The sequence below is a fragment of the Paenibacillus sp. FSL W8-1187 genome, from assembly GCF_037965485.1.
Taxonomy (GTDB): domain Bacteria; phylum Bacillota; class Bacilli; order Paenibacillales; family Paenibacillaceae; genus Paenibacillus_O; species Paenibacillus_O pasadenensis.
In genome coordinates this window covers 782501-840171 of sequence record NZ_CP150181.1, presented here as the reverse complement: position 1 = coordinate 840171, position 57671 = coordinate 782501, and the positions used below count along the sequence as shown (strand labels likewise).

The window sequence follows — 57671 nt, the reverse complement described above, 5'->3', positions numbered from 1 at the left end:
CGTTGACCGCGCCGGGCAGCACGAGCGCCCAGATCGAGCCGAGCAGGCCGAGCTTCTGGATGATCAGGTACCACGGGATGAGACCGCCGCCGACGAGGATCGTGACGACAAAAAACCAGACGTAGACGGTGCGGCCCTTGAAGGCGGCCGGCTCCTTGGACAGCGGATAGGCGAGCGTGATCGTCAGCAGCATGTTGATGGCGGTGCCGAGCAGCAGCCGCTCGACGCTGATGAGGAGCGCCCGCAGAAACTCGGGCTTGTTCAGCACGAATTCGTACGACTGCAGCGTGAAGTCGACCGGCCAGAGCGTGACGAGTCCGGCGCCGGCGGCGGAGCTGGAGCTGAGCGAGACGGCGAGCACGTTGACGAGCGGGAACAGGCAGAGCAGCGCGAGCAGCAGCAGGAAGCCGGCGTTGAAGGCGTTGAAGACGCGCCCTGCGCGGGTGAGATGATTCATGGCGACTCGCTCCTTTCTAGAAAATCCGATAGTTCGCCAGCCGGTACGCGAGGTAGTAGGACACCGAGATGAGGATGACCGACACGATCGACTTCATCAGTCCGACGGCGGTCGCGAGGCTGTACTGGGCCTGCTCGAGGCCGATCCGGTACACGAGCGTGTCGATGATGTCGCCGGTCTCGTAGACGACCGGGCTGTACAGGTTGAAGATCTGGTCGAAGCCGGCGTTCAGCACGTTGCCCAGGCTGAGCGTCGCCAGCAGCACGATGACGGGGATCATGCCGGGCAGCGTGATGTGCAGCGTCTGCTTCCAGCGGTTCGCGCCGTCGATGACGGCTGCCTCGTAGAGCGCGGGATTGATGCCGGCGAGCGCCGCGAGATAAACGATCGTGCTGAAGCCGAATTCCTTCCACACGTCCGATACGACCACGACCGCCGGGAACCAGCGCGCATCGCCGAGGAAAAAGACCGGCTCGATGCCGAACGCGCCGAGCAGCTGGTTGATGATGCCCTGCGACGGAGAGAGGATGTCGATCAGGATGCCGCCCAGAATGATCCAGGACAGAAAATGCGGCAGGTAGATCATCGTCTGGATCCAGCGCTTGAACAGCTGCAGCCGCAGCTCGTTGAGCAGCAGCGAGACGACGATCGGCACGGCCAGGCCGGCGACGATCTTCATGCAGGCGATGACGAGCGTATTGCGCACGACCGTGCCGATCTCCGGCAGCTGGAGCATGTAGCGAAAGTTGTCCAGCCCGTTGAACGGGGAGTCCAAGATGCCTTTGATGATCGAGAATTTCTGGAAGGCGATGACGAGCCCTCCGATCGGACCGTAGCTGAAGATCAGCACGAGCACGAGCGACGGTAAGACCATGAGATGAAGAGGCAGCTGGCGTCTCGCCTTGGCGCTGAACATGGGAATGCCCTCCTTTTGAAAAAAAAGCGGCGGCCAAGAGACCGCCATCCGCAGCCAAACCGCAGGAAAGGGATCGGAAGCAGCTCCGATCCCCCCGATTCGTCCGTCCGAGTCCGGAGGAACTCAGCCGTTTTTAGTGGCGTACCAGTCGTTCACTTCCTTGGTGATCTGCTCGCCGCCGAGCTTGCTCCAGTCGGTGACGAACTTGTCGAACGTATCGAGCGAGGCGCCGAGAATGATCTTGGTGAACGTCTCGAGCACGAGCTTGTCGAGGATGGCCTGCTTCTCGCTCATCGTCGGCGTCTGAGCGCCGAAGAACTCGCTTTTCATCAGGTTGCCGGCATCGACGTAGTTTTTGCCGATGACATCCCACGAGCCGCCGACGCCGAATACTTTGTTCGTGCCCCAGTTCGCCTTGTCGCCGTCCTGGAACTTCTTGATTTTGTCATAGTAGTCCTTGCCCTCCGGATTAAGCGCCGCAGGATCGCCGGACTCGAGCGCGGCGACAACCTGCTTGTGGATGGCGAGCAGCCCCTCCGGGGTGCCGAAGCCGTTGGACATGAGCGCGTATTTGAAGAACTCCACGCCGTCCTTGCTGTGGAACGTCGCCGGCTCGGCGTTTTCGCTGACGATCTTTTCGTTGTACAGGTTGAACAGCTTGATGATCGCCTCGGGATGCTCCGCGCCTTTGCGGACGACCCAGAAGGAGTTGAAGTCGGCCTTGGACTGGGCTTTGGCCGGCTCGCTGTCCGCGGACAGCACCGGGTAGGCGCCCCACTCGGCGTTCGGGTCCTTGGTCACGCTGTCCTGCAGCGGCCAGAGCGGATTCCACATCGCGCCGTAGCTCATGCCGACCTTGCCCGCCGCTTGCAGCTCGGCCGACTTGCCGCCGTCCTTGACGGCGAACTCCTTGTCGATCATGCCGGCCTTGTACAGCTCCTGCAGCTTGCCGAGCGCGGTTTTCATCTCCGGCTGGACGCTGCCGTAGACGAGCTTGCCGGAGTCGTCCTTGATCCAGATGTTGGCGTAGGCGTGATAGCCGTTCATGAGGCCGGTGAAGTCCGGGTAGCCGCCGAACAGATCCTTGGAGCCGGCCAGCGCGTACGTGTCCTTCTTGCCGTTGCCGTCCGGATCCTGGTTCGTGAAGGCGTCGGCGATCGCCATGAAGTCGTCCATCGTTTTCGGCTCCGGCAGGTTCAGCTTCTTCAGCCAGTCCGTGCGCACCCACAGCAGCGGAGCTCCGCCGAGATAATCCTCGGCCGGCGGAATCGCGAGCAGCTTGCCGTCATAGGAGGCGGCCGCCTTGGCGTTCGTGCCGCGCTCGACCATCTCCTTGGTGAGCGGCGAGCCGTAGGTCTCCAGCAGCGGCGTCAGATCCTCCAGCATGTCGGCCTCGGCCAGCTGCTGGAATTGCTTGGAGTCGACCATGAACAGATCCGGCAGCTCGCCGGAGGTGATCGACAGGTTCATCTTCTGGCTGTACTGGTCGCCGCTGACGACCCATTGGTTTTTGACCTGGATGCCCAGCTCGCTCTCGTAGGCGCGGTACCAGACGTTGTCGTCGATCGAGTCGCCTCCGTTGAACTTGAAGCTCGAGTCGGTGTAGCGGACCGTCGTCAGCTCGATCGGCGGATCGTACTTGGCGTTCGGATCGACCGGAGCAGCCGACGGCTGGGCGGACGGCGACGCTGTCCCTTCCGGCGAGCCTGCGGCTCCATTCGCCGCGTTGCCGCCGCTTCCTCCGTTGCTGCTGCAGGCGCTCGTAATGGCGAGCAGCAGGACGAGCGATAGCGCTGCGCTTCGTTGACGGATCTTTTTCATCTGCGTTGCCTCCCCTTATGTCATGCTTGTCGCTGCCTTGCGTTTCTTCCATGAGTCCATCATAAGGGATGCGGCATCCCGGTAAAATCGTCGTCTGTTTACTTTCCCTCTACCGCTATCAACTATGTCCCAGCTGTTCAAGAGCTCCGTACAGCAGGCGGACTGCTTCGGCTCGTGTCGCCTTTTCTTCCGGACGCAGCTTCCCGCCGCTGCCCTGGACGATGCCCATGCCAAGAAGCGACTGCATCGCTTCCTGCGCATAGCCCGACATCCGGCCGCTATCGGCAAAAGCGTTCAACGCGTCAGCAGAGCCAGGCTGCAAGCGGATGCCATGCGCCTGCATGGCGCGATAAAGCAGCGTCATCATTTCCTCCCTCGTCACCGAGGCTGCCGGGCGGAACGACACTCCATCGCCTGCCGCTATGCCGAGCTTGCGCGCGGCGGAAAGGGCAGCCGCATAATAAGCGGCGGCATCCACATCCTTGAAGCCGGCGTCGGAGGAATCCGGCTGCCACTCGAACAGGCGGGAGAGCATAAGGATAAAATCGGCCCGCTTCATCTCCGAGGCAGGCCCGAAGCGGCTGGCGCCGGTGCCGGCGATGATGCCGCGCGCGGCGAGCGCATCCAGCGGCTTCTGCGCCCAGCCCAGATGCCCCGTATCCGTGAAGGCGGCCGGCGCGAAATCAGGAACGAACGAGCCTGACGATCCGACCGTGAAGCTCAGGATGCCCCGCTCCGCATCGAATCGGCTGTTCGGGATCGGCAGCAGGCGGCCGCCCTCCAGCACGCGCTTCGCGACGAGCGCCTGTGGACGAAGCTTCTGCTCGGCCGACGCCGGGAAGGACGCTTCAAGCGTCAGCCCGGACGCTCCTGAGGCGACGGCGAACGGATTGCCTCCGGATTCAAGCCGCAGCTGCAGCGTAGGCCCGATGTTCAGCGTCAGCCTGAGGCCGCCGCTCGCGCCGAGGCTGCCCGGGACTGAGATCATGCCGCCGGGCAGCAGGATGCTTGTCGTGAAGCCGGCGCGGGAGCCGTCGACGAGCGCCGCAGGCAGCTCCAGCGAATAGGAATCGGACGTCGCGGCTTGCTGCGCATCGAGGACGAGGCTGCGAAGGCCGTCCGACTGCTTCAACAGCTGCGCCCAGGCTTCAGGCGCAAGTCCAGCCGTCCATGCTCCGTCCTTGACCGAACCGGACAACGGCAGACGCAGCGTGCCGTTCTCCACGGACGGCGTCGGCGTCGGGCTTGCGCCGGCGCTCGGCGTCGGCGTCAGGCTTGCGCTGGCGCTCGGCGTCGGCGTCGGACTTGCGCTGGCGCTCGGCGTCGGCGTCGGGCTTGCGCTGGCGCTCGGCGTCGGCGTCGGGCTTGCGCCGGCGCTCGGCGTCGGCGTCGCCTCGCCCTTTTTCGGCTCGAATACCCGCACATAGTCGACATACATGTCGAGCTGGTCGCCGTACTGCGCCAGGTCGATCGGCCAGCCTCCGCCGAGAGCCAGGTTCAACATGAAATAAAGCGGCGTATTCGCCTGCTCGAACGTGTCATGCCTCCACACTTCTATGTTGTCGATATAATAGATGACTTCCGACTTCGTCACCTTCGCGCCGTACAGATGCCAGGTCGAGGCGCTGTCGCCGAAGGAAAAGCTGTTCGGCAGGCAGCTCGTGCCGTGAGTCTCGGGCTGGCCGGCCCACCAATGCTTCGCTTGGCATACCCCCTGCGGATTATGGCCGTAGCCTTCGACGATGTCGATCTCCGCCGTAGACGGGCGGCCGCTTGCCCCGGTACTGTCCTGGGACATGAGCCAGAACGCGGGCCATGCGCCTTTGCCGGCCGGCATCTGGATGCGGGCCTCGAAGTAGCCGTTCGTCGCCGCAAAGCCCGAGCCGTCAACTCTCACGGAGGACAACAAGCCGCTCACGTGCTCGCGGTGCCAGCCTTGCGGATCGGCGTAGTCCGCCGGAGCCTTGCTTGCGCGGATGCGCAGGAAGTTTTCGCCGAGCACAGCGAACGGATTGACGCTGCCCGCCGGATCAGCAAAGATCGCCTCGCCGAACTCGGAGCCGTTCGGCCAATCCGGCTTGATGGCTGCATATTTCGCTCCCTCGCCGGTTCTGGATACGGACAGCGGGCCGTTGAAGTCATCCTCGAACACGACGTCCATGCCTTCCGCCTGCGGCGGCGCAGCATCCGGAATTCCATTGTTCCAAACGACGCCGCCTTCGTTGTACAGCTGCACATAGCTGCGGGCCGACTTGACGAAATCGGGATCGCCGGGCGCGGAATCCCAGGCCTGCAGGACGATCGTCAGCGGACCGTGCGGCAGCTTGTCCGCATCGATCGACAAGGCAGCCTCGTCGGCCTCGTTCGGAACGGCCTGGCCGATCAGGGCGCTGTAGCCGCTCGGGTCTTCATGATCGGCATCCGGCTGATGCCAGACACGGGCCTCGATATTTTTCATGCCGGGCGCCTTGAAGGCGAGTTCGAACTCGCCCTGGACGGAAGAGCCGATAGCCGGAGCTAAAATCTCCAGCTCAGGATCGCGTTCCACCGGAGGCGGATTGTCCGGCATCGGCTCCTTTCGCGTATCGACGAGCTTCAGCTCGGTCATGCCGCTGCGGGCTGCGCCAGCATGCGTCAGGACGATGCGAAAACGGTCCGACATGACCGGATCGAAGCGCACCAGATTGAGCGTGTCCGCTGTAGGCGACGCCGGCTCGCGGATTTGATTCGGCGCCGGCTGCCAGGCCGATCCGTCCCAATATTCCAGCTCGTAGGCTTGCGGAACGACCACTCCGCCGCCGTCATCGAAGAAGTAGAGTCCGGCCGCATCTTTGGAAAACACGCTCCCATAGTGGATCTGAACCCAGTCCTGGGCGTTCGGAGAGCCATAGGAGGTCCAGCGGTTGCGCGGGAAGTCGGTATACGAGACGATGTCGTCGTTGAGCTGCGCGATAGCGTCCCCTCCGTTCGTGTAAGAGGCGCTGGCGACGCCGCTATCCGGTTCGGCCGGCAGGGACTGTTCAAAGGAGTCGACGTACTGGATCTCGGTCATCCCCGCTTTGGCGGCTCCATAGACGAGAACGACGCGGAACTTCTGCGCCGTCACCGGCTTGAAGCGGACCGTATTGAGCGTATTGCCCGCCGGCTCGGCCGGTGTCTTGACCTGCTCCTCGGCGCTGACCCATGCTCCCTGCGAATCCTGGTACTGGATGTCGTAGGAGGCCGGCGCTTGGACCCCGCCGCCGTCGGCATACAGGAACAATCCGGCCGCATCCTTGCGAACCGGCACGCCGAAGTTCGACTGCACCCAGTCGGAGGCGTTCGGCGACTCGTAGGAGGTCCACCGGTTGGCCGGCTTTGCTCCATAAGAGACAATGCCGTCGTTCACGTGGCTGACCTGGTCGAGCCGGAACGTATACGAGGCCGACACGATGCCGAGCGGTGCAAGCTCCGCGCCGGGCAGCGCCTCTGTGGACGAGTCGAACAGCTGGATTTCCGTAGCGCCGCTCTTGCTCCCCGAATGCGTGAACACGATGCGGAACTTCGAGGCTTGGACGGGATCGAATCGAAGGAGGTTCAGCTCGTTGCCGGCCGGCTCGGCCGGCTGCGCGGACAGGCCGGCTACGCTGTTCCACTCCGTCCCGTCCCACGCCTGCACATCGAGCGCCTGAGGCGGAGTAACGCCGCCTCCGTCCGAGAACAGATAGACGGCCGCGGCATCGCGCGTCGTCCCGCCTCCGAAGTCGAACTCGATCCAATCCGATGAATTCGGGGATTCGTACGAGGTCCAGCGGTTTTTCGGGGCATCATTGTAGGAAACGATGCCATCGGCGACATGCGCCAGGTTGTCCCCGTGATACGTGTAGGAGGCGGATAGCGCCGGCTCCGGCAGCTCCTCTCCAGGCGACTCGGCAGATGCCGGCGCCGGGACGAATCCGAACAGCATCGCCAAGCTCAGCGCCAGTGCCGTTCCTTTGATCCACGGTGCTCTTTTTTTCATGATCTGCATTCCCTCCGTCTCTTCATGGCTGCATCGCGCTGCTGGCTATGGACAGCCAGGCTTGCGCTTGCCCGCAGCGCGATAGCTCAACGATAAGGGAGGACGGTCGCCGGGGAAATCGTCCGATGCCGACATCGAGTCTGCATTTGTTTACCGATCGAATCTCGATTGATTTCCGGATGATTTTCAGACACTAAAAAACGCATCTCCCGGATGATTCATTGGAGCAGCCGTCATGGCTTGCCAATGTCCATCCAAGAGATGCGTCTCCACCTACATTCTCAGCCCTTAGCCCATCATCGCCAGCATCCGGTGCAGCAGCACGGCCAGCTCGGCCCGCGTCGTCGAGGCTTGCGGCATGAGCCGGTCGCGGCTCCCCTTCACGATTCCGGAGGAGACGAGACGAGCGGCCGGCTCGATCGCATAGGCGGACAAGGCGTCCCGGTCCGAAAATGCCGCCAGCGCCGCTTGCGCATCGGACTCGGCGAGCGGCCGGCCGATCGTCGCCAGCGCGCGGTCCAGCATCGTCATCAGCTCCTGCCGCGTCACCGGGGACTCCGGCCGAAACCGGCCATCCGCGTCGCCGTTCAGGATGCCGGCCGCGCGCAAGCTTCCGATGGCCGAAGCATAATACTTGCCCGGAGTTACGTCAGGAAACGCTTCTGCCGCAGCGCCGCCCTCGATGCCGAAGGCGCGCACGGCCATCAAGGCCAGATCCCCGCGCTTGACCGGCTTGCCCGGCTCGAACAGGCCTTGGCCCGTTCCGTTGACGATGCCGAGCTTCGACAGCTCCGAGATTGCTTCTGCCGCCCAGCTCCACTTCGCGTCGACGTCGCGGAACGATGCGGCCGTCGAGGCGACCGGGATGGAGACGGCCGCCGATACGGAGACCGTTTCCATCTTCAGCGCCGAGTCGACCGTCTTCAAGCTCGCGAGGGAGATGCGCGCTGTGCCTGTGCCGACCGGCTCAAAGAGCAGCGTCGCCAGCTCGGTCGAGCCTTTTTTTCCGGCGACAGGCCCGATCATCGTATGCGCGAAGCGGACCGTCCCTTCGCTTTCGATCGGAGCGGTCGACATGCCCGGCATGGCGCTGGCCGCTTTTTTGAACCGAAGCCTTGCCGTATCATAGGACAGCGTCGCGTCGAAGGCATAGAGATCGGTCAAATTCTCGCCTCGCAGCACGACTTGAATGTCTCCGGAGGGAGAAACGGAAGCCTTCAGCGAGTAGGCCGGAGAAGCCGCCGCATAGGACGGCCGCGCTCCGAGCAGCAGGACGAACGACAAGACAAGCAGCATAGCTAGACGCGGCATCGTTGCATTCCTCCTATTTTGGTCTTGTCATCCGTAGGTGAATGATGCCCTACTCCGCCAGCCAGTCGTCCAGGATGAGGCGCGCGACGGCCGCGAGCGCTTGAATCGTAATCTCCCCGGAGTCAAACAAATCGGCAGCTGCGACATCCTGCCAGCCGGCATCGGTCGATTTTTTGCCGAAGGCTTTGACCAGCAGGGCCAAATCCTTGACCGTCACGCTTGTTTGACCCGGGACGAGCGTAATGATGCGGGTCAAAAACGTCTGATGCGCCGACTCGATCGCGCTTTTGGCCTGATCCACCTGCGCCTGAGTCGCGGCTGGATCGCCGCTGACGGCGGAGGCGCTGTCGATCGCCGCTTGCAGAACCGCCTTGGAGCCGACGGCGTATTGGCCGACCTTCGTGCCTTCCTTGGCCTTGCTCGCCTTGGCTTTGGCCGCATTGACGGCGGCGGCCAGAGCCGTCTTATCCGCCGAGCCGACGATGACCTTGCCGGTGAACAGGCTGACGGCATCGGCAAGCGCCGCTGCGGCTGCATTCAGCTCGGCTTGCGTCGCCGAAGCATTGCCGTATACGGCCGCCGCGGCGTCGATTGCCGTTTGCAGCTCCGCCTTGGCTCCGACAGGGTACTGTCCCGCCGCCGTGCCTTCGACAGCGCTGTCATGCCGCGCTTGCGCGCTGGCGATCGCGGCGCCCAGCGCGCTGCGGTCGACGTCGACGATCGCGATCGACGCGGCGCTTCCGGCGACATTGGCCGTCGCGCTATCATCTCCTGCCGTCGACAGCGCGAGGAGCGAGACGGCGGCCGTCCCGGTTCCGGCACCGGCTTTGACCGAGCCGCGCAGCCGCAGCAGATCGCCGCCTTGGTCGATCGCTGCGCCCGTGCTCGCCAGCAGCAGACGGAGCTGGCCCTGCTCGGGCTTGACGGCGCTGCCGATCAGCTGCAGTCCGTCGAGGAGGGAAGCCGCGGCCCCCTCCGCCAAGGCGAGCTTGCCGTCCTCCGCGGCGACGGTCTCGAAGGCGAGCTTGGAGGCATCATACGCCAGCGTGACGTCGATGACGGAGAACGGCTCGCTGACGCCGTCGATGCCGACGGTCCATTCAAACGGCTGGCCGATCCGAGCCGAGGCGGGAGCGGTCAGCTTGCCGACCAGCTCCTCGGGCTGCTCCGTGCCGCCGCCGGTCTGAAGCGACGATTGGGAGGAGAGCAGCAGATCGCCGAATTTCGTCGGACTTTTGCCGGAGCCGATGCCGTCCATATACCGCAGATAGCCTTCGCGTCCGTTTCCGTCATTGTCGTTCACCAGCACCGAGAGTCCGAGATTCGTCGCATTCGCGGCGGCCGGCTTCTGGCTGTCGGTCAAGACGGCGTCCCAGGGGAAGGCGATGACGTAATACGTCTTGCCGGCCGCTTCATCGCGGCTGAATTTGTAGCGGATGTCATTTAGATTGCCGCCCGCAACCGGTCCCCAGCTCTCGACGCCGAGCGCGGAGACGCCGGTGGCCGCATTGTACGAAGCGATGAATCTCGGATGGTCCGTATCCTGATCGACACGGGTTTTCCGCTCCGGATCGAACGACACCTGCAGGCTGTCCGCTCCCCAGGCTTCGCCCACATTGGCCGCATTCATGCTGTGGACGTCATCCTTCACTTCCAGCGCCAGATACAAGTATTGATCGTCCCATTTTACGAGCTGTTTCCCCGAGCGGTCGCTCTCCGTAGCTGGCGAGCCGTCAAACGTGACCGACTGCAGCTGCGTCCCCGCCGCCCCCGCCCACTGAGCCGGGTCGATGACGCCGTTCACCTCGATCGGAGCGTCCGCGTTGACGCGGGTCGCCGTCAGGCTGGACAGCGGCTTGGTCAACGTCTGGTCGTAGCCGTCCCCGTTCGTAATGCGGAAGGTGAATGAGGTCCGGCTGTCCGGGTTGAGCGACGGAGCCGGGATCGTCACCGTCTGCTTCGCTCCGGCCTCGATCGAATCGAACGGATAGCTGCCGGCCGATCCGGATGGCGCGGTCACTTGCACCGTACCGGCTTCAAGAGTGCCGGAGCTGCGCTTGTTGGACAGCTCGACCTTCACCTCGTAGCCGGTTCCATCGGCTTTCAGGGCCGGATAGATTTCGATGCCGAGCGAATCGGCGCTGTTTTTCGCCAGCAGCGAACGCGCCTTGTACCGCGTGCCGTCGGCCGCGACCGGAGTGATCTGCAGCCGCTCCTCTTTTTTGATGGAGCTCTCGGGCACATGCAGCACGATCGTATCCTTGGCTGCTCCCGCTGCGAACGATCCGCCCGACACGACGCTCCAGCCTTGCGGCAGCTCGATGTCGTACGTGCCGGAGAGCGCCTTGGCTCCGTCCGTCACGCGATTGATCTCGACGGCCAGATCGCTGCCGGGCGTGAAGGAGACCGGACTGTAAGCCGCCGTGTCAAAAATGACGCTTGGACGATTCGACGGATTCTCATACACGCGCACCCAGTCGATGTACATGTCCGATTCGTACCCGTAGCGGTCGAATCCATAACCCGGCGCATACGAATCGGTATTGTTCGTGATGGCGTTGTTGACTAGGAAGTAGTTCCCTTTCCGCCAGGAGAGCGGAAGCGTCTTTTCCCGGTACACCTGCCGGTTGTCGAAATAATACGTCGTATACTCCTCGGCGACGTGGACGGCATACGTATGGAATCCCATCGCGATATTGCCGGCATCGCTGCCGAGCAGCTGGACCGTGTTCACGGACTTGCCGTCCGTATCCTGCGCATACTCGTAGCCCCAAGGATGAGTCGCGATATTATAGCCGGATGTCGTCGGCAAGTAAGCCTCGATGATGTCCAGCTCGTCCGTATGCACGTCTCCGACGCCGGTCAGCGTCCAGAATGCCGGCCATTGCAGCGGGTTCGCTCCGACGAAAAAGCGCGTTTCCAAATACTGCTCCGTATACGGCTGCGTGCGGAATCCGACGCCGTCGTCGCCGACCGAGCTCAGGAATCCCGTCGTGAAGTTGCGCTGATAGCCGTCCACGCTGGCCGGCAGCTTGTCTTCATAATAGGTCGTCTTGATGCGCAGATAGTCTTCCACTTGCGAGAACGGATTGTACTCGCTCTCGAATTTGGCGAACAAGGCGCCGCCGTAATCCTGATAGTCCGGCTTGTGGGACGTATAGGTCGTGCGGACGCCGCCGGCCGTCTTGCCCGTGGCCGAAATCGTCGGCATCGTCTTGAAGTCGTCCGCGAACGTCACCTGCAGGCCGTTCCCTTGCAGCTCCGCCGGCAGCGCCGCGCTGTCGAGGCCGATATTCCATTCGACCCCGCCGTTGTTGTAGAACTGGAAGTAATCCTCGATTTCCGTTCCGTCCGACTTGAACGCCTTCACCTTGACCGCGGTCGGGCCATGGGGGAACTCGTCGGCATCGAACGCGAACGAGCCCTTTCCTTCAGGGTCCAGCGTCACCGAAGCGAGCTCGACGATGTAGCCGCTCGGGTCCGGATGAGCCGCATCCGGCTGATGCAGCATATAGGCCTTGGCCGTCGCGTAGCCCCCTGGAGCCGTGAATTCGAGCTCCGTCTGCCCTTCGATCTCCGCCCGGTAAGCCGGAGACAGCAAGGTGACGAGATTCGGCAGCGCCTGCTTCGGGGCGACGATCCCGACCGACAGCTGCGGATAGACGTTGCCGCCAGCCTTGGGCGTGATCTTGATCTTTCCGGATTGAAGCGTATAGGATTCCGGCACCTGCACGACGATCGTATCGGTTGCCTGGCCTGCCGCAAAGCTTCCTCCGGAGAGGACGGACCAGCCCTGGGACGGGAAAGCCACGCTGTACGTGCCGGACAGCTGCTGCGCCGCTTCGTCCCGCGTGATCGCGAACGACGCCTGCTCTCCTTGCGTCACGTTCAGCGTCTCGGGCGCGCTGAACCCGGCTACGACCGCGGTCGGATCATCGACGTAGCGGAACCCGGTGACGACGACGTCCCCGCGGCTGTCGTCTCCTTTGACCTTGAGCTCCAGCACATGATTGCCGCCGTGCAGGCCCGTGCGTTCCAGCACCTTGGCGTTGCTGTCATTCACGGCGCTTTTGGAGTCGATCGTCTGGAGGAACTCGCCGTCCAGGTAAGCGTCCAGCAGGCCGCCTTCGTCATAGGTTCTCATGAAGACCGATACCGCCGTGCCTTTGAAGTCGAACTTTACGCTCTGTCCGTCGTTCCCGCTCTGGGAATGGTTGTACATCCAGCCCCAGTTGTCGCTCCACCAGCCTCCGTTGGCCGTAAAATAAGCCTTGTTCTGGGTCGCGGGATTGAAGTTGGCCCAGCTGCCGCTCGAGCCGCCGTCCTTGCTGCGGTAAGGATAGGTCGAGCTGTTGACGTCGATCGTGCGCGGCTGCGTCGACGGCGCATAGTTGTATTCGAAGCCCTCGATCGCGATGCTTCCGGACGAAGTCGCTCTCAGCTCCACCATATGGTAGCCTGCGCCAAGTCCGCTTTTGCTGAACACCCGCTTTTTCCCGCTGGTGCCGGCGCTGTCGACCGAGGCCTGCTTCTCTCCGTCGAGGTAGATGTCGAAGCTTTTGCCCCCGTCGAAATAGCGGGCATACAGCGCGACCGCGTCTCCTTCGAACTCGAATTTCAACGAATCGCCTATTCCGGCATTGATATACATCCAGCTCCAGTTGTCGCTCCACCAGTTGCCGTTGAAGGTGAACGGATACGTCGGCTGGGAGCTGCGCTTGAACTCGTTCCAGCTTCCCGCAGAGCCCCCGGACAGCGACACATACGGATAGGCCGCCGAATTGATCGAACGGATCTGATCGCCTGTAATCGCCGGCGCTTCCGGAGCGTCAGGCGCCCGCATCAAGACCTTGATCGGCTTGTAGGAGCCGTCGCTCGCCGTCGGCGTAATGGTCAAGACCCCTGACTTCTTCGTATAGGCAGCGGGCACTTTCACGATAATCGAATCGGCATAACGATTCGTCGTGAAGCTTTGGCTCGTGAGCGGCTTGAACTCTCCGTTTTGCTTGACCAGCCAGCCTTCCGAGGGGAACTCAAGCTCATAGCTGCCGAAGCGTGTTCCTGCGGCGCCGTTGCGCTGGATATTCACGGTCAGCTCATCTCCGGGCCCTGCCGAAAATATCGTTTGATCCGCCGTGAATTTGGCCAGATTGGGATCCTCGAGATGACGGTATTCAAATCCTACGATGCGAATGTAAGAGCCTCCAGGCACAGCGGAAGAATCGGTGCCTTTTACATTCAACGTATGATCGCCGTTCTCTAGCCCGTCGATTTCATAGGCCCGAACCGATTTTTCCTCGCCGCTGCTCAAATTGACGCGCTGCTTGAACTGGCCGTCGACCAGGATGTCGACTTCGCCGCAGGTGCTGCACTGCATCAGCTCCACCGCAGCGGATATGCCGTTGAACTTGAACTGCATGTCGGACTGCGGCTCGTTGCGGACATACATCCAGCTCCAGCTGTCGCGCCACCAGCCTCCGCCGACGACGTTGAAGTATTGCTCCTCGTTGGCCGCGGGATCATAGCTGCTCCATGCTCCGGCCTGCTCGCCCGACAAGCTGCGGTACGGATAGGTCGAGCTGTCGACCCGAATCAGCTCGCCGTCGGTTCCCGTCGCATTGGCTTTGACGACAATGGGCGGATACGAGGTGCCCGCGCTGTCTGTCGGCGTGATCGTGATCGATTCCGTCGTCTCGTAGGCCTGAGGCACGAGGAAGGCCAACTCGTCGGAGTCGGATCCGGAGGCGAACGCCACTTCATGCGGCTCGGCCATCGGGATGAACGTTCCCGACTCGTCCATGATCTTCCATCCGTCCGGAGCGCTTACTGCGTAGTGGCCGGAAAGCGCCTTTGCCTCCGCGTTGCGGCTGACCTTGACGCGCACGACGTCGCCAGGGAGCGCTTTTTTCTCCTGCTCGCTCTCGAAGCGCACCGTTCCCGGCGCGTCCTGGTATACGCGCACCCAGTCGATATACGTTTCCGCCTGATTGCCATAACGGGTAAACCCGCCTGGCATCTCGAAATTGGCGAAAGGATCGCTGCTGCCGTCGCTGATTCCGTAGTGGTCCGACACAGCGGCGTTGATGATGAAATAATTCCCGTACTCCCAGCTGAACGGCAGCGTCTTGTGCTTCGCGACTTGAATGTTGTCGCAGTAGTAGTACGTCCATTCCTTCGTGATGTAGGTGGCCAGCGTATGGAATCCCATCGCCAGGTTGATGTTGCCGAATTCCGGCGCATCCAGCTCCACCTTTGCTCCGCCGCCGAGCTTCGAAGCATCGTAGCCGGCTGCCGGCCCTTTGTCGTAGCCCCAAGGATGCCAGGCGATCTGATAGCCGGCCGGCGTGCCCATGTAGCCTTCGATAATATCGATCTCATCGCTCGGCTCGTTGGGCAAGTTCGCGTTCTGCACATAACCGTTGGCGGTTAACGTCCAGAAAGCCGGCCACATGCCGGGATTGGCGCCGAAAAACATCTTCGCTTCAAAATACTGGTTGCGTCCGCCTTCCGTGTAGAAGCCTCCGCCCGCCTGGTTCATCGAGCTCAGGTAGCCGGTGCTGATCTTCTGTCCCCAATAGTCGTTGCGGACATAGCCGGTCGGGTGATAGGTCGTCGTCAGCTTCATCAGCTCGTTGTCCTGGATGGCGAACGGATTGTAAGGCCCGTCGAAATCCTCGAATGCGCCCCAGCCGAACATGCCGCCGCGCGCCTCGTCGATTTTAGCCGAAGCGTACTTCGCTCCGATGCCGGTTTTGTTGATGGCCGGCATCGTTTTGAAATCGTCGCTGAACACGACGTCCATGCCTGCCGTCACCGGATTGGCGGGCGCTTCGTCGAGTCCGAGCTTCCACCGCACGCCGGCTTTGTTGTACAGCTGCAGGTAGGCGTTGTCGAGCTCCGCCCCATTTTGAAATACCTGGATTCGAATCGTAATGGGACCGTACGGATATTGGCTGGCGGGGAACGAAATCGTGCCGTTGCCGCTCGTCAAGGCGACCTCGCCCACCAATTCCTTCGTCCCGTTGCTGTCGCTTGCCAGATCGGCAGGCTGCTTTTGGGAATAAATCTTGGCCGTGGTGCCAAGCTGGTTGTAAAACTCGATGTCGATCGTATCGTCCGTGATCTCAGACCGATACGCCGGCGACAGGATGCTGGTGAAGCGGTCTCCGGCTCCGCTTTCCGCCGCTTTTGCGATCCCTTGCAGGCCTGTCCCGCTCATGAAGCTGGAAAGGAGCATGGCGAAGGCCATGACGAGCATCATCGAACGATGAGCGCTCTTCTTTCTACCCGACATTTTCATTCCTCCCTGATTCGAGTTGAGATGGATCGGATGGACATGACGCCTTCCTTCAGCATTCATGCCGCATTCGCGTCTTTTTTCTTCGTCCTGCCCCCCCCTTTCGCTGCTTGTCGACGGCAATAGCCACGCTTTGCGGCCCATGCCGGATATTCCCATCGTACCGTTCCTTTGAAAGCCTTTACATAGGGTAAACCTCCGCTTTTCTAAGGCAAAACGATTGGATTGGAGGCACGGTTTGACGAACGCAGGCGAAAAAAAAGACGCCTCGTCGAAGGCGTCTTTACTTCCATGCGTCCTGGCGGCTACACCCGCTTCTCCACCGCCTGCAGCGCTTTGCTCAGCAGATAGGTGAGGATGAAGTAGATGATGGCCGCGGTCATGTACGGCTCCCATACTTTGAGATACTGGCCTTTCATCGCGTTGCTCCAGTACATGAGCTCGGGCACGGCGATATAGGCGACGAGCGAGGAGTCCTTGACGAGCACGATGAACTCGTTGCCGAACGCCGGGATCATCCGCTTGACCGCCTGCGGCAGGACGACGTAGCGCATCGACTGCCAGCGCGTCAGCCCGAGCGACAGCGCCGCCTCCTCCTGGCCGGGATCGATCGACTGGATGCCCGCCCGGTAGATCTCGCCGGTGTAGGCGGCCGAGTTGAGCGACAGCGCGACGATCGCGGCGGCGAAGGCATGCGTCGTGCCCAGCACCATCGGCACGAGCATGAAGTGGGTGATCATGATCTGCAGGATGAGCGGCGTCCCGCGGAAAAAGTTGATGTAGGCGCTGGCCGGCCAGCGCAGCCACCAGCGGCGCGACATTTTGGCGAAGCTGATGCCGAGCCCGAGCAGCGCGCCAAGCGCGATGGACAGCAGCGAAATGCCGATCGTAATGCCCGTGCCCCTCAGCAGCAGGGGCAGATAGTCCCACACGATGTCGAAATCGAACTTCACAAGCCGCTCTCCCCTCTTGGATGATGAGGCGCGGGGCGGGAAGCCCAGCCGCGAAAAGAGGCATGCGCCGCAGCCTTGCGCCCGCGCATGCCTCCGATCGGTCCCTCCCGCCCGCTCGTCCTACTTGACGTTCACGAGATCGCTCGTGTCCGGCTCGACGCCGATCCACTTCTTGTACATCTCCTTGTACTCGGCGCTCGCGCGCACCTTCTCGACGGCGGCGTCGATCTTCGCCTTCAGCTCGCTCCCCTTGGGGAACATGATGCCGTAGTACTCCGGAGCGAAGTTAGTCTTGTCAAAGATGGCGTCGAACTTCTTGTCCGGATTGTTCTCGACATAAGCCTGCACGACGGCAAAGTCGGCCACGACCGCGTCGACGCCGCCCTTGTCCAGCTCGAGCAGCGCCTCGGCGTTGCTGGCGAAGCGCTTGAGGTCCGTGTTGCCGTCCCCCATGATGCCCTTCATGAGCTCCTCGGCCGTCGTCGCGCCCTGGACCGCGACCTTTTTGTCCTTCAGCTCCAGCGCGTCCTTGACTCCGGCGCCTTCCTTGGTCAGGATCATGTTCACAGACTCGAAGTACGGGATCGAGAAGTCGTACGTCTTTTTGCGGTCGTCGCTGATCGAGATCGCCGAGATCGCCGCGTCGTAGGCGCTCTTCTCGCCCTTCTCCAGATCGGCGAACAGCGGGTCCCAGCCGGTGTTCGTCAGCTCGTAGCTCAGCCCTGCTTCCTTCATGACCGCATCGAGGAAGTCGACGTCGAAGCCGACGATCTTGTCCTTGTCCATGCTCTCCATCGGCGCGTAGCTCGCATCGGTGGCGATTTTCAGCGTCTCTCCGCCGCTTGCCGCCTCGTTGCCGCCGCAGGCCGCCAGCGTCACCCCAAGCAGCGCGATCATGCCGACTGTCGTCCATTTCTTCATGAGCGATCCCCCTATGACTATCAATGTAAGAATATATAACATGATCGTACCATAGATTTTTCGGAGTTCAATCCCTGCACGCGGGTTTTGCTCAAAAAAAAGCCCGCCGGACAGCCCCGGCGGGCAAATGGACCACATTCGCGGCAGCTTGTCTACCACTCGCTGCCCCAGGCATTGGCGTACGCTTCCGTCAGGCGCGGAGCAGGCGCGTCGGCCGCCGCGAGGCGGCCGGCAGGCCGCGGACCCGCGGGCGCGCCGCTGCCGGCCGCCGGCTCCTCCCGCGGCTCGAGCCTTGCGCCCGCCGGCTCCAGCCCGGCGCGCGCCGCCGAGCGCCCGCCGACCCGCTGAGGACGGCTCGCGCGCTTCTCGTCCAGCGTCTGCTTCGCCTTGCGCAGGCTGAAGTCCGGGCCGAGCACCTCGGCGAACAGCTTGCTTTCCTTGCGCCGCACCTGGCGCGCTTGCTTGCGCTCCGCGGCCGTCTCATGCAGCCGCTGCTCCTCCAGCGTCTCCGGGATGACCGGCGCAACCTCGGCCGGACGGCCGTCCTCGCCGAGCGCGACGAACGTCAGGAACGACGTCGCGCATACTTTGCGCTCGCCGGACAGCAGATCCTCCGTGACGACGCGGACGAAAATCTCCATCGACGTCTTGTGCGCCCAGGTCACGAAGGCGGACAGGCATACCGCGTCGCCTTTTTTGACCGGGTGCAGGAAATCGACCGAGTCGGTCGAGGCGGTGACGACCGGACGGCGCGCATGGCGCGTCGCGGCGATCGTGGCGACGTCGTCGATGTAGGCCATCAGCTTGCCGCCGAAAATCGTTCCGTGATGGTTCGTGTCGGGCGGCAGCACGATCGACGCTTTGATCGTATAGGAATCGCTGGCCGGCTTGGCCGGCATCGCTTGGTGGTGGGGAATCATAGCCATAACCCTTCTTTCGTTCGGATCGGTTCCGGCCTGGACCGGAAGTGCCCTTAATTGTACACGCGATTAAACTATAGATAAAATACATATAAGGAATGGATTTCATTCCATATGTCTATAGTAAATCCGAGCGTCACGAACGAAAGGCGGAACGATTTCATTGGATATCCGGCAATTGACCTACTTCGCCGCCGTCGCCCGGCACGGCAGCTTTACAAAGGCGGCCCGCGAGCTGCATGTGACGCAGCCGACGCTGTCCAAGATGGTCCGCCTGCTCGAGGAGGAGCTGGGCGCGACGCTGTTCGACCGCTCGTCCAAGCAGATCGCGCTGACCGATGCGGGCGAGACGATCCTGCGCTCGTCGCAGGGAATCCTGCGCTCGATCGAGGCGATGGCGGCCGAGCTCGACGATCTCGCGCAGGCGCGCAAGGGCACGCTGCGGCTCGGCATTCCGCCGATGATCGGCGTGCATGTATTTCCCTCGCTGATCGAGCGGTTCCACAGCCGCTATCCGCAGATCCGGCTGCAGCTCGTCGAGCGCGGAGGCAAGCGGATCGAGGAGGAGGTCGACAGCGGCGATCTCGACGTCGGGCTCGTCATCCTGCCGATGGCCCAGCAGGAGAAGTTCCATCTGCTGCCGTGCCTGGACGAGCCGCTGCATCTCATCGCGCCGCGCGACCACTGGGCGGCGGGCCGCGAGAGCGTCGAGCTCGGCGAGCTGGCGCGGGAGCCGTTCCTGCTGTTCCGCGACGAGTTCACGCTTCATCATCTCATCCTCGACGGCTGCAGGCAGGTCGGGTTCGAGCCGGACATCGTGTTCGAGAGCTCGCAGTGGGACTTCATGGTGCAGCTCGTCGGAGCGCGGTTCGGCATCACGCTGCTGCCCGGCGGCATGCGCCGCTCGCTCGATCCGAAGCGCTTCCTCGTCATCCCGGTCGTCCGGCCGACGATGCTGTGGAGCCTCAACATGATCTGGAAAAAGGACAAGTACCTGAGCTATGCCGCGCGGGAGTGGATCGCGTTCATGCAGCAGGAATGGCCGCCGGCGACGTAAGGCGTGAGACGCAAGACGCCAGCTCAGGCCGCTCAGGATGGCGGCGCTCCGAGCCCCCAGGCGCGGTTCGGGCGCTCGCCCATCTCCAGCACGAGCTCCCCTCCCGCCGCGAGCGCGTCATGCGCGATGCGCGGCACATGCAGCGGCTCGCCGTTCAGCATCGCCGACTGGATGTACTTTCGCCGGGCCGAGGCGCCGCGCGCGGCGATGCGGAACGTCCCGCCGCCGGGCAGGGCGATGTCGATCTCCTCGAACAGCGGGCTGCCGATCTCATAGAAGGGCTTGCCCGGACAGATCGGATACAGGCCGATCGCGCTGAACGCATACCAGGACGACAGCGCTCCGTTGTCCTCGTCGCCGCACAGCCCGAGCGGATGATCGTGGTACCAGAGGTCCATGATCTGCCGCAGCCTGCGCTGCGTCTTCCACGGCGAGCGGGTGTAATTGTACAGATACGGGATATGGAACGCCGGCTCGTTGCCCTGGCAGTATTGGCCGATGAGGCCCGTGCTGTCCGGAAACAGGCCCAGGAAACGGTATTTGGCGCCGTCGTAAGGCTCCTGGAACAGCTGGTCCAGCCTCTGCTCGAACGCTTCCGGTCCGCCCATGAGGCCGATCAGCCCCTCGATGTCGTGCTGGACATGGAACGAGTAGATCCAGGCGTTGCACTCCGAGAAATAATCCCGTCCGCCGAGGCCGCCCCCGAACTTCGGATCGAACGGCTCGATCCAGCTGCCATCGGCCGCGCGCGGCGCCATGAAGCCGATGTCGGGACGATACAGATGACGGTAGTTCTGGCCCCGCTCCAGGAAATGCCGATAGTCCTCCTCCTTGCCGAGCGCCTGCGCCATCTGCGCCACGCACCAGTCGTCGTAGGCATGCTCCAGCGTCACGGCGACCGCCTGCCTCCGCTCGAAGCCGTCTACCTCGGGCACCGTCTCGGCCTCGCCGGGACGCAGCGCCGGGAAAAATCCCTGCTCCAGGTAGACCCGGTCAAGCTCGGTCAGCGGCCCGTGAACCCACGGCAGCATCGTCACTTCCATGGCGTTTTTGCGCATCGCCTCGTAGGCGAGCTCCGCATCGAAGCCGCGCAGCCCCTTGGCGTAGGCGTCCCAGATCATCGCCGCCGCATGGTTGCCGGTCATGATCGGCAGATCGCCCTGCGGATACGGGAACTGCGGCAGCCAGCCGCACTGCTGATACATGCGCAGGTAGGAGCGGATCATCGCTTCCTTGCGCTGCGGGTCGAGCAGCAGCTGCAGCGGATGGTGGCAGCGATAGGCATCCCACATCTGGTCGCGGATATAAAAGGCATCGTCGGGCAGCTCGTGCACGGCATCGTCGCAGCCGCTGTAGTAGCGGCCCTCCTCCGTCACGTCGCTCATGTTCAGGAGCGAGCGGTACAAGGCGGTATAGTACGCCGATTGCTGAGCCGCCGTGCCGCCGCGGACGGAGATGCGCCCGAGCGCGTCGTTCCATGCCGCCTCGGCGGCGGCGGCGGCCTGCTCGAGCGTCAGCGCCGCGACCTCGCGCTCGCGGTTGCGGCGCGCCTGCTCCGCATCGATCTGCGAGAGCCCGACCCGAACCTCGAGCACCCCGTCGGCGGCCGGTCCGAAGCGCAGCAGCAAGCCCCGCTTGCCGGCGCCCGACCACGGCTCGACGGACAGCGGGCGCTCGGAGAAGCGCAGCGCGGCGAACAGCGGCGCCCCGCCGAGCTTGCCGCCGACCGCCGCCTCCTCCGTCGCCGCAGCCTCGGCCGCGATGCCGTCCGGGGCGCCGAGCGACAGGACGCGGCTGCTGCCGGGCGGATAGACGAAGCGATAGATCGCCGCCTGCGCGGTCACCGCCAGCTGGACGGCGATGCCCTCGTCCTCCAGCAGCGCCTCGTAGCGATGCGGACGCGCCGTCTCCAGCTCATGGTCGTACAGCGAGCGCAGCTCCGCCGCCTGCCCGGCTTCCGCCGCGCAGGCCGGCATGAGCCAGCCGTGCCCGACCGGGAAGCCGTAGATATGATCGGCCAGATAGCGGTCCGGCATGCCCGGAGTCGTGATCGGAGCCAGCTTCATCATGCCGTGCGGCAGCGATGACACCGGCGACGTGCTGGTGAGCAGATGGCCGACGCCTCCGATATGAGGACGGACAAGCTCGGCTAGCGAATGGTTCATGATGCATTCCTCGTTTCCATGATCGGATCGGCCGTACAGTCAGCCCTTGACGCCGGTCGTGACGATGCCCTCTACGATATAGCGCTGTCCCATGAAAAAGGTAATGACGACCGGCAGCATCAGCAGCAGTCCGGCCGCGACGGATACCTGCTGGATGATCTGCTTGGAGCCGCTCGCCGTATAGCCGATCGTGCTGAGCGCGGTCGCCAGCGTATAGTTGTCCGGCCGCAAGTACATGAACGGACCCATGACGTCGTTCCAGGAGCCGTGGAAGTTCATGATCGTCACGGTCGCGACGACCGGCAGCGACATCGGCAGGAAGATGTTCCAATACGTGCGGAAGATGGAGCAGCCGTCGATGCGGGCCGCCTCCTCCATTTCGACCGGGATCGCCGAGAAGAACTGCCGGTACAGGAAGATGAAAAACGCGTTGCCGCCGATCGCCCACAGGATGAACGGCCACAGCGTATCGATCAGCCCGATCTTGAAGATGAGGATGTACGAGGGAATCTGCGTCACGATGGCCGGCAGCATCATCGTGGACAGGACGAACATGAACATGACGTTGCGTCCCGGCGCCGCGATGCGGGCGAAGGCGTATCCGACGAGCCCGCTCGACAGCGTCGACAGCACGACCGATATGACGCTGAGAATGACCGAGTTTTTGGCGTAGTTCCAAAAATCGATCAGCGTCGTGGCATCAACAAAATTTTGCAGCTTGAAGCTCGCCGGAGCGATCGTCGGCATGGCGTACCAATCGTTGAGGGCGTTGACGACCGCCAAATACATCGGAAACATGAACACGGCGGAGAAAAGAAGGAGCAGCATGTATCGAAGAGCTCGGCTCGTTTTATTCAACCCAATCGTTCCTGTCATGCGCTATCGCCCCTGATCGGTTTCATAGTAGACCCAGTATTTGCTCGTGGTGAAGACGACGATGGACAGAATCAAGATGACGACGAACAGCACCCACAGCAGCGCCATGCCGTAGGCGAATCGCTGCGTGGCGAATATTTGCTGGAAGGCATGCACCGCATACAGATAGTTCGGCTGGATCGGCCGCGACAGCATCTCGGTGCCGTTGAGCATGATCGGCTGCAGGTAGACCTGCAGGGAGCCGATGATGCCGGTAATGAAATTGAAGAAGATGACGGGCGTCATCAAAGGAAGCGTAATTTTGCGGAAGCGCTGCAAGCCGGAGGCGCCGTCGATCTGCGACGCTTCGTACAGATCCCGCGGAATGCCCTTGAGGCCTGCCAAATAGATGAGGATGCCCCCGCCGGCGCCCCAGGTCATCATGATGACGAGCGAGACGGTGGCGTAATCGTACCCGAGCCAGTTGATCTCAGGCATGCCGAACCAGCCGATGACGCTGTTCAGGATGCCTCCGTTGCTGGAGAACATCAGCTTCCACATGACGATGGCCGAGAAGATCGGCACGAGCGAAGGCAAGTAAAAGATCGTGCGGAAGACGCCCAGCCCCTTGATGCTGCCATTGAGCATGACGGCGAGCATGAACGCGACGACCAGCCCGATCGGCACGCTGAACAAGGTGAACACCAGCGTCCGCCCCAGCGCGTACATCGCATCGGAATCCGTGAACACCAGCTGATAATTGCGGAAGCCGACAAAGGACAGATCATCCATATTGAATCCGTAGTAATTGGTGAAGCTGAGATAAAAGCCGTACAAGAGCGGGAATAGTCCAAGCCCTAAAAAGATGATCAGCCAAGGCGAGATCATCGAGTAGAACGCGATCGTAGTTCTGGTCTTCTGCTTCATTCCTCTCACCTCTGAAGGGACAAGATCAAGGACGCGGGCCTAAGCTGGACCCGTCGTCCCTGACCTCGGCATGATTCATGCTGCCCGCTATTTGATGGCGTTTTTCGCTTCCTGGATGACGACGTTGGCGTCCTTGGTCATGCCCGCGACGGCTGCATCGACGGATGACTTGCCGAAGAACAGCGGCTGCGTGTATTTCTCGAAGATGCCGGAGCCTCCGTCCGACAGATAAGGGTTGACCGGCAGGAAGTCATTGGCATACTGGGACTCATCGTCCAGAACCGTCTTCAGGCGCTTGTCGAACTCGGTCGCCTGCGGCAGCTCCGTAAGCAGGTTGCTGAATGCCGGCACGCCCCAGCCTTGCTTCGAGCGGTCTTCCGCCGGCTTGCCGCCGAGGAACCATTCGAAAAAGGCGAACGCTTCGTCGGGATGCGGCGAGTTTTTGTTGATGATCGCGCCCGTCGCTCCGCCCGGAGGCGCCACGCGCTTGCCTCCCGGTGCGATCGGAGTCGGCAGCATGCCGAAGTCTTCGATATGCTTGGCCGCCTCTTCGTTGCCGCGGATGACCCCGCCATACCAGTAGCCGTTGATCATCATGGCGGACTTGTTGGCCAGGAACACATCGCCGCCGCTCGTCTGGTCGTTGTTGACCGAGTTCGGACCGACGTTCGCCTTGACGGCGTCCGTCCACATCGAGATGAAGTCCTTGACCTCCGGCAGGTTGAAGTCGACCGAGCTGAAGTCGCTTGCGTTGACGTTGACGCCTGCGCTCGCCAAATATTGCATCAGCAGGTTGAAGTTCGGCTCCGTCTTGCCCCACTCGTTGGCGGACAAGCCGTACTGAACGATCTTGTCGCCTTCCTTGATCGTCAGCTTTTTGGCGAGGTCCAGCACCTCCGGCCAGGTCAGCGGCTTGGAAGCATCCGGAACCGGCACGCCGGCCGCGTCAAACGCCTTTTTGTTGTAGAAAATGGCAAAGTCGTTGGACCAGTCCTTCGGCAGGCCGTAAATCGGGCCTTCTCCGATTTTTTTGCCGTCAAAGCGGAATACGTTCGCTACCGGCAGCAGTTGATCCCGCTTGATCACCGTGCTCTTCTCGATGCGATCCGTCAGATCGAGCGCAATGCCGCGAATGACGTACGAGGGCAGATCGAAGACGCCGCTGATCCGGAGCACGTCCGGAGCGCTGTTTGTCGCCAGCTGCGCGGCGAGCTTCGTTTTGTCCACGTCTTCCAGCTCGATCTTGATGTTGGGATGAGCCGCTTCGAATTCGGCGATCTGTTCGGGAGAGATCTCGCCCGTCCCGAATGTCGTGCGGATCGTCACGGTTTCGGCCGGCTTGCTGCTCTCGGTCGGCTTGGCGCCGTCATTGCTGGCTGCCGCGTTGTCCGCAGGCGCGTTGCCGCCGTTGTTGCCGCATGCCGCGACGACGACCATCATTGCCGCCATAGTTGCGGCCAGACGTTTCTTCATGTCTAATCCCCCTAAAGCTAGAGTAGGTTTACGATGGCTTGCCCTTTCATCATAGATCTTCGCGCCGGCAGGCTGTAGGGGGGATCCTTCCGATTTCTATGGTAGAATTAAGCTTCCTCGCCTCCGGTCCAGGGCAGAAGGATTCGGACGGTCGTCCCCTGCATCGGCCCGCTTGCGATCGCCATCGACATCGCCTCTTTGTAATACAGCTTCAATCGCAGGTAGACGTTTTTCAGTCCGATCCCCCGATCTTCCGGAGACCATTCCGACAGTCCGGATGCCCATTCCGTCTCCAGTCGAGCCCGATCCTTTTCGCTCATGCCGATGCCGTTGTCCGACACGGTCAGCTCCAGGCCCGCTTCGAGCCGTTCGGCGCGGATGACGATCCGGCCGCCTTCCTCCCACCCTTCGAATCCATGCTTGATCGAGTTTTCCAGAATCGGCTGGAGAATGAAGCGGAGCACCGGATACGGCCGAGCCTCCGCTTCGATTTCAAAGCTGTAGTCAAAGCTGCCGAAACGGGCCTGCTGGATTTTCAAATAATTGGCCGCGTGGTTCAGCTCGCGGTCCAGAGGCGCCGTATCGGCTCCCTTCGCGATGCTGTAGCGAAGCAGATCCGCGAGCGCATTCACGGTCGAGCTGACCTCGCGGTTGCCGTTCCTCATGCTCTGCATATTGATCATTTCCAGCGTGTTGTAGAGGAAATGCGGATTGATCTGGGCCTGAAGCATATGCAGCTCGGCCTGCGTCTTGAGCGACATCAGCTCGTTCTGTCGGATCTTGTTCTGCGCGTTCTCTTCGGTGATGCGCCTGTTCTGGGCCGTGGTCAGCTCCAGCTGGGCGATCATCCGGTTGTAGCTCGTCACGATGCCGGCAAGCTCTCCCCGCTGCTCCTGGTCCAGCTGACGGGGAATGCCGTCTCCCTCGGCTGCATGCATCGTCTCGCGCAGCCTCTGGATCGGGCGGGTAAGCACATAGGCCATCGCGATCGCCGCTCCGGCCGCGATCACAAACACGAGCATGATGCTGAGCGCATACTGCTGCTGAAACGCCTGGCTTTTGACCAGCGCATCGTTGAACATGAATTCCAGTTCGATCTTCCAGCTCGTCCCGGCAAGCCGGTCTGAATAGCGATAGGTCAGGCCGCTTTTGGACGCTTCCGTCATCGTGCGGTACGCATTGACCCTCTCGCCGTTTGAATCCGCGATGACGAAGGCGACTCGAATCTGATCCGTCTCCACGAGACGGAACAGCGTATCTTTCGGCACCACGAGCAGATAGGCGGCTCGGTTCTGGAATTGAATGTCCAGCCGTTTGACGACGGCGACGGACAGATGATTGAACACATCGCGATATTGGGTCAGCCAGTACGCATCGTCGCGGTTTTCCAGCAGGCGAAAATCCGTTTTGAAATTATCGATGTTGTTGGAAAAAATCGAGGAGTACATGCTCTTCCCGGAATCGTCCAGCAAAACAAAATAAGAGATGTCGTTCAAGCCGGGAAACAGCTTGAGGTCGACCTGATCCTCCGAGACGGCCCGATTGACCTGGTTGTCGATCAAGTAATTTTGAAACTGGCGGCTGCTCCCGATCTGGTTCGTCACATTTTTGGCATAGCGAATCTGGTTGCCGATGCTGGTGACCGACCACTTGCCGAGCTTGTCCGCCGACTGCGAGATCCAGGAGCTGACCTCGCTGTTGATCGTTCGCGAGAACAGGAGTCCGTTCACGACGGCGGGCAGCATGAGCGCTGCGCTGAACATGATCATGAACTGGGTCCGCATGGAAATGCGGCGGAAGCGGTTTCGGACGATCGCCTCCGGAATCGGACGCAGCACCATTTCATTGTTCGCGTTGACCAGCTTGTTTTTCAATCGGCTCGATACGGTTCGGAAAGGACGGAAGATTTGCTTGAGGTAGGCATAGGTGAAGATGGACACGGCCGCTAGCGTCAGGCCGGATACCAGGACGAGCCGGCGCAGCAGATCGGACTGCTTGAGGAAGTCGTCGGTTTTTTCCGAGGTGTATACGATCCGCAGATCAAACGTAGGCAGCGGAAGGACGGTATGCCGGTTTCCATCGGCCCCCTCCTTGTCCGTTCCCTGCGCCTGAACGACCGCGCTGCGGAAGGAGGCTTCATCCGAAGTGGACCAGAGCAGCTGGTCCTTGGCGTTGACGACCGAAAATCGGGCGTCGCCGATGCCATCCGGCATGACCCGGCGGAACAGGTCTTTGTTCAAGACGAATAGCACGAGAATATTCTTGTTTCCCCGGACCATGACGGGCTGGTCGTCCAGATCGTCGATCATTGCTTCGATCGCGGCGCGGTTCTCCTCGCTGAGCAGTCCGCTCGTCTCCCGGTATTTGCTCAAGTACTCGCCTTTGCCATACCGGCTGATCTGATTGTAGTTGCTGATGAAAAAATCATAGATTTTGGCGTAGCTCAAGGCGTCGATGTTCAGATCGGGCATCTCCTTGAACTCGCCCCCGACGGTTTTTCGGTAGCTCAGCTGATTCTGGTTGGAGCCGATGAAATAAATCGACTGGAACAGCTCGGGAGAGATCCGCAGCGAGTCCAGCTTTTCATTCAGAAGCTCCTTTTCCCGGGCGACATATTCCTCGGGCCTCAGCTTCATCAAGTTGCGGAACAAATTGCTGTAATCGGACGTCTGGAGCAGCAGCATCAGGCTGTTCATGTCGCTGAGCTCGTTCAAGGTATTCCGTTGAAACTGCTCCGCCTGCAAGGATTCGGTCTGCTCGCTCATCGCCCGGCTGACGGAGCCGGCATATCTGTAGCCGATGTACATCAGCACGACCTGCGTCGCAAGCGCCATCAGCAGCGTCAACAACACGATTCGTCCAAGCGTCAAGCCGGACTTCCCGTCTCTCATCCCCCTTGCCCCTCCCACCGGTCAGCCGTTATGCTGCAGCCGGCTGCGATATTCGCTCGGCGTCTTTCCGGTATTCCGCTTGAACAGCTCGGAAAAATAAGCCGGATCGTTATAGCCGACAAGCTCGACGATCTCGTAGATCTTATAGCTGTTGTCCATCATCAGCTGCTTGGCCTTGTCCATGCGGATCGAGGTCAAATATTTCAGGAACGTTTCGTTCCGCTGCTTGAACAAGGACGAGAGATGGCCGACGGAGACATAGACGTGATCGGCGACTTCCTTGAGCGTCAAGCTGCGGTTGTAATGCTCCATGATATAGCGCTTTGCTTCCAGCAGCAGGCTGCTGTCTCCTTCCGATTCCGTCGAAGGAGCATCGGCACGCTCATGCGAGGCCTCTCGGTTCGGCAGCCATTTCCCGGCGTTGCCGATATAGGCTCCGGGCGACGCAAAGGTCTCAAGCGCGCGCCTCGCCTCCGCGATCGATTCATCCAGCCGCAGCGGGTCGGACGTGCGGGGACCATGCGCCAGCGAGAAGGTGGATCGGAACAGGCCCATATATCGCTGCAACTGCTCCGGCAGCCCCATGAGCTCCTGCTCCCGGTCTCCTTTTGCAAGAAGAGCGACATTCCCCGTAGACGGCTCCAGCCAGTGGTACCCGCAGCCCTGCGAATCCCAGATATCGTCGAGAATATTGTCCAGCGCGAACGAAAGGAGCTTGCGATCTTTGTCGGAGACGGACGCGTCCGGACGCGCGAAACGATCCATTCGAAGCAGCGCGGCGGAGAAGTCGTCTCCATCCAGCAGAACCTCGCCCTCCGCCCCGTCCTGCTCCAGCAGGTCGCGGTCGACTCTCCCTTCGAACAGCCGCTGCAAAAAGCTTTTCCGCAGCACCTTGGACAGCTGTCCCGCCTTGCGCTTCAACACTTCCACGCGCCATTCATGCTGCTTCTGCTCGTCCAGGCGTCCGACGAGGCGAGCGAAAGCGCGCCTCATGTCGTCGAACACGACCGGCTTGAGCAAATAATCCGAAGCCCCGTTGCGAATAGCCTCCTGGGCATAGTCAAAATCGTTGTAGCCCGATAAAATGATGACCTTTATAAAAGGATATTGATATGACAGCGCTTGCATCAAAGCCAATCCGTCTAGGAACGGCATGCGGATATCGGTCAGCACGATATCGACCGGCTTCTCGGCGATCGCCTGCAGCGCCTCCAGCCCATGCGCGCAGACGCCGGCCGGCTCGATGCCCAGCCGCTCCCAGTCCCAGCCTGCCAGTCCTTCCCGGATCTCCTTCTCGTCATCCACAATCAGCAGTCGATACATGGGTTCACCTCTTGGCCCGGAGTTTGGCAGTAATTATACCTCAATCGAATGGCCTCATGTAGAAGGAGATCCTTCCTTTCTGCACGCCGAGTGTGCAAAATCGCGCCATCTGGTCGAGCGGACGGCAAAAAGCCGCGATCCGTCTCCGGAGAAACGGACCGCGGCTTGCCTTGATCGTTCTTGCTTGAAAGCATGCGCGCTTCGGCACGGGCCGACAATGATGCCGTCAGCGATCGGCGGGATTGAGGATCGCCATCACCTGATGATCCTCCCAGACGCCGTTGATCTTGACGTTTTGGCGGGCGATGCCTTCCTTGTGGAAGCCGGCCTTCTCCATCGTGCGGATGGAGCCCGGATTGCGCGGCGAGGCCTCGCCGGTGACGCGGTGGAAGCGCAGCTCCTCGAAGGCGTAGCGGACGACCTGCTTCAGCGCCTCCGTCATGTAGCCCTTGCCGTTATGCGCCTGGTCGAGGTTGAAGCCGACCATGCAGCTCTGGAGCAGGCCGCGCGCCACGAACGACAAGCCGATGCTGCCGATGACCGACTCGTCCGCCCGCAGGCAGATGACGAACGAATAGCGCGTGTCGTTCTCGTGCTGGGCTTTGGAGGTGCGGATCGACTCGAGCTGATGCTCCTCCGTATAGAATTCATCGCCCGGCGCGGGCGAGAACTGCTCGAAAAAGGCGCGGTTCCGGCGATACAGATCGGCCAGCTGCGCGGCATCGGATTCCTCTGGATAGCGGATGAATACGTTTGATTCCGACATGTTCATTCTCCTTCGAACGATTGGATTAACCGCATAGAGGATAAGCCTGATGTAGGATCATCCTCATGAAGGGTTAACCGCATTATAGCATCGATCTCAGGTCCAAGCCCGCTCAGCCGCGCCTTTTGCGCATCGCCATGCCGATGCCCGCCGCGATCCACAGGAAATAAGCAGCAAAAAGCCCATGCGGCCTGCCGCATGGGCTTGCTCTTCGCCCGCCTACCTCTCCGTCCCGGAGAGGATCGGCCGTTCCTTCGCCGCTCCCTGGCCGCCGTCGGCGGCCGCAGGAGGCCCGGCTGCCCGGCCGCCGGGCAGCAGCCTCGTGACCGCCGGGACCGTCTCGGCGACGAGCCTGCCTTCGCGGAACACATGCCGCGGCGCCGGGCGCAGCCGGATCAGCTCGCTCTCGTCCAGCGCGTCGAAGAGCAGGAACGACGCCGGATCGCCGACGCGCAAGCCGGCCGCTCCGTCCGCCGGCTTGCCGAGCCCCATGGCCGCCCGCGCGCCCGAGGCGATCATGCCGATCAGCGCGCGCAGCTCCGAGCGGCCGCTCATATGGGCCAGATGCGCCGCCATATGGGCCGCGTCGAGCGGATTGCCCGTGCCGAGCGGGTAGAACGGGCTGCGGATGTCGTCGTGGGCGAGCGCGACGTTCACCCCCGTTTCATGGAATTCCTTGATGCGGGTGAGCCCCCTTCCTTTCGGATAGCCGTCGCTGCGCCCTTGGGTCACGCTGTTGATGAGCGGACAGGCGACGATCGACAGGCCCGACTGCCGGACGAGCGGCAGCAGCTTTTGAAAATACGGCTCGTTGTAATAGGCCGCCGCGTTGGCATGCGCCGCCGCGACCCGCCCGCTCCCGCCCAGGCCGGTCGCCAAGGCGAGCGAGGCCGCGACCTCGAGGAAGCGGGACTGCCCGTCGTCCGTCTCGTCGCAGAACAGATGCACCTGCGCGCCGCTCCGCTCGGCCAGCGCGAACGCCGCGCGCAGCGAGGCGACGCCTTCCTCGCGCGTGCGCTCCAGATGCGGCACCGCCGATACGCCGTCGGCTCCGAGGCGGAGCGCCTCCCGCATCCGCTCCAGGTTGGACGGACACGACTCGATCCCGTCCTGGGGAAAGGCGATCGCCTGCAGGCGGATCCGGTCCCGCCACCGCTCCTTGAGCTCAAGCACAGCCCGCAGGGCGGTCAGCTGCGGATCGCCGATGTCGACCATCGTCCGCAGCTCCAGCACGCCGTAGCCGAGGTACAGCTCCAGCGTCCGCTCGGCCCGCTCCAGCACATCCTCGCGGGTGAGGGCGGCTCGGCGCGAGCTCCAGATGCCGATCCCCTCCGCCAGCGTGCCGCTCTCGTTCCAAGCCGGCATGCCGGCGGTGAGCGCGGTATCCAGATGGACATGAGCTTCCGCGAACGGCAGCAGCAGCAGCAGTCCGCCGGCTTCGAAGCGCCGCTTCGCCGGCGCCAGCCGAAGCGCGCTCCCCTCCGGCAGCGGCTGCCCGGCCGCTGCCGGCTCTGCGGCAAGCGCTCCGACCGCCGCGATGCGGCCGTCGACAATGCCGATATCGACGGCGCCGCCGCCGGGCAGGCGGGCATTCGTCAGGAGCAGGTCATAGGGTATGGTCATTGAACCGCCTCCATCGTCATGGGCTCGGCAGGAACTCGTTCGTGAACACGCCGTCGATCGGCTCGGCTTCCGTCAGCAGGCCGATCTCGACGAGCTGCCGCTGCAGCCCCTCCCAGATGTCCTTGCTCATGTAGCCGACTCCGTTCGTCTCGGCATCGCCGCCGTAGACGAGCGGCTCCAGCGCCTTCGTGCCGAAGGCCATCGCTTCGAGCTTCAGATCCGGATTGCTCTTCTGCATGACGAGATTGATCTCCTCGGCGTTGTCGCGGTAATAGTTCCAGCCCTTCACGGATGCCTCGACGTACGCCTTGACCCGGTCCGGATGCTTCTTGAGGTAGTCCTCCGTCGTGTAGAGGACGTTGCCGTACTGCTTGTAGCCGAGGTCGTAGTTGAGGAAAGAGTCGACCGCGACGCCTTGCTGCTCCATCGTATAGGGCTCGGAGGTGACGTACATCTGGGTGGCCGAATCCGGATCGTCGACGAAGTTCGCGAGCGAGCCGGTATACTTCATCTCCTCGACGCCGTCGAGCTTGTAGGCCCGCTTCAGGTATTCCCAGAACGCCACGCCGCTGCCCACATAGACCTTATGGCCGTTCAGCTCGGACACGTCCTTGTACTTGCCTTTGTGGTACATGATGCCCTGCGGGTTTTTCTGGAACGTGGCGGCGATCGCGACGAGCGGGATTCCGTTCTGGCGCGCCAGCAGAATCTCGTCCGCCTGCCCCATGCCGAACTCCGCCTTGCCGGAGGCGACGATCTGCGTCGACGAGATGCCCGGGCCGCCGGACTGGATCGTCATGTCGAGGCCCGCTTCCTTGTAAAAGTCCTTGGCGAGCGCCGCGTACTGCCCGCCATGCTCCGGCTGGGCGAACCAGTTCGTCACCTGCGTCACCTTGGCGAGCTCGGCCGGCGGCGCGGACGCCTCCGGCGCAGCCGTCGCCGAGCCGGACGGCGACGGAGCCGCCCCGTTCGAGCTTCCGCCTTCATTGCCGCCGTTCGACCCGCATGCGGACAACGCCATGGCCGCCGCCAGCGCCGCCATCCCTGCCGCTTTCCTCATCGCCTTGCTTGCCGTCTTCCGATTGTCCATGTTCTTTTCCTCCCCGATCTATAGGTTCTTTCCGACAATCGCTTCCGCTCCGGCCGACAGCTCCTCGCGCCGCAGCACCGAGGCGCTGATCCAGCCGCCGCGGCGGCAAACCCAGCGCGATGACGGCAGCTCCTGCAGCAGCTCCTCGCCGGAGGCGGCGCCCAGCACGACGAACGATGCCGCGCAGCCCGGCGCGACGCCGTAATTCCGGACGCCCGCCAGCGCGGCCGGAGCCTCGGTCAGCATCCGCAGCACCGTCCGCACATGCTCCTCTCCGGCCAGATGCGCGGCATACGCGCCGATAAGGCCGATCTGCAGCAGGTCGCCTTTGCCGAACGGATGGAACGGATCCTGAATGTTGTCGGAGGCGGCGGCGACCGTGACGCCTGCCTCCAGCAGCTCCTTGACGCGGGTGAGGCCGCGCCGCACGTTGCCCCGGTCGCCCCGTCCCTGCAAATACAGATTGACCGCGGGCAGCGTCACGGCGCCGACGCCGGCCTCCCGCATGCCGGCGATCAGGCGCTCCGCGTCCTCCTGCGGCATCGCCGACAGCGAGCACAGATGGCCCGCCGTCGCCCGGCCGCCGTAGCCATGCCGCCGGACGGCGTCGCAGAACAGCCCGATCGTCCTCATCTGCGGGTCGTCGGTCTCGTCGAGATGCAGGTCGACGGGCCGGTCCGCTCCCGCCGCAAGCGCCAGCGCCCACTCGATGCCAGCGCCCGGATCGTCTGTCAGATGGGGGGCTCCGCCGATTCCGTCGACCCCCATGCGCAGCGTTTCCCCGGCGAACTCGCTCAGCTCCTCATGCCGCCGATGCTCATACGCGAACATCGGAAACAGCTGGAGGTCGACGATGTCCCGCAGCGACTCCCTCGCCTCGAGCGCCGCCTCGACTGAGCGCATCGCCACGTCGCGGCCCAGATGCAGCGGCACGTCGAGATGGGTGCGCAGCAGCAGGCTGCCGTAGGACGCCGCCGTCCGCGCGCCGCGCATGATGCGCTCGCGGAGCTCCTCCTTGGAAAACCCGGCGACATGGGCGCGATAGTTGTCGATCGCCTCCCGCAGCGTGCCGGAGCGGTTGCGGACGGACGGCAGCGAGTACGCCTTGTCCAGATGCAGATGGACGTCGACGAACGCCGGCAGCAGCGTCCGCCCCTGCAGATCGACCGTCGCCGCTCCCCGCAGCTCGCCGAGCCCCGCCTGGCCGATCGGCAGCGCCTCCGGCGCCGCCAGCCATCCTTCCTCCTGCCGCTCGACGCTCCTCCAGGCTCCGTCCTCGAGGACGAGACGGTGCAGGCGGCCTTCCTCCTTCAGCGGCAGCCGTGCGTTGACAAGCTCGATCCTGCCTTGCTCCATCGGCTCTCCTCCTCTCCTCGCAGCGGCCTGCGGCGGCCGCCGCGGCTCTCCCTGCGCTTCAACCTTCCGACGAGTTCAGCTCGGACTCGTGCCAGGAGCTGAGCAGCCATTTGGACAGCCGGCTGACGAGCAGGAAAAAGGCGATGCCGAGCAGCGAGGCGGCAAGCCCGCAGGCGAACAGATACGCGGTCTGCAGGCGCGCGGCGGCGACGGTGATCGCATAGCCGAGGCCGCCCTTGCCGCCGCCGATGCCCGCGATGTACTCGCCGACGATCGCCCCGATGACGGCGAGCGTGCATGATATTTTCAGCCCGGCCACGATGAACGGCAGCGCGGCGGGCAGGCGGAGGCGGAACATCGTCTGCAGCGGGGAGGCGTTGTACAGATGGAACAGGTTCTTCATGTTGTGGTCCGTGGAGTTGAGGCCGATCAGCGTGTTGGAGAGCATCGGGAAAAAGCCGATCAGGAAGGCGATGATGACGATGGCGTTCATGCCGGCGCCGAACCAGATGACGATGATCGGCGCGATCGCGACGATCGGGATCGTCTGCATGACGATGGCATACGGGTAGATGCTCCGCTCCACGAGCTTGGAGCTGGCGAGCGCGATCGCCAGGCCGACGCCGAGCAGCACGCTGAGCAGGAAGCCGAGCACCGCCTCCGACATCGTCGTGTAGACGGATACCCACAGGTTCGAGGCGTTGGCCGACGCGGCGGCGACGATGTCGGACGGCTTGGGCAGCAGGTACGGCTTCATGCCAGCCAGCCGGCAGAACAGCTCCCAGCCTCCGATGACGACGAGGAACGCGACGGCCGGCGGCAGCGCCGAGCGCAGCCTGGCGGCGAGCCGGGACGTCCGCCCCGCTCCGGGAGCGGCGGCCGCTCCGTTCGGGGAAGCGCTCCGCAGCGGCAAGGCGATGCTTTCGGCAGCGATCTCCTCTCTCATCGTCCATCCCCCCTTGCCGATCCGGCGACCGGCAGCTGCAGCTTGCCGGGATTGAGCAGCCCCTTCGGATCGTTGGCCCGCTTGGCGGCGAGCATCGCCTCGAGACGGCCGCGGCCGCCGGATTCCAGCTTGTACGTATGCGGATCGTTGATGCCGACGCCGATCGACTCGCAGAAGGCGATGATCTCGTACAGCCGCTCCTCGGTCGTATAGCGCACGATCGGCAGCGCCGACGGCATGACCGTGCCGCCGGAGCGGACGAACTCCAGATGGAGCAGCAGCTCGTCGCCGAAGCGCGACTTCAGCTCGGAGATCTGCTCCATGAACCGGATCGGATCGAACCCGGCCTGCAGGTAGGTGAGCGTCGGATCGGCGTTCAGCGCCCAGAGCGTCGTATGGTTCCAGGTGAAGTCGGACAAGCCGATGCCCTGGCGATAGCGGTCCGCGGGCACGGCGTAGCCGATCCGGCCGCCCTCGGCCTCGGCGAGCGCGGCCAGCGCCGCCTCATTGCCCTCCTCGACCTCCAGCAGGCAGGCGGCCGCTCCGCTTTCCAGCTTTTTGACGAGCGGCTTGAAAAAGGACGGGATCGGCCACTCGACCGGCGCGACGAGCCGCTTGCGGATCGAGTCCGTCAGGCTGAGCGCATAGCAGAAGCGGCAGGCGGCCTCGAACTCGTCGAACTGCGCGACCGCCTGGCTCCACTCCGTGCGCTCCGCGATCGGCAGCGTCAGCTCGGTCAGGACGCCGTTCGTGCCGTAGTTGTGGATGTACGCCTGCAGCTCCGCTCCTTTGACGACGAGCCGCCGCGGCGACTCCTCCATCGTCCAGACGACCGCCTCCAGCACGTTGCCGTCCCACAGATTGCCGTAGGTGATGGAGCCGATGCCGCCGGAGCCGCCGCAGACGAAGCCGCCGACCGTCGCCTTCATGAACGTGCTCGGATAGATGCGCAGCTCCTTGCCCTGCTCGCGCAGCCGTTTCTCGAGCGCGCCGAGCCGCACGCCGGCCTGGACGCGGACGAACGCGTCCGTCGCCTCCAGCACCGCGTCGAGGCGGCTGAGATCGAGCACGAGGCCGCCGTCCAGCGGGACGGCCTGGCCGTAGTTGCCCGTGCCCGCGCCGCGCGTCGTCACGGGAATGTCATGGCGATAAGCGTAGGCCAGCACTTCGGCGACCTCCCGCTCGGCCTCCGGCTGCACGATGCCGTCGGCTCTTTTGCCGCGCAGCAGCGGCTCCAGCACGGGCGAATACCAGTAGTAGTCCTTGGACAGCTTCTCGCGCTGCTCCTCTCCGAGCAGCAGCCGCTCCTCTCCGACGATGCCGGCCAGGCCGGCCGACCATTCAGGCTTGACGGTCATGGACAAGTCTCCCTTCCAATCTATGGATTCGTTGCGCCAGGGCAGGACGGCTCGCGGTCAATGCTTCAGCGCTTCCGAGACGGAGCGGACAAGCTCGCCGAAGCGCGGGGTCGTGCGGAACGAGGCGTCGCGGGGAAAAGGCACGGGGACGTCGATCGTCGCGGCCACCTTGCCGGGGCGCGGCGTCATGACGACGACGCGGGTCGAGAGGAACACCGCCTCGAACACGTTATGCGTCACGAACAGCACGGTCATCTCCTTGTTGCGGCTCCAGATGTCCAGCAGCTCGAGCTGCAGCGTCTGCCTCGTGATCTCGTCGAGCGCGCCGAACGGCTCATCCATCAGCAGCAGCTTCGGCTTCGAGACGAGCGCGCGGGCGATCGACACGCGCATCTTCATCCCGCCGGACAGCTGCCTCGGCATCGCCTTGACGTAGTCCTTGAGGCCGACCAGCTCCAGCGCCTGCTCCGCCTCCTCCCGCCGCTGCTTGCGGGACATGCCGCGCAGCGCGAGCGGCAGCGACACGTTGTCGACGACCGAGCTCCACGGGAGCAGCGTATGGTCCTGGAACACAAAGGCGGTGTCGCTCTGCTTGCGCGCCTGCTGCGGACTCGTCCCCATCACCTCGAGCGTGCCGCCGGTCGCGCCGGACAGCCCGGTAATCAGCTTGAACACGGTCGACTTGCCGCAGCCCGACGGGCCGACGAAGCAGAGGAACTCGCCTTCGCGGACGGACAGATCGACCTCCTGCAAAGCCGTCGTGCCGTTCGGATACACCTTGGACACCGAATCCATCCGAACCCATTCTTTCGTAGACGCCATCGCTTCCATGCCTATCGCCTCCTTGTTGCGGATGCCCGAGCCTCAGGCTCGGAGAGACTCCATCTCGAACGCCGCGATCGTCGTCAGCGCCTCCGCCAGCCGCGGCCCGGCCAGCTCCAGCATCGCCGCGCCGCGCTCCGCGGTCGCCGCGGTGGCGTCGCCGGCGGCGCCGCTCGCCGAGATGTCGTCCATCACCCAGGCGAACGACTTGGCGCGGAAGGAAAAGTAGGGCAGCTGCGGGAAGCGCGGCATTTCCCGCGGCGCCAGCTCCGGATGGACCCAGTCCGGGCACACCGCCAGGACGAGCGACGTCTCCACGTCGCCGGCATGGATGCCCGCCGCCTTTTCCTCGTCGCTCGTGAACGAATCGCTGTACCCGACCGCGCCCGGGTCGAGCCGGAACACCGCCAGCCCCGTCGCGATGCGGATCTCCCGCGCCATCATGCCGAGCAGGTCGGCGTTGCCGCCATGCGTGTTGAACAACAGCAGCTTGCGGAACCCGGCGCGCGCCAGCGATTCCGCGATGTCCTGCAGCACAAGCATCAGCGTCTGCGCGGACAGCGTGATCGTGCCCGGATGTCCTTTATGCTCGGTGCTCTTGCCGTAGGCGAGCGACGGCAGCAGCCAGATCGGCGCCTCGTCCGGCAGATGCTCGAACGCCGCCGCCATCATCGCCTCTCCGATCAGCGTGTCGGTGAACACCGGCATGTGAGGGCCGTGCTGCTCGACGGCGCCGACCGGCAGCACGACGAGCGCGTCCTCCTTGGGCAGCGCCGCGATTTCACGGCTCGTCAGCCGCGGCAGGAAATGCCGCTCGTACGCCTTGCCTTCATAACGGAATGCCATCTCTCCCGCTCCTTTTATGTCATATAGTCTGACATATATCTGTTTTTTTCGGCTTGAATGCCGTTTATCCGGCCTGGATGAAGGCCGTTCCCCCTTCCCTTCTTTTCGATCATGTGTGGTTTCCTGACATCTATATCTCCCTTATATCACAGAGAAACATGCTTTGGCTAGCTCTTTTTCACATTTTCGAACATCCATTATGTTCATTTTCGTGCTGACAACCGCTTGCACTCACGCTATAATGCAAACAGAACGCAAGAGTCGAACGCAGGGCTGCTGCGGAAAAAGGAGGATATCGATCATGCTCATGGGAACGAGACAGCATGAAATCATGAAGCTGCTCGAGCTCAGGCAGCAGGCGACGATCGCGGAGCTGGCGGAGGCGTTCCAGGTCTCGCAGATGACGATCCGCAGGGATCTGGAGCAGCTGCAGGCGGAGGGCAAGATCCAGCGCTCGCATGGAGGAGCGGTCAAGGTGCAGCGCTTCATGGGCGCCGGCTACGACCAGCGGGCGAGCGAGAACCGCTCCGAGAAGCTGGCGATCGCCCGGGCGGCGGCGAGGCATGTCGAGGACGGGATGAGCATCATTCTGGATGCGGGGACGACGATCGCGGCGATGGTCGGCGAGCTGGAGCGGTTCAAGGGGCTGAAGATCATCACCCGCGACCTGCATACGGCGCTGCTGCTGTCCGACGAGAAGCGCTTCGGCAGCTTCGACGTGTACTGCACGGGCGGCAGGATCAGCAAGTGGGCGTACAGCCTCGACGGCATCTACGCCGAGAAGATGCTCGGCTCGGTCACCGTCGACGCGGCGTTCCTCACCTGCGAGGCCGTGTCGCATGCCAAGGGCGCGATGGCCTGGTCGCCGGTGCTCGTCGGCCCGCGCGAGGCGGCGATGAACGCCGCCGCCAAGAGCTATCTGCTCGCGGACGCCGACAAGTTCAGCTACAGCTCGCTCGCCATCTTCGCCCCGGCGGACGGCTTCGACGAGATCATCACCGACGACCGGCTCGACGAGGCGGAGGCGGACGCCTATCGGGCCGCCGGCATCGCGCTTCATGTGGCGAAGGCGGAGCAGCCGGTCTAAGGCGCGCATCGGGGCAAGAGCAATTTTGTGCTATTCCCCGACTTTTTTTGTTGTGGGAAACGACGAGGACATTCCCCTATGATAGGGAGAAAAGGGCGTTCCTTACGTTCATTTCCGCAAGGGGGAGAGTTCTCGTTGTCCATTCATGGCAATCGTTATTTCGGCTATCTGATGGCCCATTTCATCGGGGAACAGCCCGACGGAGAGCAAGTCTACTTTTCCTATAGCGAGGACGGGCTCCATTGGAAAGACCTGAACGCCGGCCTGCCGGCGCTCCGCTCCGAGCTCGGGGAGAAGGGCGTGCGCGATCCGTTCCTCGTCCGCGACCCGCAGGAGAACAAGTTCTATCTGATCGCCACCGATCTCCGCATCGCAAACGGCAAAGGCTGGGAAGCCGCCGTCGAGGCGGGCAGCCGCGACATCATCGTCTGGGAGTCGGCCGATCTGGTGAGCTGGTCCGACCCGCGCGCGATCACCGTCGGCGTCGACGGCGCAGGCTGCGTCTGGGCGCCGGAAGCTATCTATGACGAAGAAAGCAGGGACTTTCTCGTCTACTGGGCGTCCGCCACGCAGCTGCCGCATGAACAAGAGCGCAAGCAGAAAATATACAGCTCCCGCACGAAGGACTTCCGCAGCTTCGCCCCGGCCGAGCTGTATATCGAACGGGACAACCATGTCATCGACACGACGATGATCGCCCATGGCGGCGCCTACTATCGCTATTCCAAGGACGAGACGACCAAGACGATCCTCGTCGAAAAGGGCTCCTCTCTGCACAAGGATGCGTTCGTCCCCGTGCAGGCGCCGGCGCTCGAGCAGCTGTACGGCGTGGAAGGGCCGCAGATCTATAAGCGGAGCGGCCGCGAGGAATGGTGCCTCATCGTCGACCGCTTCGCCGAAGGAAAAGGCTATCTGCCGCTGCTGACGAGCGATCTGGACAGCGGCGAATTCCGCGTGCTGGCGGACGAGGAGTTCGATCTGGGCCGGTCCAAAAAGCGCCATGGCGGCGTCCTGCCGATCACCGCCGAGGAATGCGGCCGCCTGCTGGCGGCATACGGCGACGGCCATCAGGCGCTGCCCGGACAATTCGCCGATCCCGATCTGGCGAAGTTCGGCGACCGGTATTATCTCTACCCGACGACCGACGGCTTCACCGGCTGGTCGGGCGGCAGCTTCAGCGTATTCTCCTCGTCCGACTTGCGGGAATGGAAGGACGAGGGCGTCATTCTGGATCTGGCTGCCGGCGATGTCCCTTGGGCCGTCGGCAGCGCGTGGGCTCCGGCCATCGCCAGCAAGGACGGGAAGTATTTCTTCTATTTCTGCGGCAAGACGCCAAGCGGCGTCAGCGCCATCGGCGTGGCGACGGCGCCGTCGCCGACGGGACCTTTCCGCGCCGAGCCGGAGCCGCTGCTGACGATGGATCAGATGGAGCGGCTCGGCATCGCCATGGGGCAGACGATCGACCCGTCCGTCTATGTCGAGGAGGACGGCACGGCCTACCTGCTGTTCGGCAACGGCCATGGCGCGATCGTGCAGCTCACGGACGATCGGGTCGGCGTCGTCGAGGAGACGATGGCGAACATCGACGGCCTGCACGAATTCCGCGAGGCGGTCGCCGTCCTGAAGCGCGGCGGACTGTATCATTTCACCTGGTCCTGCGACGACACCGGCAGCGAGGATTACCGGGTCCACTACGGCACGTCGGAGCGGCTTTACGGGCCGATCGCCTACCGCGGCACGATTCTGGAGAAAAACAACGAGCTGGACATGCTCGGCACCGGCCATCATTCGATCCTGCACGAGCCCGACGCCGACCGCTATTGGATCGCCTATCACCGCTTCGTCACGCCGCTCACGCGGTTCCCGGACGGAAAAGGCTACCATCGCGAGACCTGCATAAGCCCGCTCCGCTTCGGCGCGGACGGCCTGATGGAGCCGGTGCGGCTCGAGCTCGGGCTGGAGCTGATCGAGAAGAGCTGAAAGCTAAAGCCCCTCAACCGAATAGATGCGTGTTAAACCGAAAAAGGAGCCGGCCCTGGCAGGGCCGCTCCTTTTTCGGTTGCTTGTCGTTCAGAGAGATCGCTGCGCCCACTCTTTTATCGGCAATGCCACCTCAAGAGCATCCGTGTTCGACGTATTGATTGTCGGCATCGGCTGTCGAGGACCGATTATTATTCATTCTCCCCGATCGTCAACCTCCAGTCATTAATCACATTCACCGGCAAATGAGAAGCCGAGTTTGCGACAAATGGCATTTGAAGCAAGAGGATCTTGAACATTCGTCCGGTTCCTTTTTGGGCGATTTCAATGTAGCGCTTATGACGAGCTAGTATTTTTCCCTCCGTTTCTGGACCGCCGAAGTGCACGGTCATCTCTGCTGAATTTAATTGGCGGAGCAACCCTAGATCCCCTTCATCCCAAAGTTCAAGGATTACCTTTGGCATTCCTTTGTTCCATCATGTTAATCACCTCACGGTTTTATTTCCGTTCGAATCTAGATCGTAGAAGATCAACGGTTCTCCGTCCAATTATATCAGAACATACATTCTCGTTTTGACAAAATAAAAAAAGGACTGCCCGAAGGCAGCCCCCAAATAAAGAGTCATGTTGTTGTTCTTGATGTCGACTTCGCGACTCTCTGCTTACTCCACCGTCACGCTCTTCGCCAGGTTCCGCGGCTTGTCGACGTCGTTGCCGCGAGCCAGGGAAGCGTGGTAGCTGAGCAGCTGCAGCGGCACGACCGACAGGGCCGGCGTAAGCAGCGGCAGCGTGCGCGGGATCGAGAACGTCTCGTCGACCGATTTGGCGACCTCGTCCTCGTAGCCGGAGTTGGCGATGCCGATCACATGCGCCCCGCGCGCCTTCACTTCCTTGATGTTGCTCAGCGTCTTCTCGTACAGGTCTTCCTGAGTGACCAGCGCGATGACCGGAATTCCGTCCTCGATCAGCGCCAGCGTGCCGTGCTTGAGCTCGCCTGCCGCATAAGCCTCGGAGTGGATGTAGCTGATCTCCTTGAGCTTGAGCGAGCCTTCCTGGGCGACGGCGAAGTCGAGGCCGCGGCCGATGAAGAACAGATTGTCATGCTTCGACACGGCTTCCGCCACGCCCTTGAACAGCTCCGCCTGCTCCAGGATGCTTTCGACCTGCTCCGGCAGCCGGTGCATCGCTTCGACAATGTCGACGACTTGGGCCTGATCGATCGTGCCGCGCTCCTGAGCCAGGTACAGTCCGAGCAGATAAAACGCGATCAGCTGCGAGGAGTAAGCCTTCGTCGAAGCGACGGCGATCTCCGGCCCCGCCCACGTCGTGATGACGTCGTCCGCATCGCGGGCGACCGAGCTGCCGACAACGTTGGTGATCGCCAGCACGCGGGCTCCATTGCGCTTCGCTTCGCGCAGCGCCGCGAGCGTGTCGGCCGTCTCGCCCGACTGGCTGACGACGATGACGAGCGTATCCGGCGTGATGATCGGCGAGCGGTAGCGGTATTCCGAAGCGACATCCGTCTCGACCGGGATGCGCGCCAGGCTCTCGATGACCGTCTTGCCGACGAGGCCGGCGTGGAACGCCGTTCCGCAAGCGACGATATGCACGCGGCTGATGCCGCGGATCTGCTCAGTCGTCATGCCGATCTCTTTGCTCAGCGTGACGGATTTGCCGTCCTCGGCGATGCGGCCCATCATCGTGTCCCGATACGCCTTCGGCTGCTCATGGATCTCCTTCAGCATGAAGTGGTCGAAGCCGGCCTTTTCAGCCGTGACGAGATCCCAGTCGACATGGAATATTTCCTTGGAAATAATGTCGCCCTCCGTCGTCATCAGTTCGACACCGGCGCGCGTCAAAACCGCCATTTCGCCATCGTTCAGGATGTAGACGTTGCGCGTATATTCCAGGATCGCCGGAATGTCCGAGCCGATGAAGTTCTCGTTCTCGCCGATGCCGATGACGAGCGGGCTGGCAAAGCGTACCGCGACCAGCTTGGTCGGCTCGTATTCCGTCAGCACGCCGAGCGCGTACGCGCCTCTCATGCGCTTGACGGCGCGCTGCACGGCGCTTACGATGTCGCCTTGATACTCGTCGGCGATCAAGTGGGAGATGACCTCGGTGTCGGTTTCGGACACGAACGTATGGCCTTTGGCCGACAGCTCTTCCTTGAGGTCAAGGTAATTTTCGACAATGCCGTTGTGCACGACGGAGAACTTGGCGCTGTTGTCCGTATGCGGGTGGGAGTTGACGTCCGACGGCTTGCCGTGGGTCGCCCAGCGCGTATGGCCGATGCCGACGGAGCCTTCGATCGGCTCGCTCTTCAGCTTATCCTCCAGATTCGCCAGACGGCCTTTGGACTTGCGGATCTCCAGACCGTTGTCCGTGAACACCGCGATGCCCGCCGAGTCATAGCCCCGGTACTCCAGCTTTTTCAGACCTTCGATGAGTACTTCCTTGGAGTCCCGATTGCCGATATAGCCCACGATTCCACACATAAGAAAAGAAACCTCCGTATGCGGCCGCAAGCCGCTCCGGTAAGGATGCCATGAATCCAGGCTGATGGCAGTATTCAATTGAACCTCCGGCCAGCGGCCGGGGCATCCGTTCCGTCCGAGCGGCTTGCCCGCTCAGTTGTAGTTTGATAAGGATTAGTATCATCGCATCGGACCGCGGCTATCCCTGCAAGAGGAATCTCGCCCGCGTCCGGATTAAAGTCGTTTCAAGGGCATGTTCGCCATCCGTTTGTGGGACCGGTTGCCCGCGTCCTTTTGCCGGAATGGCTGTCGATGTCATGCTCCACCGGAAGGTCCCCGCCGAAAATTTCGAACACCTTCACCTCGTCAGCTTGACGGATCAATGCTGCCGGCATCTCTTCGCAACGGGCGAAGAGGCCGGGGGATGGATCGGCTTGATCGTCGCAAGCTCTGGCGCTTGTGATGCTGGATGGGCGTACCTCGATCCTCGCTTTCCTGCTGGAATAAAAGAAATGCAATACGCTCTATCATATTCGATGCGGGCTTGGCTGGCAACCCCGGAACGTCGGGAAATCCATCCTGGTTCCGCCGCTAGGGGACATTAACCCGGGACAGGCCCGGGTTAAACGACCCGCTGCAAGCGATTAGCCGAGCTCGGATTTGACGACATGCACGATCTCGTCGACATAAGCCGCCACCTGATCCTTGTCGGGACCTTCGGCCATGACGCGGATGAGCGACTCGGTGCCGGACGGACGGACGAGCACGCGGCCGTTGTCGCCGAGCTCCCGCTCGACCTTGTGCACCGCCGACAGGATCGCCTCGTTGTCGTTGTACAGCGTCTTGTCGGCCACCCGCACATTGATGAGCACTTGCGGATACTTGCGCATGAGGCCCCGCAGCTCGCTCAGCTTGCGGCCGGACTGCACGAGCGTGTCGGTCAGCTGCAGCGCCGTCAGGATGCCGTCTCCGGTCGTATTGTGGTCGAGGAAAATGACATGCCCGGACTGCTCGCCGCCGAGGTTGTAGCCGCCTCTGCGCATCTCCTCCATCACGTAGCGGTCGCCGACCGCGGTGCGCGCCGTCTGCAGGCCGAGGCCTTCCGCCGCCTTGAAGAAGCCGATGTTGCTCATGACGGTCGTGACGACCGTATCGCCCCGCAGCGTGCCGGCGCGCTTCATGGCGTCGCCGCAGATGCAGAGGATGAAGTCGCCGTCGACTTCTTCGCCGCGCTCGTCGATGGCGATCAGCCGGTCGGCGTCGCCGTCGAAGCTGAGGCCCAGATCGGCGCCGTGGCGCAGCACTTCGTCGCGCAGATGCTCCGGATGCGTAGAGCCGACGCCGTCGTTGATGTTGCGGCCGTTCGGCTCCGCTCCGACCGTGACGATCTCTGCTCCCAGCTCGCGGAACACTTGCGGAGCCAGCTCGTAAGCCGAGCCGTTCGCGCAGTCGAGCACGATCTTGAGCCCGTCGAAGCGGGTGCGGATCGTCGTCTTGAGGAAATCGAGGTATTCGCGCTTGCCGCTCTCATGCTCCTCGACCGTGCCGATGTCGCCGCCGACCGGGCGCGGCAGCTCGTCGCTCTCCGCATCCATGAGACGCTCGATCTCGAGCTCCGTCTCGTCCGACAGCTTGAAGCCGTCGCCGCCGAAAAACTTGATGCCGTTGTCCGCGACCGGATTATGCGACGCGGAGATCATTACGCCCGCATCCGCCTTCAGCTGCCGGGTCAGATAAGCGACAGCCGGCGTCGAGACGACGCCGAGCCGGATGACGCTCGCTCCGATCGACAGCAGGCCGGCGATCAGCGCCGACTCCAGCATCGGTCCGGAGATCCGGGTGTCGAGTCCGATGACGACCGTCGGCTTATGCGCTCCTGCCGTCAGGACATAACCGCCGCAGCGGCCGATCTTATAGGCAAGCTCCGGCGTGAGCTCGAGGTTCGCGACCCCGCGTACTCCGTCGGTTCCAAAATATTTTCCCATGTATTCCTGCTGCCCCTTTTCGGATTGAGGTGGATAGTGAATCGGATGAATGGTATTGATTATAAAGTGTTCATGCCGTTAACGCTATGGCGGGTTAATCCAGTCCATGGCCTCGCGCCCATTCGATATCATACGCACGGTCGGAGACGATAGGTTCCACAAAAAAAGAGCGGAAGGGAGCCGCGGCGTTTCAACGCCGCCCCTCTCCGCTGTCTGCGCCATCGCCGCTGCCGGCACCGGCGTCGTTCTCGTTGCCGGATCCATGGGACGGGCCGGAGCCTCCGCTCGAGTCGTTCTCGCCCTGCCCGCGGTCCGGAGATGGCGTCGGCGTCGGCGATGGCGTCGCGCTGCCGCCTTCCGGCCTGCCCATGGCCGCCTCGCTGGCCGTCAGACGCACGGTGACGGTCGGAGCCGGATCGACGGCCGTCACATAGTTCGGCAGCGTCAGCTGCAGCCGCACCTCATGCGCGCCCTCCTTGAGGTCCTGCAGGTCGGCGACGGCGCGGATGTCTCCGGCCGTCAGCCCGGACAGCTCGTCCGGGGTGCCGCGCACGCGCACGCCGATCGTGCCGCCTGTCGGAGCCTCCAGAGCCGCATCGAGGCCGCTGCCCGCATTTTCGAGCGTAATCGGCACCTGCAGCGTCTTCACGTCGGAGGAAGCGAGCGTCACGCGCACCTTGACCTTGCTCGGCTCGACCGCCTTCATGCCCTCGGGAGGAAGCAGCTCCAGCTCGACGTCGCCCGTCGCCCGGATCTGGGACAGATCGACGTCGGCGGCGAGCAGATTGACCGAGTCCAGCAGCGAGCGCTCGCCGTATACGGTCACCTCGCTCACGTCGGAATCGATCGCCTCCAGCGACAGACCGGCCGGCAGGCTGCCTCTCGTGCCGATCTGCAGCGGCACGGCCTTGCCCGGCATCGTGATCGGCACCTCGACGTCGAGCGTCGCCGGGGCGATGACGGCTCCCTGAATTTCATTGCCCGACTTATCGAAGACGATCATGCGGGCTTTTTTGTCTCGCACCGTCTCGGTCTCGCCCTCGACGTTGACGAATACTTTGACCGAACCGACGCGGGCCAGGTCCTGCGCCGGCAGCGTCACTTGCACGGTGCTGCCCGGACGGATGACCGGAGCGCCGAGCTCGTATCCTTCGGCCGGCTTGCCTTGGGTGACGACACCGGCGTCGAACATGCCGCTCTCCAGCCGGTCGATGATCACCTCGACCATCGACGGCGATACGTTGAGCAGCTCGATGCCCCGGGGCAGCTTGCCGACCGTGAGCGGAATCGTATAGCTGCCCGGGCCTTTGCCGCTCAGATTGACGCTGACCGTATAATCGCCATCCTCGGCGAAGGCGAGCGCCGAGCGGCTGCCGCGCACCATCAGCTTGGCGACGCTCGGCTCGAGCACCTTGAGCGCATAGGCGCTTTCGTCGAGCCCCTCGGTCTGGATGCGCAGCATGTCGACGCTTTTGGTCTCCGTCGTCGACGTGACCGTATTGGGCGTCGATTCCGGATCGAAGTGAACGACCGCCCACAGCAGGACGCCGATGACGATCGAGAGAATTTTGAGGGCGGTCGGATGGCTCAGCCATCTATCCATTGGCTTCCCCTTCTTTCTTTTTGCGGAACGGGAACTTGGACTTCGTCTTGGACGTCTGTCCGTTCTGCTGGGTTAGCTCCTCGAACAGCTTGGAGATGAGCGACTCTTCCTTGATGTCGCGCACGATCATGCCGCCGACGGCAAGCGTTACCTGCCCGGTCTCCTCCGATACGACGACCGATACCGCGTCGGTCACCTCGCTCACGCCGATCGCGGCGCGATGCCTCGTGCCGAGCTCCTTGCTGATGAACGGATTTTCCGACAACGGCAAGTAGCAGGCCGCGGCCATGATCTGCGAGCCGCGGATGATGACCGCTCCGTCGTGAAGAGGCGTATTCGGCGTGAACATGTTGATGAGCAGCTCCGAGCTGATGCGAGACTCCATCTTGATGCCGGATTCGATCAGCTCGTTCAGTCCGGTATGCCGCTCGAAGACGATCAGCGCGCCGATGCGCCGCTTGGACATGTACTGGACGGCCTTGATCAGCTCCATGATGCGCTCGTTCACCTGGTCGCGGTCGAGCGACGACGTACGGGCGAACAGCTTGCCCCGGCCGAGCTGCTCCAGCGCTCGCCGCAGCTCCGGCTGGAAGATGATGATGATCGTGACGACGCCGAAGGTGAACATCTGATTCATGAGCCACTTGAGCGTATACAAATCGAACCAGGTGCTGATCGCCCAGGTGAGCACCAGCAGCAGGATGCCCTTGATCAGCTGCACGGCGCGCGTTCCGCGTACGAGCAGGATCATTTTATAGATAATGTAACTGACGATCCCGATATCGATGATGTTCCGGATCCAGTTCTGCCACGTCATTTCCGTGAAAAATCTCATATCCGATACCCCCGCCCGCTGCCTGCGGTCCCTTCTCTATGTATGGCCGAAGACCTTGATTCCATCGCTTAGTCGTAACCCTATTCTTTTCTAGGTATCATAACATAAATCCTTTTTCGGCCAAAAAAAATGCCCCCTGCGCGCAGGGGGCGTCACCCGTTCACGGCGTGCTGCCGAACGATTGGGTCACTTTGTACCAGAAGCGGTCCAGCAGCTGGTCGATCATGCGGGACTGGCCGGCGATATGCGCCGTGGACGCAGTGAGGAGCGAGCCGTCGATGACGGTCACGCTGCCTTCCACGTCCCCGCGCACATCGGCGGTTCCATTCTCCACGGTCAGATTGCCGTAGATCTTGACGCCCTCCGGCACGATGACCGTATGGCCGTCGATGACGACCTGCTTGAGGTCGTCGCCGCGCACGATCAGCTCGGAGCCGTTGTTCACCGTCGGCGCCAGGCTGGCCAGCATGACGACCACGAATACGGCTGCTGCCGTGACGGCAGGATGTCTGCGAATCCATCCCGTCCAGTCTCTATGACGAGCGGGAGGAGGAATTTGTTTTAGAATCTTGTCGGTGAGCGCTGCGGAAGCGGCCGGCGTCATCGCCTGTCCCTTTGGCTCAGCCATAACCGAGGTGAGCAGCGCTTCGGTCTTCTCCAGCTGTTCGAACCGGGCTCTGCATGCCGGACAGGAAAGCAGATGCTGCTTGAGGGTAAGGCAATCCTCGCGCGGCAGCTCGCCGTCGATATAGTCGTGCATCCAAACGATAGCGACATTGCAATTCATGGCAGCCAGTCCTTTCTTCAGGGTACAGAGGCAGGCCCTGCCCGTCGTCTCGCATCGGCGCGCGGACGCCTCGATGCCAAGTCTACCTATAAGGTACGTTTGATGGCGGAAGGTGTTTCATTTTTTATGGCCCGGATGAGCCTATAATTTATGCTCGAGCTTCTTGCGCAGGAACTCCCGTCCGCGATGGACGCGCGTCTTGATCGTCGTCACCGGCATGTCGAGCACGTCGCCGATCTCCTGCAGCGAAAGATCCTCCAGATAGCGGAGCACCATCACGCTCTTGTACTTGGGAGGCAGCGTGTCGATGGCCGAGCGGATGATCCGCTGCGTCTCCGAGAGCAGCACCTCGTCCTCCGGAGAGGCATCCTCGCTGGCGAACATCGAATAGCCGTCCAGGCCGTCATGCTCGGGCAGCTCGGCATCCAGCGAGAAGCCGGGCTTGCGGCGGCGAAGACGGTCGATGGCTAGATTGGTCGTGATGCGGTAGATCCAGGTCGAGAACTTCATGGACTCGTCGTAGCGCTCCATGTTGCGAAAGACGCGCAGAAACGTCTCCTGCACAGTGTCCTCCGCCTCCTGGCGGTTGTACAGCATCCGGTATGCAAGATGGTAAAGCTTGTCCTGGTACATGCCGACGAGCTCCGCGAACGCTCTCTGATCTCCCTTGAGAGAGAGGCGGACCAAGTTGGCTTCGATGGATTTCACGGCCTACATTCCTCCAGACTAACCGGACTGTCTAGCCCATGGTAATTCACGCGCATGGAAAAAGCAAGAACGTTCCATGACAGGAAAAAGCCGTGCGCAGCCGGTGCGCACGGCATGGGACGGTAGGGAATAGTCCTTTCAGCAGATCAACCGGTATTGCGGAGGCCGGCGGCGATTCCGTTGATCGTCAGGAGCACTTCGCGCAGCAGCTCCGCGTCGTCCTCCTCCGCCTCGCGCTTCTGGCGCAGCTCGGTGAGCAGCTCCACTTGCAGGTAGCTGAGCGGATCGACGTACGGATTGCGCAAGCGGATCGATTCCTGGATGACCGGCACGTTGTCGAGAATTTCCTTTTGGCCGGTAATGTCCAAGATCATCCGCAGCGTCAGCGAGTACTCCTGCTCGACCAGCTGGAAGATGCGGTCGCGCACGGCGGCGTTCTTGATCATGCCGGCGTACTGGCGGGCGATGAGCAGATCGGCCTTAGCCATCGCCATCTGCAGGTTGTCGACAAGCTGGCGGAAGAACGGGAAGCCCTTGTACATATCGCGCAGCGTCTGCAAGCGGGTCTCGTCGCCCTGGACGTACTGGCGGAACGCCGTGCCCGATGCATACCAGGCCGGCAGCAGATAGCGGCTCTGCGTCCATGCGAACACCCATGGGATCGCGCGCAGGTCCTCGAAGCGGTCGCTGTTCTTGCGCTTCGACGGACGGGATCCGATGTTGAGCTCGCCCACCTCGGAGAGAGGCGTCGACTCCTTGAAGAACTCCATGAAGTCCGGATCGCGGAAGATCAGATCCTGGTACTTCTCCTGAGCCGTCTCGGAAATTTCCTTGGCGATCTCGGCCCACTCCGGCATCTGCTCCGGCATCTGCTCCGGATGGCTCGCCAGGCGCGCCGCCGTGAGCAGCGCCCAGGTCGCCTGCTCCAGGCTGCGGTAAGCGATGCCCTGCATCGAGTAGCGGGAGGACAAGACCTCTCCCTGCTCGGTGATCTTGATGCCGCCGCCGACCGTATGGGGCGGCTGGGCCAGGATGCTGCGGCCGAGCGGCATGCCGCCGCGGCCGAGCGCGCCGCCGCGGCCGTGGAAGAACTTGAGCTTCACGCCGTGGCGCGAGCCGGTCTCGGTGATGTCGATGAGCGCGCAGCGGAGCTCCCAGTTGGCGGTGACGACGCCGCCGTCCTTGTTGCTGTCGGAGTAGCCGAGCATGATCTCGTGCAGATTGCCGCGAGCCTCGACTCCCTTGCGGTAGAGCGGCAGCTCGAACAGCCTTTGCATAATGCCAGGTGCGGCATGCAGGTCGTCGATCGTCTCGAACAGCGGCACCGACTGCAGCGTGCAGCGGACCGTGCCGTCCGCCTCTTGGCGGAACAGGCCGACTTCCTTGGCGAACACCATCACCTCGAGCATGTCGCTGGCGCCCTGGGTCATGCTGATCAGATAGCTCGAGATGCAGGACTCGCCGAACTCCTGCTGCGCCCGGTAGATCGTCTGGTAGACGTCCAGGCATTCCCGCGTGGATTCGGTGTAATCCAGATGGGAGGAGGTCAGCGGACGCGGATCGTTCAGCAGCCGGTCCAGCAGCTCGATCTTCTCCTCTTCGGAGAGGGAGGCGTAATCCGGCGTGATGTTCATCTTGGCCAGAATCTCGGCCATCGCCGATTCATGCTCCTTGGAGTGCTGGCGGACGTCGAGCGCCGCCATATGGAAGCCGAACAGCTCGACCTGGCGAATCAGCTTGCGCACATGTGAGTCGGCCGTGTAGTCGGCGTAGTGGGAGCGCAGCGAGCGGTCGATGAGCAGCAGGTCCTGCTTGAACTCCTCGGGGCCGTTGTAGCGCTTCGCCGTGCCTTTGAGGGCATCGTCGCCGGTGTTCGCCAGCTTCTCGAGCATGTAGCAGAGCTTGACCTTGTACGGCTCCCTGCTGTTGCGCCATTTGTCGATTCCGCGGAGCTCGACGGCCTGCTCGTCGGCCTCGATCGAGCTGAGCAGCTCGGACGGAACGTCGATGATGTTGGTGCTGAAGCTGAGGATGTCCATCCATTCCTTCAGGACCGTCTGGTACTTGCTCAGCGCCAGCTGCTTGTGGAGCGTCAGCGTCTCCCAGGTGACCTTGGCTTTGACGGACGGGTTGCCGTCGCGGTCTCCGCCGATCCAGGAACCGAACTTGAGATAGGTGGGGACATGCCATTGCTCCTGCGGGTAGTACTTGTGCAGGCAGCGCTCCAGCTCCTCGTAGACGTTCGGAAGCACTTCGAACAGCGTCTCGTCGAAGTAGTACAAGCCGTTGCGGACCTCGTCGATGACGGTCGGCTTGCGGTCGCGCAGCTCGTCGGTCTGCCAGAGGATCTGCACGTCGTTGAGCAGGCCGGCGCGCAGCTTCTCCCGCTCGCGATGCGTGAGCGTCGGATTGTCGAGCTCCATCAGCCCGAGCGCGATGCGCTTGTGGATGTCCTGCACGACGCGGCGGGTCGCTTCCGTCGGATGGGCGGTCATGACGAGCTCGAGCGAGATGCCGTCCAGCATCGACTTGACGCCGTCGACCCCGATGCCGCGCTCATGAAGCACTTGAACCGCCGCCTCAATCGAGCCCGGCTGCACGCTTTCACCCACCGAGCGCTCGTAATCCCGCTTGCGGCGGATGCGGTGGTTCTGCTCGGCGATATTCACCAGCTGGAAGTAGACCGCGAACGCGCGGATGACCTGGTGACGAATCTCCGGGCCGAGCGTCGTGATCGTCTTCTTGAATTCCTCGTACAGCTCGTTGACGAATTCGGCGCGCAGCGCCTTGCTCATCTCGCGGATCCTCTCGACCACCTCGAGCAGCTCGTCGCCGCCTTGGTGGACAAGCACTTCACCCAATAGATTGCCCATGAACCTTACGTCTCGGCGCAGCAAGTTGTTCGATTGCGGGCGAGCCGTCGCTTGGGCCGTTGCAGCCTGTTCCGACATGATGTTCCTCCTCCTGGTTCGCTCCTAAGGCTGCGGAAAGAACCAAATCGTAAGCATAGCCAGCCTGGCGCTGAATCCCTGAACGCCGCTCCTGGCGCGTCTTTCCCGGTTGCAGGTGACTTCAAATCGCTTTTCCCATCATACTACAAAAGCTATAGGGATAGAAGACGGTCCGGGGCAGGTTTTTTTGCCCAAGCACTGTGTTAAAGCGTTGACGTTACAAAAAAACCTTGCCGCTAGGCAAGGTTTGAAGGTGTCTCTATTGGAGCGGGTGATGGGAATCGAACCCACGCTATCAGCTTGGAAGGCTGAAGTTCTACCATTGAACTACACCCGCAAACGAAATCGACAGGCAAGTTGAAGCAATGGTCGGGATGACACGATTTGAACATGCGACCCCCTGGTCCCAAACCAGGTGCTCTACCAAGCTGAGCTACATCCCGTTGTATAAATGGCGTGCCCGGAGAGATTCGAACTCCCGACCTTTTGATTCGTAGTCAAATGCTCTATCCAGCTGAGCTACGGGCACGTATGGAGCGGAAGACGGGAATCGAACCCGCGACCCTCGCCTTGGCAAGGCGATGCTCTACCGCTGAGCCACTTCCGCTTGTCGAAGAACTTTTTGTTCAGCGCGACAAGTAATAATATATCAGGCCCATCGTCCGAATGCAAGTCCTTTTTCAAAAAAAATTAGGCGCGAGCGGAGCAGAGCTCCTCGTACATCCTTTTCCTCTCTCCCGGCTTGAGTCTGGGACAGTTGTAGCAGTGCTTGGCGTACTCGGTCTTGAACGCCAGGCAGCAGCCTCCCCTCAGCGGCAGCTTCGTTCCCGGCTCATAGGGGCTGTCGACATATGTGAATCGGATAGCCATCAGATTGCGCCGTTCTCCGACCGCCTCCCCCGGCATCTCTCCGACGGCATAAGCGAAGTCCTGCTCCAGCGCCTGCCGCAGCTCCGGCCGTTCCGCCGCCTGCAGCAGGAACGTCTTCGTATGGTTCAGGCCGCTGGCGGCCAATCTCCACAGCTCATGGGTCCTGACACCCGCACGGTCGGCGAGATGACGGAATACAGGCGCGACAAGCGTGCCGTAGAACCGATCGATCTGCTCGCAGCGCTGCTCCGCGGAGAGCAGCTGCGGCGTCTCCTCCAGCTCCAGAGCATCGGTACGGAACGCGATGGAGGCATAAGAGGCTCCCTCCGCTTTGTAGAGCATCATTTCCCAGCGGGAAGGGTCTAGCGGAAAGCTTCCGGCTCCGCTGGCGAGGACATGATGGAACGTGCCGGCCAGCGCGCGCAGCCAGGACGGAAAGTAGGTCGCGGCCGGTTCGATGGAACGAGACGGAATGAGCTCCGCGTAGCCCCGAAGGAAGGCATCGGCCGTCTCCGGATCGGTCGAGAGCGCCTCGAGCGTAGCGGCAACCCGTACGCCGTCCGGAACCGATTCCAACAATCCAAGCTTGCCGTACAGCAGTTCTCTCGTTGCGTTGCGATCCATCGGTCAGCAGACCCCTCTCGAAATGAAAAATACCGGCGGGGTCAAACCCCTGCCGGCTGCAGCACGCGCTGCTTCTCGCCCTGGCTCTCGGCTGCCGGGCGCTCCACCGTCCGCTCTCCCATCGCGAGCGCGTAAGGGAGGCATAGCGGCACTCCCGTGCGCGGATCGCTCACGATATCGGCTTCGATGCCGAAGACCTCCCTCATCACCTTCGGCGTCACGACTTCGTCCGGATTGCCTTCCGCCAGCACGGTGCCCGACTTGATCGCGATCATGTGATGAGCGAACCGGGAGGCATGGTTGAGGTCATGCACGACCATGACGATCGTCCGGTTTTCCTTGGAGTTCAGCTGCTGGAGCAGCTGCAGCACGTCGAGCTGATGCGCCATGTCCAGGAACGTCGTCGGTTCGTCCAGGAACAGGATGTCCGTCTCCTGGGCGAGCGCCATCGCGATCCAGCCGCGCTGGCGTTGTCCGCCGGACAGCTGGTCGACCGGACGATCGGCGAACTCCGTCATGCCCGTCGCATCCAGCGCCCAAGCGACGATTTCGCGGTCTTCCTTACGCATCGAGCTGAACCCTTTTTGATAGGGGAAACGGCCGTAGGAGACGAGCTCCTGCACGGTCAGACCATCCGGGGCGGTCGGGTTTTGCGGCAGGATGGCGAGTTCCTTGGCCACTTCCCGCGTCGACTGCTTGTGGATCGACTTGCCGTCCAGCAGCACCTGCCCGTTTTGCGGCGACATCAGACGAGCCATCGTCTTGAGGATGGTCGATTTGCCGGATCCGTTCGAGCCTACGAGCGCCGTGATCTTGCCTTGCGGAATGCGTAAATTGAGGTCCCGCACGATCTGTCTCTTCTCATAGGCTATATCCAGCTGGCTGGTTTCCAATCGAACCATGCTGCAAGCTCCTCTCTGCTGCCGGAGCGGCGCTCCGAACCCTTGATAACGATTATCATTATAACCATTATGATAACGGTTCTCACTATCGTTGTCAAAAGAAACCTTCGCGCACGCTCGCAGCGCGAGTTGTTGATCAAAAGCAGGTGATTTTCTTTTGGATAAACAAAAAAGCCTTCGGTCCGTGAGGACTGAAGGCGTTGGTTCGTAACTATGCGCGTAGAGGGACTTGAACCCCCACGCCGGAGGCGCCAGAACCTAAATCTGGTGCGTCTGCCAATTCCGCCATACGCGCGAGTGAAAGATGAGCCATGAAGGACTCGAACCTTCGACACCCTGATTAAAAGTCAGGTGCTCTACCAACTGAGCTAATGGCTCTTGATGGCTGGGGATTCAGGGATCGAACCTGAGAATGACGGAGTCAAAGTCCGTTGCCTTACCGCTTGGCTAATCCCCAACAAATAAAGTGGTGGAAGCTGAGGGGATCGAACCCCCGACCCTCTGCTTGTAAGGCAGATGCTCTCCCAGCTGAGCTAAGCTTCCTCCGTAGAATGGCTCGGAACATCCATTCTTATGTAGAAATAAAAAAAATGGTGACCCGTAGGGGATTCGAACCCCTGTTACCTCCGTGAAAGGGAGGTGTCTTAACCCCTTGACCAACGGGCCACGCATATGGAGCTCTCAACCGGGATCGAACCGGTGACCTCATCCTTACCATGGATGCACTCTACCTACTGAGCTATGAGAGCAAATGGCTCCCCGAACAGGACTCGAACCTGTGACAACTCGATTAACAGTCGAGTGCTCTACCAACTGAGCTATCAGGGAATATGAAGCGATAGGATGCTTCAGGACTTGCGCCCTGAAAACTGGATCGAACGAAATGCCGTGCTGACCGGCTGTTCTTGCTAAGTAGGATAAGCCCTCGACCGATTAGTACTCGTCAGCTGCACGCGTTGCCGCGCTTCCACCTCGAGCCTATCGACCTGGTCGTCTTCCAGGGGTCTTACATACTGGGAAATCTCATCTTGAGGGGGGCTTCGCGCTTAGATGCTTTCAGCGCTTATCCCGTCCGTACGTAGCTACCCAGCGGTGCTCCTGGCGGAACAACTGGTACACCAGCGGTACGTCCATCCCGGTCCTCTCGTACTAAGGACAGCTCCTCTCAAATTTCCTACGCCCACGACAGATAGGGACCGAACTGTCTCACGACGTTCTGAACCCAGCTCGCGTACCGCTTTAATGGGCGAACAGCCCAACCCTTGGGACCTACTTCAGCCCCAGGATGCGATGAGCCGACATCGAGGTGCCAAACCTCCCCGTCGATGTGGACTCTTGGGGGAGATAAGCCTGTTATCCCCAGGGTAGCTTTTATCCGTTGAGCGATGGCCCTTCCATTCGGTACCACCGGATCACTAAGCCCGACTTTCGTCCCTGCTCGACTTGTTGGTCTCGCAGTCAAGCTCCCTTATGCCTTTGCACGCTTCGAATGATTTCCAACCATTCTGAGGGAACCTTTGGGCGCCTCCGTTACATTTTAGGAGGCGACCGCCCCAGTCAAACTGCCCGCCTGACACGGTCCCTTCACCGGCTTCACGGTGACAGGTTAGAACTCCGATACGATCAGGGTGGTATCCCAACGGCGCCTCCTCCGAAGCTGGCGCTCCGGCTTCCTAGGCTCCCACCTATCCTGTACAGATCGTACCAAAGTCCAATATCAAGCTGCAGTAAAGCTCCATGGGGTCTTTCCGTCTTGTCGCGGGTAACCTGCATCTTCACAGGTAGTAAAATTTCACCGGATCTCTCGTTGAGACAGCGCCCAAGTCGTTACGCCATTCGTGCGGGTCAGAATTTACCTGACAAGGAATTTCGCTACCTTAGGACCGTTATAGTTACGGCCGCCGTTTACTGGGGCTTCGGTTCACAGCTTCGGGTTACCCCTAACCGCTCCCCTTAACCTTCCAGCACCGGGCAGGCGTCAGCCCGTATACTTCGCCTTACGGCTTCGCACAGACCTGTGTTTTTGCTAAACAGTCGCTTGGGCCTTTTCACTGCGGCCCCCTCGGGCTATTCACCCTACCGAGGCACCCCTTCTCCCGAAGTTACGGGGTCATGTTGCCGAGTTCCTTAACGAGAGTTACTCCGCGCGCCTTAGCATGCTCTGCTCGCCTACCTGTGTCGGTTTGCGGTACGGGCACCTTCGCCTGGCTAGAAGCTTTTCTTGGCAGCTGGAGATCATGACCTTCGGTACTGTAAGTTTCCCTCCCCATCACAGCCCAGCCTTACGGTTTGCGGATTTGCCAACAAACCAGCCTCACTGCTTGGACGGACACATCCATCGGTCCGCGTCACTACCCTTCTGCGTCACTCCATTGCTCATAACGGCTTACGGTGGTACAGGAATATCAACCTGTTGTCCTTCGACTACGCCTTTCGGCCTCGCCTTAGGTCCCGACTTACCCTGAGCGGACGAACCTTCCTCAGGAACCCTTAGGCTTACGGCGGATCAGATTCTCACTGATCTTTTCGTTACTCATACCGGCATTCTCACTTGTGTACTGTCCACCAGTCCTTGCGGTCTGACTTCAACCTATACACAACGCTCCCCTACCCAAGTACACTAGGTACATGCCATAGCTTCGGTGGTGTGTTTAGCCCCGTTACATTTTCGGCGCAGAGTCACTCGACCAGTGAGCTATTACGCACTCTTTAAATGGTGGCTGCTTCTAAGCCAACATCCTGGTTGTCTGGGCAACTCCACATCCTTT

General features: G+C 62.1%; 35 protein-coding genes, 11 tRNA genes, 1 rRNA gene and 1 pseudogene (2 of these 48 running past the window's edge). 3 read left to right on the top strand and 45 right to left on the bottom strand.

Going from position 1 to position 57671, the window contains the following annotated elements; all coding sequences use genetic code 11:
* The 9 genes and pseudogenes from NYE40_RS03750 to NYE40_RS03710 all read right to left on the bottom strand — a co-directional run.
* A protein-coding gene (locus NYE40_RS03750; protein WP_028600060.1) for a carbohydrate ABC transporter permease crosses the window boundary here: on the bottom strand, positions 1–457 show its 5' portion. 425 nt of this gene lie to the left of the window's left edge; 457 of the gene's 882 nt are visible here — the first part of the coding sequence; the start codon lies at positions 455–457; its stop codon lies off the left edge, out of view.
* 16 nt (positions 458–473) lie between these two features.
* Positions 474–1373: an ABC transporter permease subunit gene (locus NYE40_RS03745; RefSeq protein WP_028600059.1), complete on the bottom strand. Its 900-nt coding sequence runs from the start codon at positions 1371–1373 to the stop codon at positions 474–476.
* A gap of 123 nt (positions 1374–1496) precedes the next feature.
* Positions 1497–3194, bottom strand: a complete 1698-nt coding sequence (locus NYE40_RS03740; RefSeq protein ID WP_153782770.1) for an extracellular solute-binding protein — start codon at positions 3192–3194, stop codon at positions 1497–1499.
* 118 nt (positions 3195–3312) lie between these two features.
* Positions 3313–7194 carry an S-layer homology domain-containing protein gene (locus NYE40_RS03735; RefSeq protein WP_194843258.1) on the bottom strand — a complete coding sequence of 1294 codons (3882 nt, stop codon included), beginning with the start codon at positions 7192–7194 and terminating at the stop codon, positions 3313–3315.
* 288 nt (positions 7195–7482) lie between these two features.
* On the bottom strand, positions 7483–8505 hold the full coding sequence (locus tag NYE40_RS03730; RefSeq protein ID WP_153782768.1) for an S-layer homology domain-containing protein: 1023 nt from the start codon (positions 8503–8505) through the stop codon (positions 7483–7485).
* A 49-nt stretch (positions 8506–8554) separates the two neighbouring features.
* A complete protein-coding gene (locus NYE40_RS03725; protein ID WP_339279303.1) occupies positions 8555–15799 on the bottom strand; it encodes a sugar-binding protein in 7245 nt (2414 codons plus the stop codon).
* Between the two features lie 308 nt (positions 15800–16107).
* Positions 16108–16755 carry an amino acid ABC transporter permease gene (locus NYE40_RS03720; RefSeq protein WP_153782766.1) on the bottom strand — a complete coding sequence of 216 codons (648 nt, stop codon included), beginning with the start codon at positions 16753–16755 and terminating at the stop codon, positions 16108–16110.
* Positions 16756–16875: 120 nt separating this feature from the next.
* Positions 16876–17676, bottom strand: coding sequence for a transporter substrate-binding domain-containing protein (locus tag NYE40_RS03715; protein WP_028600052.1), 801 nt, complete (start codon positions 17674–17676; stop codon positions 16876–16878).
* A gap of 398 nt (positions 17677–18074) precedes the next feature.
* A pseudogene (locus tag NYE40_RS03710) lies at positions 18075–18575 on the bottom strand (acyl-CoA thioesterase); the annotation flags it as partial.
* A gap of 184 nt (positions 18576–18759) precedes the next feature.
* Here NYE40_RS03710 and NYE40_RS03705 point away from each other — a divergent pair.
* Entirely contained in the window at positions 18760–19653 is an 894-nt protein-coding gene (locus NYE40_RS03705; RefSeq protein WP_153782765.1) for a LysR family transcriptional regulator, read from the top strand.
* A 32-nt stretch (positions 19654–19685) separates the two neighbouring features.
* Here the strand turns inward: NYE40_RS03705 and NYE40_RS03700 are convergent, their stop codons facing one another.
* The 14 genes from NYE40_RS03700 to NYE40_RS03635 all read right to left on the bottom strand — a co-directional run bounded on the left by NYE40_RS03700 (position 19686) and on the right by NYE40_RS03635 (position 38094).
* Positions 19686–21818: a GH92 family glycosyl hydrolase gene (locus NYE40_RS03700; RefSeq protein ID WP_153782764.1), complete on the bottom strand. Its 2133-nt coding sequence runs from the start codon at positions 21816–21818 to the stop codon at positions 19686–19688.
* A gap of 39 nt (positions 21819–21857) precedes the next feature.
* Positions 21858–22694, bottom strand: coding sequence for a carbohydrate ABC transporter permease (locus tag NYE40_RS03695; protein ID WP_101808502.1), 837 nt, complete (start codon positions 22692–22694; stop codon positions 21858–21860).
* Positions 22695–22697: 3 nt separating this feature from the next.
* The gene (locus NYE40_RS03690) at positions 22698–23600 is read right to left on the bottom strand and encodes a sugar ABC transporter permease (protein WP_153782763.1); all 903 of its coding nucleotides are present in this window, start codon (positions 23598–23600) and stop codon (positions 22698–22700) included.
* Positions 23601–23687: 87 nt separating this feature from the next.
* A complete protein-coding gene (locus tag NYE40_RS03685; protein ID WP_153782762.1) occupies positions 23688–25073 on the bottom strand; it encodes a sugar ABC transporter substrate-binding protein in 1386 nt (461 codons plus the stop codon).
* A gap of 107 nt (positions 25074–25180) precedes the next feature.
* Positions 25181–27964 carry a sensor histidine kinase gene (locus NYE40_RS03680; protein WP_153782761.1) on the bottom strand — a complete coding sequence of 928 codons (2784 nt, stop codon included), beginning with the start codon at positions 27962–27964 and terminating at the stop codon, positions 25181–25183.
* A gap of 21 nt (positions 27965–27985) precedes the next feature.
* Positions 27986–29287 carry a response regulator gene (locus tag NYE40_RS03675; protein ID WP_153782760.1) on the bottom strand — a complete coding sequence of 434 codons (1302 nt, stop codon included), beginning with the start codon at positions 29285–29287 and terminating at the stop codon, positions 27986–27988.
* 226 nt (positions 29288–29513) lie between these two features.
* Positions 29514–30053 (bottom strand): GNAT family protein, encoded by a 540-nt coding sequence (locus NYE40_RS03670; protein ID WP_153782759.1) that lies wholly within the window; start codon positions 30051–30053, stop codon positions 29514–29516.
* Positions 30054–30272: 219 nt separating this feature from the next.
* The gene (locus tag NYE40_RS03665) at positions 30273–31676 is read right to left on the bottom strand and encodes an amidohydrolase family protein (protein ID WP_153782758.1); all 1404 of its coding nucleotides are present in this window, start codon (positions 31674–31676) and stop codon (positions 30273–30275) included.
* Between the two features lie 16 nt (positions 31677–31692).
* Positions 31693–32766, bottom strand: a complete 1074-nt coding sequence (locus NYE40_RS03660; RefSeq protein WP_228551248.1) for an ABC transporter substrate-binding protein — start codon at positions 32764–32766, stop codon at positions 31693–31695.
* 18 nt (positions 32767–32784) lie between these two features.
* Complete coding sequence (locus NYE40_RS03655) at positions 32785–34122, bottom strand: amidohydrolase family protein (RefSeq protein WP_153782757.1); 1338 nt, start codon at positions 34120–34122, stop codon at positions 32785–32787.
* Positions 34123–34180: 58 nt separating this feature from the next.
* Positions 34181–35068, bottom strand: coding sequence for an ABC transporter permease (locus NYE40_RS03650; protein WP_153782756.1), 888 nt, complete (start codon positions 35066–35068; stop codon positions 34181–34183).
* Positions 35065–36426 (bottom strand): FAD-binding oxidoreductase, encoded by a 1362-nt coding sequence (locus tag NYE40_RS03645; RefSeq protein WP_052333491.1) that lies wholly within the window; start codon positions 36424–36426, stop codon positions 35065–35067. The genes NYE40_RS03650 and NYE40_RS03645 overlap by 4 nt, the downstream gene beginning before the upstream one ends.
* 57 nt (positions 36427–36483) lie before the next feature.
* The gene (locus tag NYE40_RS03640; RefSeq protein WP_028600045.1) at positions 36484–37257 is read right to left on the bottom strand and encodes an ABC transporter ATP-binding protein; all 774 of its coding nucleotides are present in this window, start codon (positions 37255–37257) and stop codon (positions 36484–36486) included.
* Between the two features lie 33 nt (positions 37258–37290).
* A complete protein-coding gene (locus tag NYE40_RS03635) occupies positions 37291–38094 on the bottom strand; it encodes a creatininase family protein (protein ID WP_153782755.1) in 804 nt (267 codons plus the stop codon).
* Between the two features lie 301 nt (positions 38095–38395).
* Here NYE40_RS03635 and NYE40_RS03630 point away from each other — a divergent pair, with 301 nt between their 5' ends.
* Both NYE40_RS03630 and NYE40_RS03625 read left to right on the top strand, forming a co-directional pair.
* Positions 38396–39181, top strand: coding sequence for a DeoR/GlpR family DNA-binding transcription regulator (locus NYE40_RS03630; protein WP_194843255.1), 786 nt, complete (start codon positions 38396–38398; stop codon positions 39179–39181).
* Between the two features lie 135 nt (positions 39182–39316).
* Positions 39317–41161: a family 43 glycosylhydrolase gene (locus NYE40_RS03625; RefSeq protein WP_339279302.1), complete on the top strand. Its 1845-nt coding sequence runs from the start codon at positions 39317–39319 to the stop codon at positions 41159–41161.
* 191 nt (positions 41162–41352) lie between these two features.
* Here the strand turns inward: NYE40_RS03625 and NYE40_RS03620 are convergent, their stop codons facing one another.
* From NYE40_RS03620 to NYE40_RS03515, 22 genes are all read right to left on the bottom strand, one after another.
* Entirely contained in the window at positions 41353–41625 is a 273-nt protein-coding gene (locus tag NYE40_RS03620) for a hypothetical protein (protein WP_127464436.1), read from the bottom strand.
* Positions 41626–41823: 198 nt separating this feature from the next.
* The gene (gene glmS, locus NYE40_RS03615; protein WP_101808493.1) at positions 41824–43659 is read right to left on the bottom strand and encodes a glutamine--fructose-6-phosphate transaminase (isomerizing); all 1836 of its coding nucleotides are present in this window, start codon (positions 43657–43659) and stop codon (positions 41824–41826) included.
* 623 nt (positions 43660–44282) lie between these two features.
* Complete coding sequence (gene glmM / locus NYE40_RS03610; RefSeq protein WP_101808492.1) at positions 44283–45623, bottom strand: phosphoglucosamine mutase; 1341 nt, start codon at positions 45621–45623, stop codon at positions 44283–44285.
* Positions 45624–45813: 190 nt separating this feature from the next.
* Positions 45814–47226, bottom strand: coding sequence for a CdaR family protein (locus NYE40_RS03605; RefSeq protein WP_101808491.1), 1413 nt, complete (start codon positions 47224–47226; stop codon positions 45814–45816).
* Positions 47219–48061 carry a diadenylate cyclase CdaA gene (cdaA, locus tag NYE40_RS03600; RefSeq protein ID WP_028600027.1) on the bottom strand — a complete coding sequence of 281 codons (843 nt, stop codon included), beginning with the start codon at positions 48059–48061 and terminating at the stop codon, positions 47219–47221. Before cdaA ends, NYE40_RS03605 begins: the two co-directional genes overlap by 8 nt.
* A gap of 160 nt (positions 48062–48221) precedes the next feature.
* On the bottom strand, positions 48222–48848 hold the full coding sequence (locus tag NYE40_RS03595; RefSeq protein ID WP_028600026.1) for a zf-HC2 domain-containing protein: 627 nt from the start codon (positions 48846–48848) through the stop codon (positions 48222–48224).
* A gap of 141 nt (positions 48849–48989) precedes the next feature.
* A complete protein-coding gene (sigW, locus tag NYE40_RS03590; protein WP_028600025.1) occupies positions 48990–49556 on the bottom strand; it encodes an RNA polymerase sigma factor SigW in 567 nt (188 codons plus the stop codon).
* 146 nt (positions 49557–49702) lie between these two features.
* A complete protein-coding gene (ppc, locus tag NYE40_RS03585) occupies positions 49703–52507 on the bottom strand; it encodes a phosphoenolpyruvate carboxylase (RefSeq protein WP_101808490.1) in 2805 nt (934 codons plus the stop codon).
* A gap of 263 nt (positions 52508–52770) precedes the next feature.
* Positions 52771–52844, bottom strand: a tRNA-Gly gene (locus NYE40_RS03580).
* A 29-nt stretch (positions 52845–52873) separates the two neighbouring features.
* Positions 52874–52950: transfer RNA gene (locus NYE40_RS03575), tRNA-Pro, on the bottom strand.
* Between the two features lie 9 nt (positions 52951–52959).
* A tRNA-Arg gene (locus tag NYE40_RS03570) sits at positions 52960–53036 on the bottom strand.
* Between the two features lie 3 nt (positions 53037–53039).
* A tRNA-Gly gene (locus NYE40_RS03565) sits at positions 53040–53114 on the bottom strand.
* 83 nt (positions 53115–53197) lie between these two features.
* On the bottom strand, positions 53198–54001 hold the full coding sequence (locus NYE40_RS03560; RefSeq protein ID WP_101808489.1) for a hypothetical protein: 804 nt from the start codon (positions 53999–54001) through the stop codon (positions 53198–53200).
* Between the two features lie 41 nt (positions 54002–54042).
* Complete coding sequence (locus NYE40_RS03555) at positions 54043–54903, bottom strand: ABC transporter ATP-binding protein (RefSeq protein ID WP_101808488.1); 861 nt, start codon at positions 54901–54903, stop codon at positions 54043–54045.
* 214 nt (positions 54904–55117) lie between these two features.
* Positions 55118–55198 (bottom strand) — tRNA-Leu (locus tag NYE40_RS03550).
* Between the two features lie 10 nt (positions 55199–55208).
* Positions 55209–55281, bottom strand: a tRNA-Lys gene (locus NYE40_RS03545).
* Positions 55282–55285: 4 nt separating this feature from the next.
* Positions 55286–55360: transfer RNA gene (locus NYE40_RS03540), tRNA-Gln, on the bottom strand.
* 10 nt (positions 55361–55370) lie between these two features.
* Positions 55371–55446 (bottom strand) — tRNA-Val (locus tag NYE40_RS03535).
* 48 nt (positions 55447–55494) lie between these two features.
* Positions 55495–55569 (bottom strand) — tRNA-Glu (locus tag NYE40_RS03530).
* A gap of 7 nt (positions 55570–55576) precedes the next feature.
* A tRNA-Thr gene (locus tag NYE40_RS03525) sits at positions 55577–55652 on the bottom strand.
* 3 nt (positions 55653–55655) lie between these two features.
* Positions 55656–55731: transfer RNA gene (locus tag NYE40_RS03520), tRNA-Asn, on the bottom strand.
* 85 nt (positions 55732–55816) lie between these two features.
* Positions 55817–57671 (bottom strand): 23S ribosomal RNA (locus NYE40_RS03515) (it continues 1075 nt past the right edge of the window).

What these genes read in the sequence shown, in the direction of transcription:
- NYE40_RS03745 (WP_028600059.1), bottom strand. Translation starts at nt 1,373, where the DNA reads ATGTTCAGCGCCAAGGCGAGACGCCAGCTGCCTCTTCATCTCATGGTC.
- NYE40_RS03740 (WP_153782770.1), bottom strand. Translation starts at nt 3,194, where the DNA reads ATGAAAAAGATCCGTCAACGAAGCGCAGCGCTATCGCTCGTCCTGCTG.
- NYE40_RS03735 (WP_194843258.1), bottom strand. Translation starts at nt 7,194, where the DNA reads ATGAAAAAAAGAGCACCGTGGATCAAAGGAACGGCACTGGCGCTGAGC.
- NYE40_RS03730 (WP_153782768.1), bottom strand. Translation starts at nt 8,505, where the DNA reads ATGCCGCGTCTAGCTATGCTGCTTGTCTTGTCGTTCGTCCTGCTGCTC.
- NYE40_RS03725 (WP_339279303.1), bottom strand. Translation starts at nt 15,799, where the DNA reads ATGTCGGGTAGAAAGAAGAGCGCTCATCGTTCGATGATGCTCGTCATG.
- NYE40_RS03715 (WP_028600052.1), bottom strand. Translation starts at nt 17,676, where the DNA reads ATGAAGAAATGGACGACAGTCGGCATGATCGCGCTGCTTGGGGTGACG.
- NYE40_RS03700 (WP_153782764.1), bottom strand. Translation starts at nt 21,818, where the DNA reads ATGAACCATTCGCTAGCCGAGCTTGTCCGTCCTCATATCGGAGGCGTC.
- NYE40_RS03695 (WP_101808502.1), bottom strand. Translation starts at nt 22,694, where the DNA reads ATGACAGGAACGATTGGGTTGAATAAAACGAGCCGAGCTCTTCGATAC.
- NYE40_RS03690 (WP_153782763.1), bottom strand. Translation starts at nt 23,600, where the DNA reads ATGAAGCAGAAGACCAGAACTACGATCGCGTTCTACTCGATGATCTCG.
- NYE40_RS03685 (WP_153782762.1), bottom strand. Translation starts at nt 25,073, where the DNA reads ATGAAGAAACGTCTGGCCGCAACTATGGCGGCAATGATGGTCGTCGTC.
- NYE40_RS03680 (WP_153782761.1), bottom strand. Translation starts at nt 27,964, where the DNA reads ATGAGAGACGGGAAGTCCGGCTTGACGCTTGGACGAATCGTGTTGTTG.
- NYE40_RS03675 (WP_153782760.1), bottom strand. Translation starts at nt 29,287, where the DNA reads ATGTATCGACTGCTGATTGTGGATGACGAGAAGGAGATCCGGGAAGGA.
- NYE40_RS03670 (WP_153782759.1), bottom strand. Translation starts at nt 30,053, where the DNA reads ATGTCGGAATCAAACGTATTCATCCGCTATCCAGAGGAATCCGATGCC.
- NYE40_RS03665 (WP_153782758.1), bottom strand. Translation starts at nt 31,676, where the DNA reads ATGACCATACCCTATGACCTGCTCCTGACGAATGCCCGCCTGCCCGGC.
- NYE40_RS03660 (WP_228551248.1), bottom strand. Translation starts at nt 32,766, where the DNA reads ATGGACAATCGGAAGACGGCAAGCAAGGCGATGAGGAAAGCGGCAGGG.
- NYE40_RS03655 (WP_153782757.1), bottom strand. Translation starts at nt 34,122, where the DNA reads ATGGAGCAAGGCAGGATCGAGCTTGTCAACGCACGGCTGCCGCTGAAG.
- NYE40_RS03650 (WP_153782756.1), bottom strand. Translation starts at nt 35,068, where the DNA reads ATGAGAGAGGAGATCGCTGCCGAAAGCATCGCCTTGCCGCTGCGGAGC.
- NYE40_RS03645 (WP_052333491.1), bottom strand. Translation starts at nt 36,426, where the DNA reads ATGACCGTCAAGCCTGAATGGTCGGCCGGCCTGGCCGGCATCGTCGGA.
- NYE40_RS03640 (WP_028600045.1), bottom strand. Translation starts at nt 37,257, where the DNA reads ATGGAAGCGATGGCGTCTACGAAAGAATGGGTTCGGATGGATTCGGTG.
- NYE40_RS03635 (WP_153782755.1), bottom strand. Translation starts at nt 38,094, where the DNA reads ATGGCATTCCGTTATGAAGGCAAGGCGTACGAGCGGCATTTCCTGCCG.
- NYE40_RS03630 (WP_194843255.1), top strand. Translation starts at nt 38,396, where the DNA reads ATGCTCATGGGAACGAGACAGCATGAAATCATGAAGCTGCTCGAGCTC.
- NYE40_RS03620 (WP_127464436.1), bottom strand. Translation starts at nt 41,625, where the DNA reads ATGCCAAAGGTAATCCTTGAACTTTGGGATGAAGGGGATCTAGGGTTG.
- glmS (WP_101808493.1), bottom strand. Translation starts at nt 43,659, where the DNA reads ATGTGTGGAATCGTGGGCTATATCGGCAATCGGGACTCCAAGGAAGTA.
- glmM (WP_101808492.1), bottom strand. Translation starts at nt 45,623, where the DNA reads ATGGGAAAATATTTTGGAACCGACGGAGTACGCGGGGTCGCGAACCTC.
- NYE40_RS03605 (WP_101808491.1), bottom strand. Translation starts at nt 47,226, where the DNA reads ATGGATAGATGGCTGAGCCATCCGACCGCCCTCAAAATTCTCTCGATC.
- cdaA (WP_028600027.1), bottom strand. Translation starts at nt 48,061, where the DNA reads ATGAGATTTTTCACGGAAATGACGTGGCAGAACTGGATCCGGAACATC.
- NYE40_RS03595 (WP_028600026.1), bottom strand. Translation starts at nt 48,848, where the DNA reads ATGAATTGCAATGTCGCTATCGTTTGGATGCACGACTATATCGACGGC.
- ppc (WP_101808490.1), bottom strand. Translation starts at nt 52,507, where the DNA reads ATGTCGGAACAGGCTGCAACGGCCCAAGCGACGGCTCGCCCGCAATCG.
- NYE40_RS03560 (WP_101808489.1), bottom strand. Translation starts at nt 54,001, where the DNA reads ATGGATCGCAACGCAACGAGAGAACTGCTGTACGGCAAGCTTGGATTG.
- NYE40_RS03555 (WP_101808488.1), bottom strand. Translation starts at nt 54,903, where the DNA reads ATGGTTCGATTGGAAACCAGCCAGCTGGATATAGCCTATGAGAAGAGA.